Here is a 57671-nt window from a genome sequence, read left to right on the forward strand (position 1 = left end):
ACCAAGGGCGTGCTGAGCGTCCCGTCGGTCAAGGTCGAAGGTCGCGACGCCAAGTCGCCCACCGGCGGCATGACCACGGTCCAGGCCGACGATCTCGCCATCTCGGTCGATCTGCGCCAGGGCAACTTCGGCATGCAGACCGGCAACTCCGAGATCAAGATCAAGAACATCGCGGTGGACAGCGAAGAGGTCAAGTTCACGGTGACCAACACGTCGTACGGCGCCGAGACCACCGAAGACGAGAAGTTCGTCAAGGGCTCGATCTGGTACCGCACGGAAGCGCTGAAGGCCAACGGCAAGGACATGGGCAGCCAGGATCTGACCATCAAGGTCGACCGCGTCGACGGCAAGGTCCTCGCCAACGTCACCAAGCTCTACAACGAGATCGTGGCCCAGCAGATGCGCGACGGCGTCCCGCCGGAGGAACTCTCGCAGGCCCAGATTCAGCAGATCGCCGAAGTCGCGCTGCCGATGCTCGACGCCAACCCCAGCATCGCGATCGAGCCGTTGAAGCTCAAGAACGACAAGGGTGAATCCAGCCTGAGCGCCAAGCTCACGCTGGCCCGTCCGGCCGGCACCCAGGTCCCGCCGCTGATGCTGGCTCAACAAGCGATCAAGTCGCTCGACGCCAGCCTGTCGCTGAACCGCCCGATGGCGATCCAGCTGGGCACGCAAGTGATGGAACTGCAAGGCATGAGCCCGGAAATGGCTGCCGCGCAAGCCAAGCAACAGATCGAGCAGATGTTCGGCATGGCCGTGATGATGAACGCCGGCAAGGTCGAGGGCGAAACCCTCACCAGCACGTTCGCGTACGGCGACGGCAAGGTCAACCTGAACGGTCGTGAAATGCCCGCCAGCTCGCTGCTGGGTGGCCTCATGGCTCAGTAAGCACCGGCCTGCTTCGCAAGCCTGAAGCGCCTCGCCTCGTGCGAGGCGCTTTTTTTTATGCGGAATCGGTGATCGTCGGACACACGGAACGGCCTGCGTGGATGCATTTTGCAATCTACCGTAACGATGTGGCGGAACGGGGGACAGCCTGCTGGCTATACTCGCCGCGGGCATGAGCCCCGGGCCGGGGCCCGGCGCGGCAAGACGCCAGGCAGGCGCGGCGCGCATTCACGAAAGAGGCTGCACAGAATGAAGAAGAGTGTCGCGATCACGTCCGGCGTGGTCATCGTGCTGGCAGGCGCCTGGCTGGGCGCCACTTGGTACACCGGCAAGAAGATCGAGTCGCGCATGCAGGAAGATCTGTTGCGGGCCAACGAAGAACTTAAGGTGCTCGCGCCGCCGCTGGGTCTGCGCATCGAGCAGATCAAGTACGAGCGTGGCTTCTTCTCGGCCGATGCCGAGTATGCCCTGCGCTCCGACCTGCCCAAATCGGTGGGCGAAGGCCCCAGCAATCAAGAGCTGCGGTTCAAGACGCACATTCAACACGGCCCCTTCCCTGCCGGCGCGATCTCGCGTGGCAAGCTGATGCCGCAGCTCGCGTTCGTGCACGCCGAGCTGGCGCAGACCGACCTGCTCAAGCCCGTGTTCGAACTCACGAAGGGCGCGACGCCCCTGTGGGCCGACACGCTCGTGTCGTACCAGGGCAAGGCCCGCACCGAGGGTGCCATCGCCGCGATCCAGTACAGCGACGACAAGGGCATGATCGACTTCAGCGGCGCGCAGTTCTCGGGCGACTTCGATCGCAAGACGCGCACCGGCGCCGTGCATCTGCAGAGCCAGCAAGTGCTGCTCAACATCAAGGAAGGCGGCAGCCCGGTCAACATCAAGCTGGCCGAGCTGTCGGTCGACGCCGAAAGCCGTCAGGGCAAGTTCGGCATCTCGATCGGCAAGAGCGGCATGAAAATCAAGCGTATCGAAGCCGACGACGTCAACTCGGAAACCAAGTTCGCCGTCACCGACTTCGCCTATGACGTGGATATCGGTGAAACCGACACCCATGTGCAGGGTTTGGGCGCCTATCGCGTCGGCAATGTGAACGTGCGCAATCTCGACTTCGGCGGCGGCGAACTCGCCGTCAAGCTCGAGAATCTGGACGGCAAGGCAGTGCAGAACCTGAACGACGTCTACACCAAGATGCTGCGCGGCGTGATGTCGGGCACCAGCACCGAAGGCGGCCTCGATGGCTACACCGGCGACATGGCCATGGTCATGGGCGCCGGCACGACGCTGCTGGCGGGCAATCCCACGATCAAGGTCGAACCGCTCTCGTGGAAGACCGACAAGGGCGAGTCCCGCTTCACGCTGGCCGTCACGCTGGCCAAGCCCACGAGCATCGATCTGCCGCGCAATGAACTGGCGCGCCAGCTGATCAAGAGCGTCGATGCGCGCCTGACGCTGAACAAGCCGATGGTCAACGACATCGCCACGAAGGTGCTGCAGACGCAGGGCGTCGAGCCTGCCGCGGCCAAGCGCGAAGCCGACGAGCAGATCGACACCCTCGCCGGCATGGCCGAGATGATGAATTTCGGCAAGAACGACGGCGACAACATCGTCAGCACGTTCACCTACGCCGACGGCAAGGGCATGCTCAACGGTCAGGAGGTCCCGGTCGACGATCTGTTCGACGAAATGCTCGGCGGCCTGAACCCCGACGACATGGACGGCCACGACGGCATGGACAATGATTTCGACACGCCGCTCTCCGACAGCGACACCATCAACGAATTCACCCCCGAGTTCGTCGGTAGCGTGATCGATCAGGCCGGCTATGCCTACACCGAAGACCTGGGCGAGCAAGGCCCGGTGTTCAAGGTGCAGGGCGACCTGTCCGCCACCGAAGTGCGCATCGACCTGAACTGCGAGTTCGAGGAAGGCTGCCTCGAGATGGCCTGGGTCGCGACCTTCGAGCGCAAGCAATCGCCCTCGCTCAAGGCCATCAACGCCTGGAACCGCGACCACCGCTGGAACCGCGCCTATCTCGACGACGACGGCCGTGCCGTGCTGCAGATGGACCTGGTCGCCGAAGGCGGCATCGGCAAGACCAACACGCGCTATCAGTTCGACGCGTTCCTGGACCTGATCGAAGCCTTCTCCGATACGGTGTACGGCGCGCCCGCGCGCTGATCCGCAACGCAACGCAGGCTGAAATAAAGAGGCCCGCCTTCAATCGAAGGCGGGCCTCTCTCTTTGCGCGATCGCTCGACGCGCGGGGGAAGAAGCGCCATCACGAGGATGGCGCCCTACCTCACGCGTAGGCTTCGGTCGGCAGGCACGCGCAGACCAGATTGCGGTCGCCGTAGGCGTTGTCGACACGCGCGACGGGCGGCCAATACTTGTTCTCGCGCACGGCGGGCAGCGGATAGGCGGCCTGCTGACGCGGATAGTCGTGGTGCCACTCTTCGGCCAGAAGCATCTGCGCCGTGTGCGGCGCGTTCTTCAGGACGTTGTCTTCGCGATCCCGTTCGCCGTTCTCGACTTGGGCGATCTCCGCGCGAATGGCGATCATCGCGTCGATGAAGCGATCGAGCTCGGCCAGGCCTTCGGACTCGGTGGGCTCGACCATCAGCGTGCCGGGCACCGGGAAGCTCATGGTGGGAGCATGGAAGCCGTAATCCATCAGGCGCTTGGCGATGTCTTCGGCGCTGATGCCGCTGGTTTCTTTGAGCGGACGCGTGTCGAGAATGCACTCGTGCGCGACGCGGCCATTGCGGCCCGCGTACAGCACGGGATAGTGCTCGCGCAGGCGTGCGGCGACGTAGTTCGCGTTGAGGATGGCCACTTCGGTGGCCTGACGCAGACCCTCGGCGCCCATCAGCGCGATGTACACGAACGGAATCGGCAGGATGCCGGCCGAACCGAACGGCGCGGCCGACACCGGACCGACCGGCGTCTCGGCGCTCAGACGGCCCTGCTCGTTGACGACGCCGGGCAGATAGGGCGCGAGATGCGCGCGCACCGCCACCGGACCCACGCCCGGACCGCCGCCGCCGTGGGGGATGCAGAAGGTCTTGTGCAGGTTGAGGTGGGATACGTCCGAGCCGAACTTGCCCGGCTTGGCCACGCCCACCATGGCGTTCATGTTGGCGCCGTCGAGGTAGACCTGACCGCCCGCCGCGTGCACGCGCTCGCAGATCTCGGTGACGGTTTCTTCGAACACGCCGTGCGTGGACGGGTAGGTGATCATCAGCGCGGCGAGCTTGTCGCCCACCTGCTCGATCTTGGCACGCAGATCGGCGAGGTCGACGTTGCCGTTGCTGTCGGAGGCCACCACGACCACGTCCATGCCCACCAGCTGCGCGGAGGCGGGGTTGGTGCCGTGCGCGGACGACGGAATCAGGCAGACATTGCGCTGATGCTCGCCGCGAGCGCGGTGATAACCGCGAATGGCGAGCAGGCCCGCGTATTCGCCCTGCGCGCCCGAATTGGGCTGCAGGCTGATGTTGTCGTAGCCGGTGATCTCGCACAGCGCGGCGGACAGGCGCTCGATCATCTCGCGATAACCGGCGGTCTGCGACTGCGGCGCGAACGGGTGGATCAGCGCGAACTCGGGCCAGGTGATCGGGATCATCTCGACCGTGGCGTTGAGCTTCATCGTGCACGAGCCCAGCGGGATCATCGTGCGATCGAGTGCGAGGTCCTTGTCGGCCAGCTTGCGCAGATAACGCAGCATGTCGGTCTCGGACTGCACGCTCGAAAACACCGGGTGCGACAGGATGGCCGACTGGCGGCGCACCGCGGCCGGAATGCCTTCGGGGGTGGCGAGCGTGTCGGCGTCGAGTTCGACGTCATCGCGCTCGAGGCCGGCGGCGAACAGATTCACCACGGTTTGCAGGTCGGCCAGCGTGACGGTTTCGTCGAGCGAGACGGCCACATGCGCGCCATCGACGCGACGCACGTTGACGTGCGCGCATTCGAACGCGGTCAGGATGGCCGGCGTCGCGGCGCCCGTCTCGACATGCAGCGTGTCGAACCAGGTGTCGTTGACGGTCTTGAGGCCGAGCTTGCCGAGCTGGTCGCGCAGCGCGCCGGTGTAGGCATTGACGCGTTCGGCGATGCGGCGGATGCCGGCCGGGCCGTGCCACACGGCGTAGAGACCGGCCATCACGGCCAGCAGCACTTGCGCCGTGCAGATGTTGGAGGTGGCCTTCTCGCGGCGGATATGCTGTTCGCGCGTCTGCAGGGCGAGGCGCAGCGCCGCGTTGCCCTGGGCGTCTTTCGAGACGCCGACCAGACGGCCGGGCATGTTGCGCTTGAATGCGTCGCGGCAGGCCATGAAGCCGGCGTGCGGGCCGCCGAAGCCGAACGGCACGCCGAAGCGCTGGGCCGAACCCACGGCGATGTCGGCGCCCCATTCGCCCGGCGGCGTCAGCAGCGCCAGGGCCAGCAGGTCGGTGGCGCAGGCCACCACGGCGCCCTGCGCATGCGCGGCCTCCGCCACGGCGCGGTAGTCGCCCACCGAACCCAGGCTGGCCGGGTATTGCAGCAGCACGCCGAAGCACTCAGGCAGGCCGGCGAACTCGTCGCCCACCACGATGTCGATGCCCAGGCCTTCGGCGCGGGTACGCACCACTTCGAGGGTCTGCGGATGGCAGCCGGCCGACACGAAGAACACATTGCTGCGCGACTTCGCGCCGCGGCGCGCGAGCGTCATGGCTTCGGCGGCGGCCGTGCCCTCATCGAGCAGCGAGGCGTTCGAGATGTCCAGACCGGTCAGGTCGGCGACCATGGTCTGGTAGTTGAGCAGCGCCTCGAGGCGGCCCTGGGAAATCTCGGGTTGGTACGGCGTGTAGGCCGTGTACCAGGCGGGGTTCTCGAGCACGTTGCGCAACACCACATTGGGCGTGAGCGTGCCGTAATAACCCTGGCCGATGTAGTTGCGGAACACCTTGTTGCGCGACGCGACCTGCTTGAGCTCGGCCAGCACGTCGGTCTCGCTGCGCGAGGCCGGCAGGGCCAGCGGGGCCTGGTTGAGGATGCGGGCGGGAACCACTTCTTCGATCAGCGCATCGAGGCTGGCCGCGCCGATGGCGGCAAGCATCTTCTGCTGGTCGGCCTCGGAAGGCCCGATGTGGCGGGGAATGAATTCGGAATGAGTGTCTAGGGCGCGCGACATGGTGTTCTCGGAGTGACGGCAAGGCGGGCCGCTCGCGCGGCCCGCGCGGCGGATATCAGCCGTTGGCGACGGCTTCGTAACCGGCGGCGTCGAGCAGCTTGTCGGCGTCGGCGGCGTTGGCCGGCTTGATCTTGAAGATCCAGGCCGTGTAGGCCGAATCGTTGATTAGGTTGGGCGTGTTCTCGAGCTCTTCGTTGAAGGCGACGATCTCGCCATCGACGGGTGCGTAGATGTCGGAGGCGGCCTTGACCGACTCGACCACGCCGGCGGTTTCGCCCGCCTTGAGCTGGGCGCCGACATTCACGTCGCCCACGAAAACCAGATCACCCAGCTGGTCCTGGGCGTTGTCGGTAATGCCGACGACGAAAAGGTCGCCTTCGGCTTTGACCCATTCGTGCGAGGCGGTGTACTTGCGATCGGTAGGCAGGCTCATGAGAGATCCTTTAGGAAATACGGGAAGAAAAGTTCTGCGCGCCTGCGCGCGGGCCCTTCCGACGGGGCCGGCGCGCAAGCTTCGAGTTTACGAGTGTTCGACGGCTTTGCCGTTACGCACGAAAGGCAGTTTCACGACCTGGGCGGGCACCCACTTGCCACGGATATCCACCTCGACGGTGTCGCCGGGTTTGGCACCGGCCGGCAGACGCGCGAACGCGATCGACACGCCCAGCGTGGGCGACATGGTGCCGCTGGTGATCTCGCCTTCGCCCTGGGCGCCGCGCACGGTCATGTGCGCGCGCATCACGCCGCGCTCGTTGAGCTTCAGGCCCAGGAAGGCGGCCGGCGTGGCGAATTGTTCGATGGCATCCCGGCCGATGAAGCGGCGCTCGGCGTCCTTGCTCCAGACGGTCCAGGTGAGGCCGGCCTGATTGGGGTGGATGAGCTCGTCCATATCCTGGCCGTAGAGGTTCATGCCGGCTTCGAGGCGCAGCGTGTCGCGCGCGCCCAGGCCCGCGGGACGCACGCCCTGCGCGGTGAGGTCTTGCCACAGCGCGACCACGTCGGCCGCGGGCAGGACGATCTCGAAGCCGTCTTCACCGGTGTAGCCGGTGCGCGCCACGAGCGTGTCGTCGCCGACGAAGGCGCCGTTGAACGGGGCCAGGCCCTCGGTGGCGGCCTGCCAGTCGGGGCGTGCGGCCCAGACCTTGGCGCGGGCGTTGGGGCCCTGCACGGCGATCATGGCGAGGTCGCGGCGCGGCGCGATCTGCACGTCGAAACCTTCGGCGCGCGCCACGCGCTGCATCCAGGCGATGTCTTTGTCGGCGGTGCCGGCATTGACGACCACGCGGAAGCGATCGGCCGCGAAGAAATAGATGATCAGATCATCGATGATGCCGCCCTGCGGGTTCAGCATGCAGCTGTAGAGGGCGCGGCCGGGCGTGGTGAGCCGGGCGACGTCGTTGGCCACCAGGCGGCGCAGGAAATCGGTGGCGCCGGCGCCGGTGACGTCGACATTGAGCATGTGGGACACGTCGAACATGCCGGCATCCTGGCGCACGGCGTGGTGCTCTTCGAGCTGCGAGCCGTAGGCGAGCGGCATGTCCCAGCCACCGAAGTCGACCATGCGGGCGCCAGCGGCGACGTGGGTGTCGGCCAGGGGGGTACGTTTGAGCGTTGCGGACATGCGAGGAGCTCCGGCGGTGTCAGAAGACGGACGTAGCCGGACCCGATAGCGGAAATCGCCCGGACGACCGGCTGGATTTTCCGCCCCTCTGTCCTTTTGCCTGAGAGTTGCCCCGGCGGCGCTCGAACGAGGCCTTGCACGGGTTTGCACCTTCGGCGCCTGGTCGTACCGCCCCCGCGTGTATGGGGTGGGCGATGCCAGGTCTCTCCAGAGTGCCGTTACGACCGTACGCCAGGGGCGCCTCTCGGTCGTTGCAGTCGCGGTATGGGTTACCTGAGCGATTCCGGGCGAATTGCGCCTTCGGCGGCGAGGATCAACCTCGCTCTCTCCCGCGACATGCGTGACAGCGACGCGAAGCATACCGCGAAAGCGGGTCCGGGCGAAACTCGGACAGACCCGGTGCGGCCGCGGCGCGGGCGGCTCCGGGGCCCTTCCAAACGGGGCCCGAGCCAGGGCGGGTCGAAAAGAAAGGGGACGGCAGTACCGTCCCCGTATCCCTCGCCACGACGCCGTGGCGTCAGCCCAGCGCGGTATCGAGCAGCATCATAAGGACGAAGCCGAGCATCAGCCCCGTGGTGGCGTGGACCTCGTGTCCCTTGCGATGCGATTCGGGGATGATCTCGTGGCTGATGACGAACAGCATGGCGCCGCCCGCGAAGCCCAGGCCCCACGGCAGCAGCGCCGTCGACCAACCCACGACCACCGCCCCGAGCACGGCGCCCAGCGGCTCGACGAGGCCCGACAACATGCCGAGCGCCACCGAGAAACTGCGCGAGTAGCCCGCGGCCAGCAAGGCCAGCGCCACGACCATGCCTTCGGGCACGTCCTGGATCGCGATGCCGGTGGCGAGCGCACTGCCCTGCACCACGTCGCCACCCACATAGCCGACGCCGATGGCCAGGCCTTCGGGCAGGTTGTGCAGGGCGATCGCGAAGACGAACAACCAGGTGCGGCGCAGCTTGGCCGCCTCCTTGCCTTCACGCCCCTTGATGAAATGCTCGTGGGGCAGGACGCGGTCGAGGAACAGCAACGCGGCCGCCCCCAGCAGGATGGCGCCGCCCACGACCAGTCCGGCGCCCCACTTGCCATGGCCCAGCTCGCCCGCCGCATTCAGGCCCGGCAACACCAGCGAAAACGCCACCGCGGCCAGCATGACCCCGGCACCGAAGCCGAACAGACAATCCTGCGTGCGCTCGGAAAGGCTGTGCGAGAACATCACCGGCACGGTGCCGAGCGCGGTCGCGCCTGCCGCGACCATGCCGCCCGCCAATGCATTCGCCACATGCGGCGCATGCACGTCCAGATACACCCAGAGCTGATACAGGGCGAGGCACGACGCCAGCACCAGGAAGGTCCAGATGCTGATGCTGGTGAGGGCCGGGCGGACGCGATGGCGGCTGAAGATATGCATGGCGGGCATGGCGGATCGACCTCAGGCCAGGGCGGCCTCGTAGCGACGCGACACTTCGTTCCAGTCGACGACGTTGTAGAAGGCCGCGATGTACTCGGGACGACGGTTCTGGTACTTGAGGTAGTAGGCGTGCTCCCACACGTCCAGGCCCAGCACCGGCGTGTTGCCGTGCATCAGCGGGCTGTCCTGGTTGGCGCTGCTCTCGACGATCAGCTTGCCCGCCGGCGTCACCGACAGCCAGGCCCAGCCGCTGCCGAAGCGCGACAGCGCCGCCTTGGTGAAGGCTTCCTTGAAAGCCTCGAAACCGCCCAGGTCGCTGTCGATCGCCTGCGCCACGCGGCCGCTGGGCGCGCCGCCGCCCTTGGGCGACATCACGGTCCAGAACAGCGAGTGGTTGGCATGGCCACCCCCGTTGTTGCGCACCGCACCGTGGATGGACTCGGGCAGCGCGTCCATGCGGCCGATGAGCTGCTCGACCGGCGTGTCGGTGGGCAGGCCGGCGCCTTCGAGCGCGGCGTTCAGATTGTTGATGTAGGTCTGGTGATGCTTGGTGTAGTGGATTTCCATGGTCTGCGCGTCGATGTTCGGTTCGAGAGCATCGTAGGCATAGGCCAGAGGGGGCAGGGTGTAAGGCATGGTGTCTCCGGAGAAAGTTGCGCGAACAACGAAAGGCAACCGCTCAATGCGGCTGCGCGGGAACGGCCAGGGGCGACCAGGCGGCACTGCGCGTGGCGCGCGGATGGCCGGGGTGACGCTGCAGGAAGCGCTGCAACTGTTCCAGGGCGATGCGGGCATGACGCCATGCCGCATCGCGCCAGGCCTGCGATAGCGCCTCATCCTCGATGGCGTGGACGAGGGCCTCGTAGGCCAGACAGAGATGCGCTGCCGCGGAATCGGGGGTACCGTCGGCCTCGAACAGATCGGCCAGGTTGTGATGCGAGATGACCAGCGCGGCCAGGGCCTGATCGGGATCGGCGCTGCCCAGACCGTAAAGACCATCGGCGAGGCTCAGGGCGGCACGGTAATGCGACAGCGCGCCCGCGCGGTCGCTGCGCTCGTAGGCACGATTGCCTCGCAATGTGACGCGCTGCCAGCGTTCGATGGCACGCGCCATCAAGGCGCCCTCGCCCGCCGCGGCGGGGTGGAACTGCGATGCGGTCTCGATCATGTCGCCTCCGGTCATCGACGGCCGCTCGACACGAGCGGCACTAATACGAATGATAGTAATTACTATTCATTCGTACAGCAAGCCGGCGGGTCGGTAGGCTGTTACGCGCACCCGACCGCATGCCGCGGCCGCCTGCCAGCCATCAGCAAGCGCCGCGCCAGGGTCGCCGGCGGCGATCGAGAAAGAAAGAGGGAGGCGGAGCGGCATCACACCGCTCCCGGGGGTCAGAGCGCGCGGCCGCAGGCCACGCCGCTGGCCCATGCCCACTGGAAGTTGTAGCCGCCGAGCCAGCCGGTGACGTCGACGGTCTCGCCGATGAAGTACAGCCCCGCCACCTCGCGGGCCTGCATGGACTTCTGGTCCAGGCCGCGGGTGTCGACGCCGCCGCGCATGACTTCGGCTTTTTTGTAGCCGACCGTGCCGGTCGGGACGAGGCGCCAGCGGTGGATCCGCTCGGACAGCGCGCGCAGGGTGCGATCGGGCACGTCGGCCAGACGCGCCTGGGCCAGCTCGCCCTGCTCCTGCGCCAGCCAAGTGTCGGCCAGCCGTTTCGGCCAGAGGCTGGCGAGCACGGTGTGCATCTGCTGCCGCGCGCCCGACTTGGCGCCGATCAGCGCGTCGGCCAGATCCTGCCCCGGCGCGAGGTCGATCTCGATCGGCTCGCCGGGCTGCCAATAGCTGGAGATCTGCAGGATGCCGGGGCCGGACAGGCCGCGGTGCGTGAACAGCAGGTCTTCGAGAAACTCGCCGCGCGCCTTGCCGGCGCCGGTGGCGAGCCGGACCTCGAGCGCCACGCCGGCCAGATCGGCGAACGGGCGCCAGGCCTGCGGCTCGAACGTGAGCGGCACCAGCGCGGGACGTGGTTCGACCACCTTGAGGCCGAACTGGCGCGCGAGCTTGAGCCCGAAGTCGGTCGCGCCGAGCTGCGGGATCGCCATGCCGCCGGTCGCCACGACGACCTTGCGCGCGCGAATCGTGCCGGTGCTGGTCGAGAGCGTATAGCCCGCCTCGTCGCGCGCCACCGATTCGATGGCGCACGGCATGCGCCAGTTGACGCGGCCGCGCTCGCATTCGGCACGCAGCATATCGATGATGGACTCGCTGGAGTCGTCGCAGAACAGCTGCCCGCGGTGCTTCTCGTGCCAGCTCACCCGGTGTTCGCGCAACAGGCCCAGGAAGTCCTGCGGCGTGTAGCCCGCCAGCGCCGAGCGGCAGAAGTGCGGGTTTGCCGACAGAAAATTGGCGGGCGTGGTGCCAGTATTGGTGAAGTTGCAGCGGCCGCCGCCCGAAATCCGGATCTTCTCGGCCAGGCGCGTGGCGTGATCGAGCAGCACGACCGACAGGCCACGCTGACCTGCCACGGCCGCGCACATCATGCCTGCGGCACCCGCGCCTATCACGGCGACATCGAACATCGAGCGGTATTCCAAAAAGCGGATGGGCCTTGCGGCCCATCCTGGTCATCACAGTGGTGCTGGCGCGCTTACGCGTCGGATTCTTTCAGGCAATCGACGTAGTAGCGCTTGGCGCCGTCCGGACCGGTTTCATCGGCCAGGCCGTGAATATAGGTCTCGAAACCGGGGAAGCGCTCGTTGAACTCGCGCGCGAACTGCAGGTACTGGACGATGGTGCGGTTGAAGCGCTCGCCCGGAATCAAGAGCGGGATGCCCGGGGGATACGGCGTCAGCAGCACACCCGTCACGCGGCCTTCGAGTTCGTCGATCGACACGCGCTCGACCTCGCGGTGCGCCATGCGCGCGAAGGCGTCGGACGGCTTGAGCGCCGGCACCATGTCGCTCAGGTACATCTCGGTGGTCAGGCGGGCCACGTCGCGGGCGCGGTAGGCTTCGTGGATCTCCTGGCAGAGATCGCGCAGGCCCATGCGCTCGTAACGGCGATGACCGCGGCAGAAGTCCGGCAGGATGCGCCACAGCGGCTGGTTGCGGTCGTAGTCGTCCTTGAATTGCTGCAAGGCGGTCAGCAGCGTGTTCCAGCGGCCCTTGGTGATGCCGATGGTGAACAGGATGAAGAACGAATACAGGCCGGTCTTTTCGACCACCACGCCGTGCTCGGTCAGGTACTTGGACACCAGCGCGGCCGGAATGCCGGTCTCGCCGAAGCTGCCCGACATGTCCAGGCCCGGAGTGATGATGGTGGCCTTGATCGGGTCGAGCATGTTGAATTCCGGCGCGAGATCGCCGAAACCGTGCCAGTGGTCGTTGGACTCCAGCACCCACTCGTCGCGGTTGCCGATGCCCTCGGGCACCAGGCGGTTCGGGCCCCAGACCTTGAACCACCAGTCGTTCTTGCCGTACTCGGATTCCACCTTGCGCATGGCACGGCGGAAATCGAGCGCCTCGCGGATGCTTTCTTCGACCAGCGCGGTGCCGCCCGGAGGCTCCATCATGGCCGCGGCGACGTCGCACGACGCGATGATCGCGTATTGCGGCGAGGTCGACGTGTGCATCAGATAGGCTTCGTTGAACACGTTGCGGTCGAGCTTGCGGTCCTCCGACTCCTGCACGATGATCTGCGACGCCTGCGAGATGCCGGCCAGCAGCTTGTGCGTGGAGTGGGTCGCGAACACCATCGCGTCCTTGCTGCGCGGACGGTTGGGGCCGATCGCGTGCATGTCCTGGTAGTACTCGTGGAACGCGGCGTGCGGCAGCCACGCTTCGTCGAAGTGCAGCGTGTCGATGTAGCTGCCCAGGCGCTCCTTGATCATTTCGACGTTGTAGATCACGCCGTCGTAGGTGCTTTGGGTCAGCGTCAGGATGCGGGGCGTCTTGTTGGCGGCTTCGCGCGCGAACGGATTGGCCTCGATCTTCTTGCGGATGTTCTCGGGATCGAACTCTTCGAGCGGAATCGGACCGATGATGCCGAGGTGATTGCGCGTGGGGCGCAGGAACACCGGGATCGCGCCGGTCATGGTGATCGCGTGCAGGATCGACTTGTGGCAATTGCGGTCGACCACCACCACATCGCCCGCGGCGACGTTGGCATGCCATACGACCTTGTTCGAGGTCGAGGTGCCGTTGGTGACGAAGTAGCAATGGTCGGCGTGAAAGATGCGCGCGGCGTTCAGTTCCGACTCGGCCACCGGGCCGGTGTGGTCCAGCAGCTGACCCAGCTCGTCCACGGCGTTGCAGACGTCGGCGCGCAGCATGTTTTCACCGAAGAACTGGTGGAACATCTGGCCCACGGGGCTCTTCAGGAAGGCCACGCCGCCCGAGTGTCCGGGACAGTGCCACGAATACGAACCATCCTGGGCGTACTTGACCAGCTCGCGGAAGAACGGCGGCGGCAGGCTGTCGACGTAGCTGCGCGCTTCGCGGATGATGTGACGCGCCACGAACTCGGGCGTGTCTTCGAACATATGAATGAAGCCGTGCAGCTCGCGCAGGATGTCGTTCGGAATGTGCTCCGACGTGCGCGTCTCGCCATACAGATAGATCGGAATATCGGCGTTGCGGAAACGCAGCTCGCCGATGAACGACCGCAGGTTCTTGATGGCCAGGGCCACGTCTTCGGGCGAATCGACGTCGAACTCTTCGTCGTCGATCGACAGAATGAATGCGCTCGCCCGGCTCTGCTGCTGCGCGAACGAACTGAGGTCGCCATAGCTGGTCACGCCGATCACCTCGACGCCCTCGGACTCAATGGCTTGGGCCAACGCACGAATCCCCAGACCCGAGGCATTCTCGGAGCGGTAGTCTTCGTCGATGATGAAAATGGGGAAGCGGAATTTCATGCGGGCGCTCCTGGGGGGCAAGGCAAAACGGACGCGAGTGTACAGCGAGTCGCGGGCGGTCTGGTGACACTGTGGCCCGCGTGACGGACCGCGACTGGCGCAGGGATTGTAGGACGGATTGGCGCACCGCCGCATGACAGGCGCGGCGGTGGCGACATGGGGAAGCGCCGGGGCGCTCGCGAGGGGGCTGAGGGTGGGCCGCGACCGGTCAACGGATCGTCTCGGCCCGACCGGCGGCGAGCGCGGCCTCGAAGCGGCCAAATGCGGCGCCCACGGGCTCGGCCGCCTTGCCGCCCAGATACTGATCGACCCGCGAGATCGCGCACAGACAGACCTCGGCCTCGCCTTCGCCTGCCACCAGCACCACGGGGTCGTCGTTGTCGCAGACCTCGTACAGGCCGCCGTGGGCGCGCCTCAGGGTCTCGTACAGATAGGCCGCGGCGCCCACGCGCTGCATGGGACTGAGCTCGATCTCGCCGGCGCGCACGCGGGCCAGGATCTGATCCAGGACGGCCACGCTGGCGGGCGAGAAATCGAGACTGCCAGGGGTCGGGGCGGCGCCACGGAAGTCTTCGGCGGCGGCCGTCACGCGCTCGACGAACTCGTCTTGCACTTCCTGGTCCACCTGCGGGGTCGAGGTCTTCTTGAAAAAACCGAACATCGCTGGCTCCTGCGCTGGCATCCGCGCGTCACGACAAATTCATTATATTGGGGCCGGGGGACCACGCGAACCCGCCCTCACCCATGGGAGCCCGAGTGAATCCAACGAGCGTACGCCAATTGTCCGGCGCAGATGCTGCAGAATATGCCGAGTTGCGCCTGCAGGCGCTGCGGGACTCGCCGACCGCGTTCGCGTCCAGTTACGAAGAGGAGCGGCTCGTCACGCCGGCCGGATGGCGCGAAAGGCTGATCGGCACGGCGGATAAAGCCAGCTATGGCGCGTACATAGGTCCCCAATTGGCAGGCATCGCCACGCTGGTACGCGAACAGAAACTGAAACAACGCCACAAGGCCAATATTTACGCCGTTTACGTTGCGCCCGAGCAACGGGGCCAGGGCCTGGCGCGGGCGCTGATGGAAGCGGTCGTCGCGCACGCGCGCACGATGGACGGCGTGCGTCAGTTGCTGCTCACCGTCACCGACGGCAACGCGCAGGCCCAGCAGCTGTATGCCAGCCTCGGCTTCATGACCTACGGCCGCGAACCCGACGCCCTGATGATCGACGGCAGGCGCTACGCCGAAGTCCTGATGTGCAAGCCGCTGGCACCCTATTAGGAGTGCACGAATGCAGATACTGCTGAACATCGACGTGCCGGTGCTGGAGCCGGCGATCCGGTTCTATACCGAGGGGCTGGGCCTCACGCTCACGCGCACGCTGGGCGGCCGCGTGGCCGAACTCGCCGGCGCGGGCGCGCCGATCTATCTGCTCGAAAAACCCGACGGGTCGCGGCCGGCGCCGGGCGCCGAGGCGCGCCATTACGGCCGTCACTGGACGCCGGTACACGCCGATTTCGTGGTGCCCGATGTCGATGCCGCCGTGGCCCGCACGGTGGCGGCGGGCGCCGTCCTCGAACACGGGCCCGAGACGCAGGTGTGGGGCCGTATCGCCCATCTGGCGGATCCGTTCGGCAACGGGCTGTGCCTGCTGCGCTTCAGCGCGGCGGGTTATGCGGCGGTGGCCGACCCGGTCGCCGCCGCCGGGTAACGGGGCGCCGCCCACGAACGCCGACGGCGCCGCGCCAACGGCGCCGCCCCATAAATGCCACCGGCGCCGCCCACGAACGCCAACGGCCCGCCTCTCGCGAGACGGGCCGTTGTGCCGTGCGGCCCGTGATGACGGGCCGGCGGGGGACTCAGGTGCGCGGCAGCGTGACGCCGCGCTGGCCCTGATACTTGCCGCCGCGGTCGCGGTACGAGGTTTCGCAGACCTCGTCGCTCTCGAGGAACAGGAACTGCGCGCAGCCTTCGCCCGCGTAGATCTTGGCCGGCAGCGGCGTGGTGTTGGAAAACTCCAGCGTCACGTGGCCTTCCCATTCGGGCTCGAGCGGGGTCACGTTGACGATGATGCCGCAGCGCGCGTAGGTGCTCTTGCCCAGGCAGATGGTGAGGACGCTGCGCGGAATGCGGAAGTACTCGACCGTGCGCGCCAGGGCGAACGAATTGGGCGGAATGATGCAGACATCGCCCTTGAAATCGACGAACGACTTTTCGTCGAAATTCTTGGGGTCGACGATGGTCGAGTTGATGTTCGTGAAAATCTTGAATTCGTCGGCACAGCGCACGTCGTAACCGTAGCTGCTGGTGCCATAGCTCACGATGCGCTCGCCATTGACGGAACGAACCTGGCCGGCTTCGTAGGGTTCGATCATGCCGGTTTCGGCGGCGCGGCGGATCCAGCGGTCGCTTTTGATACTCATGGGGGTGCCTTTAGAACAATGCCGCGTATTTTATCGCGAGCCGGGCCGGACGGCGCCCGGGGCCGGATTTGCCCCGGGTTGCCTCAGTCTTCGATCAGCCAGCGATACACCAGGGCAATCCCGTTGACCGAACCGCCCTTCACGTCGAGCGACAGCCCGCGCGCCAGCCGGTAGCTGGCCCGGCCCACGGTTTCGCTGCCGGCCAGGGCCTGCTCGATGCTCAGCGTGATGCCGTTCGAGAGGTTCTTGCTGGCCACCAGGAATTGCGTCGCCAGCTCGCTATCGGAATCGCGGTTGACCTGGCTCGCCACGGTGCGATCGGGCAGGATGCTGCCCGAACTGCCGATGGCGCCGGTCCGGATGCTGACGTCGTCGAGGCCGAACTGTTTGTACAAGGGCTCGCCGCCGCCCAGCAGTGCCGTGCCGATGGAGAGCAGCAGCGCCGTATCGCCGCCGCCCGCGTCGGGGCCGCGGCCCAGCACCAGCCACGACAGCTTCTCGACGTCGCTCACGTCCGGATAGGACACGAGATCGATGCGCGGGCGCTGCGCCGTGCCCGAGACACGCACGCCGGCCTCGACCTGTTCGCCGGTACGCAAGGCTTCGATATCGAGCAGCGGGTTGTCGATGCGCCCCTGGAAGGTCAGGGTGCCGCGGCGCAGTCGCAGCTTCTGGCCATAGGCCTCGATGCCGCCGCCCCGCGTGCGCAGCGCGCCCATGCCGGTGAGTCGCCCGTCCTGCAGTTGAATCTGGATGCTGCCGAGCAGGCCCGCGTCCAGACCCATGCCGGTGATGTAGAAGCGCGGACCCATGTCGAACTTCAGATTCATGCCCATCTGGATCGGGGTGCCACCGGCCGCTTTCTTGTCGCCCGCGCGCACCACGCGCACGTCGTCGTCCAGCGAGGGCACGCCCTGCAGAATCTCGAGGCTGACCCAGCCCGCGTCGGCGGTGAGGTCGCCCGTGATGTCGATGCGGGGCAGGGCCGCGTTGATGTCGATGTTGCCGGACACCATGGCGTAGCGATCCGAACGCTGCAGCGCGGGGAAGCGATGCAGTTGCACGCGCACATTCCCGCGCGCGGCGCTGAGCTCCCATTGGCCGCGCGCTTCGACGAAGCCACCCTTCGCATCCTTGTTCGTGCTGACCCATTCCTTGGTGCGCCATTCGGCCGGCATGACGCGCAGCACCGCGGGAAAGCGCAGCGAATCGAGGATCACGCGGTCGTCCTGCAGGCGGGCACGCAGCGTGCCGTCGAGCAGACGCACCCCGTCGTCGATCCGCACCACGCGCAGCTTGTCGCCCTGAATGGTGCCTGTGGCGCTCCATTTACCGTCGAGCGTTCCCTGCGCCTGCACATTGGCCTTGAGCGTGCCCCCGAGCTCGAGCGCGTCGCCCACGAACAGACCCAGCCACGCCAGGTCCGCGATGTCGGCGTCGATATTGGCCCGGATGGGCTGGCGCGGGTCGAGCGCCAGGCCGCGCAGGCTGGCGTTGGCCGTTGCCGTGAGACCGCCCATTTTTTCGGTCTGGAGGTTGACGTTGGCCACCAGCCGGCTCAACCCGCCCGCGCCCGGCGTGGCGGTGGCTTCGAGCACCAGCGCGCGCAGGCCCAACGGAATGGGCGGATCGCCCGGCACCATCAGATCCCCGTCGCGGCGCGCGAGCCGCACCTTGCCGCCCAGGCTGCCCGCGTACTTCAGGTCCCACGCGGCATCGATGGCGATGCGGCGCTGATTCGCCGGGACCGTGGGATTCACGCGGCCGGCGTCGCGCTCGGCACGCGCGACCGCCTCGGGGTCGAGCGCCATGAGGACCTGCCGCAGCATGCTCGGGCGCAGCACGAGATTGTCGGCGCCGCCCGCGGTCTGCCACTGCCCGGGCCCGCCCTGCGACGCGCCATGTCGAATCGCGATCGATTGGCCGTCGGGAAAGCGCACACCGAGCGTCGCCGCACCCACCCGCCATTGCGGCGCCGGAGCCACCGCGCCCGGCACGTAAGCCAGCGCGACCGGGCCCGCGATCTCGGCGCTAAACCCGGCGCTCGCCGCCTGGATGCGCGCCAGCGTGCCGCGCCAGCCCGCCGTGCCTGGTTTGCCGTTTTCTTCGCCCCATCCGCCCTGGAACTGCAGGCGGGCGTCGGCGGGCGCGCTGCCGAGCACCTTGGCGCGCGTATTGGGCGGCGTGTATTTGGCGTCGAGCGTGCCCTTGTGGGAAGCCATCGTGCCGTCGATGGCGAAGCGGGCTTCGGCGCCGCCCGGGAGATCGGGCCAGAAGGCGTCGAGCCGCGGTGCCAGCACGTCGAGCTTGAGGCGGCCGGCCGCGTCCGTCAGCGCACCATCGCCACGCACGCGGTTGGGGCCGAGGCGCAGATCCACTTCGAACTTGGGGATGCTCGCGCCCGCCGGCAGGCCGGGCATGGCGGCGGATGCGGCAGCGGCGGATGCGGCGGGTGAGGCGGCGCCGGCGGCTGGCGTTCCGGCGGCCGCCGGAACGCCGGACGCCTCGCCTTCCGCGCGCGTCGTCGTGACCCATTCGGCCGATACCCGGCCGGACAGCGGTTGACGGTTCCAGCGGCTTTCCTCGGCGATATTCAGCGCCACCGTCGCCTGACGCAGCACCCGCAGGTCCTGGATTTCGGCCTGCACGGTGGCGTCGGCGCTCAGCAGCGCGGGCGGAATCAGATCGCCGAGCAGGCTGCCGAGATCGAGCTTGTGCGCCCGCAGGGTCGCCTGCAGCTGATCGCGTCCGGGCGTCTGCGCCACGGGCGTGAGGCCGAGTTGCGCGGACAGGCTGCTGCCGTCCTCGCGTTTGATGTTCAGGTCGGCGGTTCGCACCGGAAAAGCGGCCAGCGGCAGCAGCGCCGCCTTGGCATCGAGCGAGAGCCCGCTGCCCGCGCCATCGAGCGTGACGTCGAGCGCATCGAGCGAACCGCGCGCCGCGACGTTCAGCGTCAGCGGGCAGAGACCGGCGGCCACGCCAGCGCCGAGCCGGTCCAGCGACTGGGCCAGCAGCGCCGCATCGCCCTGCAACGGCGCGAGCGCGGCGCGCTGCACGTCGGCGCCCCCCGCCATCAGTGCGGCCTGTGCGCCGGCGATCCGGCCAGCCTCGGTGCGCGCGGCGCGCGAGGACGCCGCGCCAGGGAGCTTGGTACCCAAGCATACGGGCGACTCGCGGTCCAGGGCCGAGCCCTTGAGGGCGAGTCGCGCCACCATGGGCCACGGCGCCGCGAGCTTGCCGACATTCGCCTCGCCCTGCAGATGCAGCTGGGTGTCGCCCTGCGTGGCGCGCAGCCCGTCGATGCGCAGACGCGCGCCCGGCACCTCGGTCGTTCCGGCCTGCAGCGCCGCGGCGAAATCACCGAGGGCCAGCGGCAACAGCGCGGTCTCGCCGTCGGGGCCGCGCCGCACCAGCTCGAACTGGCCCAGCGCCACGCGATCGAGCACGAGCGCCACCGGCAGATCGAGCTGCGTGAAAGGCTCGCCGTCGTCGGCCTGCGGCTCGGGCTCGGTCGTGTCGGCGGGCAGCCCGACCTTCAGACGGTCGGCCGACAACTCGCGCACATGCAGGCGGCGGCGAGACAGATCGCTCCAGTCCACATCGAGCCACAGGTTGTCTGCCTCGATGGCGGTGCCCGCCACCTCGACGTCGACCCGGCCCAGGCGCAGCCCGAGCAGCACGCTGCCTTCGATGCGCTCGACCTGACCGCCGAGTTGTTGAATGGCCGAGCCCACGAGCAGCCGGCTGCCGGTCTGCGAACCGAGCAGCCAGAAGGCGAAGACGGCCACCAGCACGGCGAGCATGGCGATACCGGGCAGCCACCACACCAGAATTTGCCGGAAGAGTGCGCGCAAAAACCTCAAAACGCGATCCCCAGCGAGAAGTGCAGGCGCAGATCGCGCTCGCGCTGACCGTAGGCCACGTCCAGGAACAACGGACCGGCCGGCGTGCGCACCCGCGCGCCCACGCCATAGCCGAGGGCGATGTCCATGTCGCCGAACGAGTTGGCGGCGTCGCCCGCGTCGACGAACACGCCCATGCCCCAGCGCTCGTTGAAATAATGGTCGTATTCGATGCTGGCGACGGCGAGCGTGGGTGCGCCGACGATCGCGTCGTTGCGCTCCACGCCGATGCTCTGGAACTTGTAGCCGCGGATGGAGCGTGCCCCACCGGTACGGAAGCCGAAGTCGTCGGGCACGCGGGTGCGGCTGTCGGACCAGACCCGGCCCACTTCACCGCGCACCGTCAGCACGTCGCGCTCGCCCACGGGCCACCACTTCTGGCCGCGCAGACGCAGGCGGGTATAGGGCTCGCCGCTATCGAGGACGACGCCGACACCACCGCCCACGGCGATCAGGTTGCCTTCGCGCGGATCGTATTTGTTGTCCACATCGCGTCGCAGCCATTCGGCCGTGACCGTGGCGGTCGGCAGATCGTAGGTATCTCCGCCGTCGATCTTGATATGGTCGTGCGCCAGCAGCAGACCCCAGCGCGTTTCGTATTCGACGCGGCTGTCGCCCGCGCCCTTGCGCTCCTGGCTGCGCGTGAGACCGAGCGCGTAACGCCGCACGTCCAGCCCCTGGATATCGGAGTGGTCGTAGAGCAGACCGATCGAGTCGCGGCGTCCGCGCGCATCGGGCGGCAGGGTGAAGTCGACATAGGCGCGCTGACGCAGGCGATCGACACCCAGGCCGGTCTCCATCGAGAGCGGCTGGCCGAACACCACGTTCTGGCGGTAGATGGTCTCGAGGCGCACACCCGCCTCGTCGTCGACGCCCAGCGACACCGACGCGCGCTTGGGCGGCGCCTCGACCACCCGCACGTCGACCGGCAGCGTGACCTCGCCATCCGGGTCGTACACCGGCGCACGGCGCGTGGCCGGTCCGCCGGACACCTTGGGATCCCCGGCGGGTTGCGCCGCGGCCAGGCCGCTCGAGCCCGGCGCGCGCGCCTCGCGATCCGGTGCGTCCGCGCGCGCCGGTGCCTCGGCGCGTTCGCCGTCCGGCTGGCGCAGCGTCACGAACGCGCCGCGGAAGAAGGCCGTCGATTGCAGCTCCTGCTGCCACTGATCGAGCTGGTCCTGGTTGTAGGTAGCGCCTTCCGAGTACCGCACATAACGGCGGATCAGCGACTCGGGCACACGGTTCAGACCGCCGGTCTCGAGGGTTCCGAGACGCACCCGCGGGCCGCTGTCGATGGTGACGTTGAGCGTGACCTGACCGCTCTCGGCATCGACCTCCGCGCCCGACGAGGTCATGCGGGCGAGCAGGAATTCGCGCGCCGAGACGTTGTCGAGCAGCGCGGACTTGGCGCGATTCCAGTCGGCATTGATGAAGGGCTGCCCCTTCTTGAGCGACCACTCTTTGCGCAGCTGCTGAATGCGCGCCGCGTATTCGGGCCGGGCGATGCGCCCGGTGAAGACGAGGTCGATATCGCCGACGCGCGCCTGCGGACCCGCCTTGATGACGATGTCCCAGGTTTCGCCGGCCACATCGGTGCCGGGCGTGAGCGTGACCTCGGGCGTGAAGTATCCCTGCGTGGCGAGCGCGGCCAGCGTGGCATCGCGCGCGCGCCGGCGCAGCCGGTTGATTTCGCCGCCATCCTGGTCTTCGGCCAGACGCGCGATCGCGCCGACGGCCTGCGTGATGGCCTGCAGCGCGGCGGGCGGCACGCCCCCCGGATCGATCACGATCTCCGGCAATTTGGCGTAGGCCGTTTCAACCACCAACACGCTTGCGAGCAGGACCCCGCCGATCAGTCTCCGCATGCCTCAACCGGGCCGCTGCTGAACCACGACGGAAGGCATGCGCCCCGCCATGTCGCGCGGCAGCGCAGCCACGCCCGCGGCCAGTTTGATGGCGATCTCGCGGTAGCGCCGCGCGGCTTCGCCATCCGGCTCGGACACGACGGTCGGCACGCCGGCGTCGGCGCTCGCGCGGATGGATGTCTGCAGCGGCAGGCTGCCCAGCAGGGGCACCTCGTATTGGTCGGCCATCCGATGGCCACCACCCTCGCCGAAGATGTGGTCGGCGTGACCGCACTGCGAGCACACGTGCATCGCCATGTTTTCGATGATGCCGAGCACGGGCACCTCGACCTTCTGGAACATGCGCAGGCCCTTGCGCGCATCGAGCAGCGCGAGCTCCTGCGGGGTGGAGACGATCACCGCGCCGACCACCGGCACCTTCTGGGCCAGGGTGAGCGCCACGTCGCCCGTGCCGGGGGGCATGTCGACGATCAGATAGTCGAGGTCGCGCCAGTTGGTCTGGCGCAGCAGCTGTTCGAGCGCCTGCGTGACCATCGGCCCGCGCCAGATTGCAGGCGAATCCGCGTCGATCAGAAAACCGATGGAGTTGGCCTGCAGGCCGTGCGCCTCGAGGGGCTCCATGGTTTTGTTGTCGTGACTCTCGGGGCGGCCATGCAGGCCGAGCAGCGTCGGCACGCTGGGGCCGTAAATATCGGCATCGAGCAGACCGACCTGCGCGCCCTCGGCGGCCAGCGCCAGCGCGAGATTCACGGCGGTCGTGCTCTTGCCCACACCGCCCTTGCCCGAGGCGACGGTAATGATGTTGCGTACATTCGGCAGCGGCTTGAGCCCGCGTTGCACGGCATGCACCGCGGCGCGGCCATCGACGCTGACCTCGGCGCGCACACCGGCGGCCGCCAGGGCGGCCTGCGCACGGGCGGCCAGGTCGGCCGCGGCGGCGCGCGAGGGATAGCCCAGCGGCAGACGCACGCGCGCAACCTCACCCTGCAGTTGAATGTCACGATCTTTTACATTTGCACCGATATCCACGCCGCTCGCGACATCGGTCAGCCCGCGCAGCGCGGCGCGGATTTGCTCTATCGTTATACTCATGACACTATGATTCCATAGGCAGCACAGGCATGCCCTTAAGTCTGTTACCGCAAGGATAGCGGATCGGCGGGAACCTTTAGCCGTGATTTACATCCTATATACATGATCGACGCTCTCATCCGTTTCCTCCGCGCCATCCCCGTCATCCTGCTGGGTATCGTAGGCATGCTGATGGCACTGGTCTTCATGGCATCGACCGCGGTCGCGCTGGGCATCCTGTACGTGGTGGCCAAAGTGCGCGGCAAGCCATTCGGCGTGCGTGCCTATTGGAGCCAACGCCAGGCTGGCCGTACCGGTCCGGCCGCAGGCCCCAACCCGTTCACGGGCGGCGCCCCGTTTCGCAATCAGCCCGACGTGATCGACGTCGAGGCGCGCGAAATCCGCTGATTTCTTCGGGCGGTCCGCAAAACCGCCCCACTCCAGATTGCCGCCTCGCGCGGCGCCCCGTGCGCCCCGCGGCCTTTCGTTTCCCGGCCGGGGACAAGCGCGACTCGCGCCTGTCCCCGGCTGTGTCTTTGGGCCAGCCGCGCACGACCGGCACCCCCTCGCGCACCGCGCTGAACGCGCCGGCGCGCGCCGCCCCGGGCCACGGCCCGCGCCCTCGGGCCGAAAGGCCCTAAAATACCCGACTCATCCCGCCCTTCAACCGTCCCATACGTCATGTCACGAACGCTATTCGTCACCACTGCACTGCCCTACGCCAACGGTTCTTTCCACATCGGCCACATCATGGAGTACATCCAGGCCGACATCTGGGTCCGTTCGATGCGAATGGCGGGGCACACGGTGCACTTCGTGGGCGCGGACGACGCGCATGGCGCGCCCATCATGTTGAAGGCCGAGAAAGAGGGCATCACGCCCAAGGAGCTCGTCGCCCGCTACGCCAGCGAGCGCCCGCGCTACCTCGACGGCTTCCATATCCGCTTCGATCATTGGCACAGCACCGACTCGGCCGAGAACGTCGCGCTCTCGCACGAGATCTACGGCGCGCTCAAGGCCCAGGGCCTGATCGAAACGCGCTCGATCGAGCAGTTCTATGATCCGGTCAAGGGCATGTTCCTGGCCGATCGCTACATCAAGGGCGAGTGCCCGCGTTGCCACGCCAAGGATCAGTACGGCGATTCGTGCGAGGTGTGCGGCGCGGTCTACGCCCCCACCGAGCTGATCAACCCGTACTCGGCGCTCACCGGCGCCACGCCGGTGCTCAAGAGCTCCGACCACTTTTTCTTCAAGCTCTCGGACCCGCGCTGCGTCGAGTTCCTGCAGCAATGGACCACCGGCTCCAACCGCCACGGCGTGCGTCACCTGCAGAGCGAAGTGCAGGCCAAGACGCGCGAGTGGCTCGGCACCGACGACGGCGAAGCCAAGCTGGGCGACTGGGACATTTCCCGCGACGCGCCCTACTTCGGTATCGAGATCCCCGACGCGCCGGGCAAGTACTTCTATGTCTGGCTCGACGCGCCGGTGGGCTACCTGGCCTCGCTGAAGTCGTATTGCGCGGTCAAGGGCCTCGACTTCGACGCCCTGCTCGACCCCGCCGGCAGCACCGAACAGGTGCACTTCATCGGCAAGGACATCATCTACTTCCACGCGCTCTTCTGGCCCGCAATGCTGAAGTTCGCCGGCCGCAAGACACCCGACGCACTGAACGTGCACGGCTTCATCACCGTGAGCGGCGAGAAGATGTCCAAGAGCCGCGGCACCGGCATCTCGCCGCTGCGCTATCTGGAAGTGGGCATGGACGCCGAGTGGCTGCGTTATTACATCGCCGCCAAGCTGAACGCCCGGGTCGAAGACATGGACTTCAACCCCGAAGACTTCATCGCCCGCGTCAACAGCGACCTGGTCGGCAAATACGTCAACATCGCCAGCCGCGCCGCCAATTTCATCACCCGCCATTTCGACGGCAAGCTGGGCTACCTGGGCGACACCGCCGCCCTGTCGGCCGAGTACGCGCGTGCGGCCGAAGACATCCGTGCTGCCCTCGAGGCACGCGAATACAACCGCGCCATCCGCGAAATCATGGCCCACGCCGACCGCATCAACCAGGCCTTCGACGCGGCCCAGCCGTGGGTGCTCGCCAAGGGCCTGGCCGACGCGCCGCAAGAACAACGTGACCAGCTGCAGGACATCTGCTCGCGCGCACTGGCCGGGTTCAAGGCGCTGTCGGTCATGCTGGCGCCGGTGCTGCCGGCCCTGTCGAACCGCGTCGCCCGCGAGCTGTTCGGCGCCACGCGCGACTTCGCCTGGACCGACGCCGCCGAGCTGCCGTCCCAGGTCGCGCCGTTCAAGCATCTGATGCAGCGCGTCGAGCCCAAGATGCTCGACGACCTGTTCGAGCCGCCGGCCGCGCCGGTCGAGGCCGCGGCAGCGGCCGTTGCCGCGCCGCTGCCGGGTGGCGAAGCCCTGGCCGACACGATCACGATCGATGATTTCGCCAAGGTCGATCTCCGTATCGCGAAGATCGTCAATTGCGAGCACGTCGAAGGCTCGACCAAGCTGCTGCGGCTCACCCTGGATGTCGGCGAAGGCCGCCATCGCAACGTGTTCTCGGGCATCAAGTCCGCCTACGAGCCCGAACAGCTGATCGGCAAGCTCACGGTGATGGTCGCCAACCTTGCCCCGCGCAAGATGAAGTTCGGCATCTCCGAAGGCATGGTGCTGGCCGCCAGCCACGCCGACGAGAAGACCGATGCCGGCATCTACGTGCTCGAGCCCTTCCCTGGCGCTCAGCCCGGCATGCGGGTGCGCTGAGCGCGTCGCGCGCAGCAAAAAGCCGTCCGGCATTCAAACCGGACGGCTTTTTTGTTTGGGCGCTCGGCGTGACTCAGGCCTTGGCCGCCTGCTCCGGCGCCAGCGCGGGGTCGAGCGACACGCGCTCGTCGAACACGAAGCAGTTGCCCTCGAAGCCTGGCCCGCCGGTCTCTTCGAAGTACTTGAGGATGCCGCCCTCGAGCTGATAGACGTGCTCGATGCCGAGCTCGTTCATGTAGATCGCCGCTTTCTCGCAGCGGATGCCGCCGGTGCAAAAGCTCACGATGGTCTTGCCTTCGAGCTCGGCGCGGTGGGCCTGCACGGCCGCCGGAAACTGCGTGAACCGGTCGATGCGCCAGTCGATCGCGTTCGCGAAGGTGCCCACATCGACCTCGAACGCATTGCGCGTGTCCAGCATCACCACCGGACGCCCCTCATCGTCGGTGCCGCGCTCGAGCCAGCGCGCCAGCGTGTGCGCTTCGACGGCCGGCGCGCGGCCGGCTTCGGGGCGGATCGCGGGATGGTTCATGCGGATGATCTCGCGCTTGACCTTCACCAGCATCTTGCCGAACGGCACCGACTCCGATTCGCTGAACTTGACTTCGAGATCGGCGAACCGCGCATCGCGCCGCAGGCTTTCGAGAAACGCCTCGATATCGGACGCGGCTCCCGCCAGAAACAGATTGATCCCTTCCTGCGCGAGCAGGATCGTACCCTTGAGCGACAGGGCCGCGGTCAGTTCACGCAACGACGCGCGCAGCGCCTCGGGATCGTCGATGGTGACGAACTTATAAGCGGCAATATTGAGGACGGACATTGGATTCGGAGCGCCCGCGCACGGCGGGCAAAAGAGAAAAGGCTAGCGGGTGATCACGCGCTGCTCGACCACCAGGTCGAGCACCCAACGCAGCGCGGACGCGTCGGCGGGGGGATTGGGGTCGCGCACTTCGACGACGCGCAGACGGTATTCGACCCCGGGCTGAAAATCGAAGCCGACGATCTCGCCATACCAGAGCTGCCAAGGCTGGGACGGATTATCGCGCACCTGGTAGCACATGGCCCGCCCCGCCCCCGCGCTGCACGGCACGCGCTGCGAGGCCACGTAGACGAGCTTGGTCGGTCCCGGCTGGCCGCCGGCAAGCGGATCGGCTTTACGCGCGAAATCGAGCACATCGCCCGACGCCAGCATCAAGGTAAGACGCGCGGGGCGCGTGTCGTCGTTGAGCTTGCTGGCGGTGATGCGGGTCAGGCCGGCGAGAAAGTCCTGCTCCAGGCGGGCCGTGTCGGCGGACGTGCAGGCCATCCGGGTCGACACCGGCGGATGCGGAATGATCAGGGCCCCGTTGGCCACTACGTATTCCCCGGAGTAGCGATTGCAGCCGGCGAAGCCCGACAGGACCGGACGCCCTTGCTGATGCGTGAACTCCAGGGTCAGCGGACGGGCGCCATCATGGCCATGCGGCACCGGCCGCAACGCGCCGCCTGGCCGCGTCCAGCGGGCCAGCTCCCAGCTGGTCTGGGCCAATATGTCGGAAGACCGGGTGGGATCGAACGCGGCACCGCCGCGCGGTGCACTGGCGCAGGCGCTCAGACTCAGCAGCAGGGCCAACAGGCCGAAGCGACGCAGGAAGAAAAAGGCAGGCACGGGGCGCTCCGTCTGGAAAATAAAAGCCCGCGGCGTGCGCCGCGCGGCAGTGACTGGTGGGCGCGGCCATGCCGCGCTCCGGCGCCCATTTTAAATAAACCGCGCGCGGCTTATCAGGGGGTCGGCGGATCCTGACGGCGTTCGAAATCCAGCACGGCACCGGAGGCGAGCGTAAATGTCAGATGGCGCGGTGCACCGCCGGCGTCCAGCGAGAATGAACGGATATTGGTCAGCGCTTTCAGATAATCGGTTTCGAGCGCGGCGCGGCTCGGATCTGCGCACGCCATGCGCGTGGCCGCCGGCGCGGTGATGGTGAGGCGGCCCGACTCGAGCTTGTAGCTGCCCATATAACGGTTGCAGCCCGAGAAGCCCTCGACCCGATAATTCTTGCCCTGAGCCAGGAAGGTGAGTTTGATGGGCTCGCCATTATCCCCATGCGGGATGTCGCGCAGGCTGCGATCGGGCTGGGTCCAGCGCGTCAGTTCCCAGGATGTCTGTGCAAACGAATCCGCGCTGGTGGTGGCGTTGACCGCGGCAGCCCCCTCGGGACGCGCCTGTCCGGTCTGCTGCGACGCGCATCCTGCAAGCGCCGCGATAAGCAGCGTTGCCGTGCAGAGATTTACCAACGAGGAACGGGAACGGGACATGACCAGCCTCCAGAAATGAAACGGCTCTACTGTAACCGGAGCATTTGCCGTGCCGCGACCCCCGCGATCAGCGCACTCGTGCACTAATGTAAGCAGCCAGCACCCGTTCGAGCTGGCGTTTCTCGTGGATGCTCAGTGCGTCGTATGCCGCATAAGGCACGGAGACGAACGGCCAATCCCCGCGCGGCGCGCACGCTGCGCGCCCGTGGCCGGGCGCCGCGTGGCCCAGCATCGACGCCACGGTGTCGGGATCGAAGGCCAGCATGGGCCCCTCTCCCGCGGCCAGCCACAGCGGAGCGACCCGCAGGGCGCGCGTGAGTTTGATCAGGGCCTCGCCGGTGGGACGCAACCTCAGGCCGCTTTCGTAGTTGCCGATCGCGCTCTGCGAGAGTTTGCTGGCCGTGGCGAGATCCTTTTGTGTCCACCCCTGAAGCATGCGCGCACTCCGCAGACGATGGCCGAAAGTATCCACTCGATAGACCCGAATCTGATTTCCAATTTGTGGAACGGATTAAAGCATCGGTGCCGCCGGGCCAAATACGGGGATTAAGGTGGATTTCCAAGCTAAATCCACATTTTTTGTTACACGGACCCGGCTTTCCGTACTCCGCTGAAGACTCGAGCATTTTCATTCAACTGCCCCGGATTGAACCGCTATCGTGATGACAAGCGCGCCGCAAGGCTGGGATACGACAGCGCTACCATCATGTAAGCAAATCGCGCAAAGCCGGCGCTGTAATCGGGCGAATATTGAAAATACTGTATCGGAAAGACCATCGTATTTACTCAAGTACCGGCCCATTTCCGCCCGGTGTAAAACAACATAGGGCGGCCGGTCAAAAGTAACAGTTCAGTTAAACAAGAAACGTATATTCACAAAGAATCACAAGCGTGTTTAAATGAAACACGACCGTGACTTTTGCAGAATTTGAGCAACGCACCGAGCATTCGTGTGCGGCCTTTTCTGCAAAAAGCGCCCCCCGCGCGGACCTTGTCCGCCCGGTCCGGCGCCAGTCCGACGTCGATCTGGACAGCCAAAGGGGAAACACGCGCCTGACCGAAGAGTGGCCGGCGCGGGCGCGAGGCATGGCCAGCCGCCATGGCCGATATCACGCCGCCGGGCAGGCTCGGCAACGTGCGGCGCGCAGCCAGGCAGCGGGACGCCCAAGATGCGTCCGCCATGGCGCCCCCGCAGGCATGACCGGCCTCGGCGCGTGGCTGCCCTGACGAGTCGCGACCCTAAGCAGATTCGGACGAATTAATGAACAGTACGCTGGATGTCATCTTTCTCGTCAAAGACGATGCCACGCATAAGCAGCAGCTCGATAACCTCTCGCATCTCGGCTTCAAGGTGCTCGCCTGCACCGAGCTCGTCGAGCTGTACGATCACTTTGCCAGGCAACCCTGTCCCCTCGTGATCCTGAGCGCGCCGCTCGCCGACATTCACATCGCGGCGGTGCGCCTGCGTGCCATGGACCGCACGGTGGGCATCATCGCGCTGGCGCCGTTTGCCGACAGCGAGAGCCGTGTGCGCACACTGCTGTGTGGGGCGGACGCCTGCCTCAACGAGGACGTGAGCGGGCTCGAGCTCGCGGCGGTGCTGCAGTCGCTGCTGCGCCGCATCACCAGCACTGCAGGCGGCCAATGGGCGGCGGAGGGGCTCGATCAACGCGGCACGGAGTTCGACGCCGCGCCGCAGCCCGAGCGCGATGAGTTCATGACGGAAGGCCCGCTCGGTTCGAGCAAGTGGCGGCTCGCCAATCAGGGCTGGACGCTCGTGAGCCCGACCGGCCGGTCCCTGGGGCTGACGACGGGCGAGCGTGAATTCCTGTCGCGCCTGATGGCGGCGCCGGAACGCAAGATCAGCCGCGATGCCCTGCTGACCGACGATCTGTCCAACACCGGAGACGGCGGCGCGCAGCGCAGCCGGTTTGTCGACGTGATGATCAGCCGGCTGCGGCGCAAGGCCGCTCATAACCAGATGGCGCTGCCGATCCGGGCCGTGCACGGCTGGGGATATATGTTTGCTGCCGACGTCGCCGACGACTTTCAGGGCTGGGACGACCGCTAGACGCGGTCGTTCCGCGACAGCGGTGCCTCGCCGAGGCACCGCGCGCCCCGCACACGGGCGGCGTCAGCCGCGTGGCCGGATCAGCGTGGACTTGCCGAACAGGCTCTCGACCAGATCGACCGCGATGGTCGCGGTCTTGTTGCGCACGTCGAGCGCCGGATTGAGCTCCACGATATCGAGCGAGGCCATCAGGCCCGTGTCGGCGATCATCTCCATGCAGAGTTGCGCCTCGCGGTAGGTGGGACCGCCAGGCACGGTGGTGCCGACGCCGGGTGCCACGTCGGGATCCAGGAAATCCACGTCGAAGCTGACATGCAGGTGCGTGTCGGGCGAGAGACCGTACAGCGCCTGCTCCATCGTGGCCCGCATGCCGGCCTCGTCGATGTGACGCATATCGAAGACTTCGAGCCCGGCCTCGTGGATCAGATGGCGCTCGCCTTCGTCGACGCTGCGGATGCCGATCTGGCGCACCCAGGACGGCTCGATCGCCGGCGTGTGCCCGCTCATGCGCGTGAGCGGCGCGGGCCCGCGCCCGCACAGGCAGGCGACGGGCATGCCATGCACGTTGCCCGAAGGGGTGAGCGTGTTGGTATTGAAATCGGCATGCGCGTCGAGCCACAGCACGCGCAGCGGGCGGCCGGCCTCGCGGCAATGACGCGCCACGGCGCTGACCGACCCGATCACCAGGGAGTGATCGCCGCCGAGCAGGATGGGCAGGCGACCGGCGCGCAACTGGGCGTGCACCGCATCATGCACGGCCTGATTCCAGGCGGTGACTTCGTCGAGATGGCGATAGCCATCGGCCGGACGCTGCCACGGGTTGGCCGGGCCGGACAGATTGCCGCAATCGTGCACGGTCAGGCCGCGGCCGGCCAGCAGGTCGGCCAGCCGTGCCACGCGCAAGGCCTCCGGCCCCATGGACGCGCCGCGCGCACCCGCGCCGATGTCGGTGGGTGCGCCGATCAGGCTCACTTCGTTGGGGGGAAGACTCATGGGCGGGATACCTCCTTAACAAGAACCTCAGTGCGCATCGAGCACGGCTTGCAGTTGGTCGCAAGCCCAGTCTATCTGCTCACGCGTGACAATCAAGGGTGGCGACAGGCGCAGCGTCTGGCCGTGCGTGTCCTTGACCAGCATGCCGCGTGCCGCCAGACGCTCGCAATAATGGCGCGCGCTCGGCGCATCCGGCTCGAGCTCGAGCGCGAGCATGAGGCCCCGACCGCGGGCCCGCCGCACGGGTCCGCGCAGCGCCGCCAGGCGTTCCAGGAAATACGCGCCCTGCGTGCGCGCGTTGGCGATCATGCCCTCGTCGTGCAGCACGGCGAGCGCCGCCCGCGCCACGGCGCAGGCCAGCGGATTGCCGCCAAAGGTGCTGCCGTGCTGGCCGGGCTGGAACACGCCCAGCACGCTTTCGTTCGACAGCACCGCCGACACGGGATAGAAGCCGCCGGAGAGCGCCTTGCCGATCAAGGTCACGTCGGCCTCGATGCCTTCGTGTTCTTCGGCGAGCATGGCGCCCGTGCGGCCCAGGCCGGTCTGGATCTCGTCGAGAATCAGGACCACGTCGTGCGCCGAGCATAGCTCGCGCACGCGCTGGAAATAGCCGGACGGCGGAATGATCACGCCCGCCTCGCCCTGGATCGGCTCGACCAGAAACGCCACCGTGTCGGGCGTGATGGCCGCGGCCAGCGCATCGGCGTCGCCGAAGGGCACCACGCGAAACCCCGGCGCGAACGGCGCATAGCCGCCGCGCGCATCGGGGTCGGTGGAGAAGCTCACGATGCCGAGCGTGCGGCCATGAAAATTGTCGGCGCACACGATGATCTCGGCCTGCCCCGCGGGCACGCCCTTGACCTCGTAGCCCCATTTGCGCACGGCCTTCAGTGCCGTCTCGACCGCTTCGGCGCCGCTGTTCATGGGCAGCACTTTGTGCGCACCGGTCAGGCGCGCCAGGTCTTCGTAGAGCGGGGCCAACTGATCGTGGCGAAACGCGCGCGAGGTCAGCGTGAGCCGTTGGGCCTGTTGCGTCAAGGCGGCCAGGATGCGCGGATGGCAATGCCCCTGGTTGACGGCCGAATAGGCGGACAGGCAGTCGAGATAGCGCCGGCCTTCGGTGTCGTAGAGCCACACGCCTTCACCGCGCGCCAGCACCACATCCAGCGGGTGATAGTTGTGCGCGCCCAGCGTCGCCTCGATGTGATCGCGGTGCACCGCGGCACGGTCGGCACCGGGGTCTGCGCCCGGGCTGTCGTCCGTCTGCGCTCGGATTTGCGTGTCCATCATTGTCTCCGGAAGGTTTGGGGATCGCGCGGGGGCTGCGCGGTGCCCGGCAGCCCTGCAGCTCGGGTAGTCGGCGCCCGGCGCAGCGGCGCCCGACGCAGCGGCGCCCGACGCCGCGCCATGCAGCCATGGTAGGCAAAGGCGGCGCTAGCGGATAGACAGTAAGCTGGCAATAATGCGTAGCTGATTGATCATTTTGCATGGCCACTTTGAGCAATATGTCAGATTTTCTCGATTCCCTCGATCGCCGGCTGCTCGCGCTGCTGCGCAGCGACGCCCGCCTGCCCACCGCCGCGCTCGCGCAGCGCCTGCATGTGTCGCGCGGCACCGTGCAGAACCGCATGAACCGGCTGGAGCGCAGCGGCGTGATCTCCGGCTACACCGTAAGGCTGCGCAATGACGGCGAGGATGATGGCGTGCATGCCGTCACGCTGATCGAGGTGCATGGCGGCGCCACCGACGGCGTGATCGCGGGCCTGCGGCGCATTCCCGAATCCGTGCACGTGCATTCCACCAACGGCCGCTGGGATCTCGTCGTGCAGTTCCACGCCGCCGATCTGGTGGCGTTCGATCGCGTCTTGCGCGAAGTGCGTGCGATCGAGGGCGTGACGAATTCGGAGAGCCACCTGCTGCTCGCCGCGTACAAGTAGCGCGGCGCGTGCTCCCGCTACAATGAGACTCGTTTTCACATCAAGGCGGGCCCGCGCGGTCCGCGTCGTTTCATGGCAGATCCTGCCCGCCGCCCGCCGGCGCCCACTCCCCGCGAACAGGCCGCACGCTGGCTCGTGATGCTGCAAAGCGGACCGCTCACCGATGCCGAGCGCGACGCTTTTCGGCGCTGGCTGGGCGCGGATCGCGCGCATCGGCAGGCATGGCGCGAGGCCGAACAGCTCGGCGTGGCGACCGGGCTGATCGCGCCGGGCGCGGCGCAACGCCTCACCCGGGCGCGCGCCATGCCCACACGCAGGCAGATGCTGCAGGGCCTGGGCGCGCTGCTCGTGGGCACGCCGCTGCTGGCGGCCACCTGGCATGCCGAACCCTGGGAATCCTGGACGGCGGATGCGCTCACCGACGTGGGCCAACGCCGCAGCGTGGCCCTGCCCGACGGCGGCAGCGTGCTGCTCAACACCGATACCGCCATCGATATCGAATACGGCGCGCATCGGCGCGAAATCTACCTGCTGTCCGGAGAAGTGCTGGTGCGGGCCGGCACGGCCACGCGCGATGCGCGCCCTTTCATGGTGATCACGGACCACGGCACCGTGCAGGGTTCGCATTTCATGGTGCGGCAGCACGATGAGCAGAGCGACGTGACCGCCCTGAGCGCGGACCTGATCGTCACGCCGGTGCGCAACGCCACCGTGGCGCGCGGGCTGGCCACCGGCATGCACACGCGCTTTACGGCGACCACGGTGGCCGCGCCGGCGCCCGCCGATCCGGCCGCGAGCGCATGGCGCGACGGCCGCCTGAAAGCGCGGGGCGCACGCCTGGCCGACTTCCTGAGCGATCTCGATCGCCATCGGCCGGGCGTCGTGCAATGCGCCGCCGACGCCGCCGAGCTGCGCATCGCCGGCGATTTCGATCTGGCCGATACCGACGCGATCCTGCGCGCCCTGCCCGGCCTGCTTCCGGTGGAAGTGCGCTATCGCACGCCGTATTGGGTCAGCGTGCGCGCGGCCTGACGCGACTCAGAATGCCGCGACCGCGCCATCGGAGCGCGGGTCGAAGCCGCCTTCCATGGCGCCACCCGCCGCGCGGAACAGGCAGCCCGCATGGCCGAAGGTTTCGTCGAAATCGCCGTACACCTCGACGTCGTGTCCACGGTCGCGCAGCGCCTGCACGGTGGCCGGCGGAAAGCGGCCTTCGAGCTTGAGGGTATCGGAGGTCTGCCCCCACGTGCGGCCCAGCAGCCAGCGCGGCGCTTCGACCGCGGCCTGAGGATCCATGCCATAAACCACACTGCGCGTGAAAATGGCGGACTGGCTTTGCGGTTGGCCGTCGCCGCCCATATTGCCGTAGACCATGGTGCGGCCGTCGTGCAGCAGCGCCAGGCCAGGATTGAGCGTGTGGAACGGCTTCTTGCCCGGTGCCAGCGCATTGATGTGCGTCGGGTCGAGCGAGAACGATGCGCCGCGGTTCTGCCACGCGATGCCGCTGGACGGCAGCACGACTCCCGAGCCGAACTCGTGATAGATGCTCTGGATGAGCGAGACCGCGCGCCCCTGGCCATCGATGACACCGAGCCAGACCGTATCGGCCGGCCCCTTGCCCGCGCCCCACGGGGCGGCGCGCGACATCGAAATGCGCGCGGCCATGGCGTCGAGCGCGACCGGTTCGAGGAAGGATTCGGCCTGCACCCGCATATGGGCCGGATCGGTAATGTGACGGTCGCGCACCGTGAACGCCTGCTTCACGGATTCGGCGGCGGCGTGCACATAATCGGCCGACAGGGGGTCGTGGCGATCGATGTCGAGCCGGTCCAGCAGGCCCAGGATGATCAGCGAGACCAGGCCCTGCGTCGGCGGCGGCATGTTGTATACGCGCCCATGACGATGCTGCAGCATCAACGGATCGCGGCGCAGCGCGCGATGGGCCTGCAGGTCGGCGCGCACCAGCGGCGAGCCGCTCGCCGCGAGCTCCTCGGCCATGCGCTGGCCCAGATCGCCGCGATAGAAATCATCGAGGCCGGCGCGGGCCAGATGATCGAGCGTATCGGCCATGCGCGGCTGGAAAAACAGGCTGCCGGGCGCGGGCGCCGCGCCGCGCGGTAGAAACACCGACGCAAAGCCGGGCAAGGCTTCGAGCTCGGCGCGCTTGGTTTCGGTGTTGCGCGCCTGACTGCGCGTGACCGGCACGCCATGACGGGCGTAGTCGATCGCGTCCGCGAGCAATCGCGACAGCGGCAACCGACCACCCAGTCGTTCGCGGCTCACGGCGAGCGCTTCGTTCCAACCCGACACCGCGCCGGCGACCGTGAGCGCGGCACTGCCGCCACGAAACGGAATCGCGTTGCCGGCATAGGATTCGCGGCGCACGCCGGCGGCCGCGGCGCCACAGGCGTCGATGCCAATGACCTCCTGCGCGCCGCCCGGCTCATGGATGAGCCAGAAGTTGTCGCCGCCCAGGCCATTCATGTGGGGATAGACGACGGCGATGGTGGCGGCGGCCGCCACCATCGCTTCGACGGCGTTGCCGCCTTCGCGCAGCACGGCCAGGGCGGATTGGGAGGCGAGCGCATGGGGCGCGACGGCGATGCCGCGGCGGCCGCGTACAGGTTGAGTCATAGGTGGGCTACAGGCTGATGGAGGCGGGATGCAAAGCGTGCGCCCCCGCCGTGACGCGGCCATGACCCAGGGGCGGGCCGGCCCGGCGGAAGCTCGGAATCCCGAGCATAGTCAGCGGCGTTCGCCCGGACAAGCCCGGGAGAGCCCTCGAATCAAAGCTCCAGCACGAGCCGGCCCTGCTTCGCCCGTGAGCAGCAGGTCATCATCTTGCCGCCCGCCGCCCGCTCGGCCGGGGTGAGCACCACGTCACGATGATCCACCTCGCCCGCGATCACCCGCACCTCGCAGGAGCCGCACAGGCCTTCTTCGCAGTCGCTCTGCACGTCGATGTTGGCGCCGCGCAGCGCAGCCAGCAGTGTCTGGTCGGCCGGCACGGTCAGCGTGAGACCCGAGTCCTTGAGCTCGACCTCGAAGGCGTGTTCGCGCGCCGGGTCGAGCACGCCCAGGGTGGACTGGAAATGCTCCACGCTCAGCGTGCCCTCGGGCCAGTGCGCGGTGGCCTGTGCCAGGCCGTCGAGCATGCGTTGCGGGCCGCAGGCGTAGATGCGCACGCCCGGTCGCGGCCGGGCATGACGCGCGGCGAAGTCCTGGCGCGCGCCTTCGTCTCGCGCATACACATGCAGACGATCGCCATGCAGCGCCTGCAGCGTGTCGAGCAGGGCCATGCGGGCACGGCTCGATCCGCTGTAGTGCAGCTCGTACGACATGCCCAACTCGCGGGCGCGGCGTGCCATGGCCGCGATCGGCGTGATGCCGATCCCGCCCGCCACGAGCACCACGTGCTCGGCGTCTTCGTCGAAGCGGAAATGATTGCGAGGCCCACGCACCCGCAGCCGCGCGCCGACCCCGGCATGCGCGTGCATCCAGTGCGAACCGCCCCGGCTCTCGGGATCGCGCAATACCGCGATCTCGTAGATATCGCGTTCGGCCGGATCGCCACACAACGAATACTGGCGCGACAGCCCCGTGTCGCCGCACGCGACGTCCAGATGCGCGCCCGGCGTCCACCGCGGCAGCGGCGCGCCATCGGGCGCGGCGAGACGCAGATGGAGTATGTCGTCGCTCACGCGGCGCGCCGCCTGCACGATCAGGGTGCGGCTGATGTGCCGCGTGGACGGCTCGCCGATGCGCACCGGCACCTGGGTGTCGAGTAACGCGGGCGCGCTGCGTTCCGGGTTTTGCGCGGGGTCCCACTCGACCCACAGATGCTCGGGTCCGCGGAACGAGGTGTTGGCCACATAGGTGAAATCCTGCTGCGCCAGCGTCATGTGCGGCAGCCGCCGCGTCAGCTCCTCGAGAAAGATCTGCATCTCCATGCGCGCGAGGTTCTTGCCCATGCACTGATGCGATCCGTAGCCGAAGGTGAGTTGATCGCTCGCGTTCTCGCGCCGGATGTCGAAAAGATCGGCATCGGCGAAATGGCGCTCGTCGTGGTTGGCCGACGAGGTCACGATCAGCAGCTTGGCGCCTTCGGGAATCGGCACGCCCCCCACCGCCGTGTCGCGCGTGGCGACGCGGCGCCAGGCGGCCACCGATCCGTTGTGGCGCAGACATTCCTCGACGGCGTTGGGGATGAGGCTGGGGTCGTCGCAGATCTCGCGCCAGGCTTGCGGATGCTGCAACAACAGTTTGATGGCGTTGGCGCTGGCATTGGCCGTGGTCTCGTGCGCGGCCACGATGCCGGCCATCATCATCGAGTGCAGATAAGAGTCGGTGACCACATCGGGCAGCTCGCGCTGCTTGCGGATGCCGTACTGCATCCAACCGGGCTGGTCGGGGTTGGCGCGCATCTTGTCGAGGATGCGGCCGGCCAGCTGCCAGAAGTTGCCCACGGCATGCGCCACTTCGACCTGCTCTTCGGGCTTGGGCCGGCCCCAGGTGTTCACCGTATGCGCGATCGAGTACTTGCGCAGCAGGTCCATGTCTTCTTCAGGCACCCCCAGAAAATGCAGCGCCACCGTGAGCGGCACTTCCCAGAGCATCTGATCGACCAGATCGGCGCGGCCATCGTCGATGAAGCGATCGACGTACTCGCGCGTGAGCTTGCGCACCATGGGCTCGTGATGCTTGAGCTCCTCGGGCGTGAAGGGCGCCATCAGTGCGCGCCGGCGCGGCATATGGGCCGGCTCGTCTTCGTTGACGAGCGTGCGGTTCATCGCATAGCCGTACGAGGCGAGCACGGCATTGGCCTCGGGGCCCGTGGGCGTGATCTTCTCGAGCGCGATGGCGGGGCTGAACGTGAGGTTGTCGCGGAAGATCGCCTTGATGTCGTCGTAACGCGTCACCACCCAATAACCGAGCCGCGGACTGAAGAACACCGGTTCTTCCTCGCGCGACCAGCGCACGTAATCGGGCGGATCCTGCTGGTAGCCGTCTTCGAAAGGATCGAAGGCGGCGGCGCGGGCGCTCACCGGACAGCCTGCCGCGGACAGGGCCCGGTGATCGACCGGACAGCCGGAGGCGGCGGGCGGGCGGACGGAATTCATGGCGGTCTCCTTTGCTGCGGGCGGACGGGCCGGGACAGCGCCACGTCCGCCTGATACGAGGGCGTTGCTGACGCGATCAGTCGAGCTTGATGCCGAGATCCGCGATCAGCTTGTTCCAGCGCGTGCGCTCGGCGGTGAGCAGAGCGGCGTATTCCTGCGGCGAATTGGCGACCGGCTCGATGCCGAAGTCGACCAGCTTGCCGCGGATGGCGGGATCGTTGAGGGTGGCAACCAGTTGCTGATTGAGCTTGGCGATCACGGCCGGCGGCGTGGCGCCCGGCACCGACACGCCGACCAAGGCGGCGGCCTGGACCTTGGGCAGTCCCGCTTCGCCGAAGGTCGGCACGTCGGGCAACTGCGGCAGACGCTGGCCGTGCGCGACGGCGAGCGCGCGCACCTTGCCCGCCTTGATGAAGCCGGCACCCGCGGCCAGGTCGACCATCATGGCCGGGATCTGTCCGCCGGCCACGTCGGCCAGGGCAGGCGCCGCGCCGCGATAGGGCACGTGCACGAGGTTCAGCCCCGTCTCGGTCTTGAAGAGCTCCATCGCGAGGTGATGGGGGCTGCCGGCGCCGGCCGAGCCGTAGTCCAGACCCGACGGGCGCGCCTTCGCCATCGCGACGAACTCGGCCACGGTCTTGGCCTCGACGGTCGGCCCGACCACCAGAATCATCGGGAAGCGGCCCATCAGCGTGACCGGCGCGAGATCCTTGACCGGGTCGTACGACAGCGTCTTGTACAGCGCGGGGTTGAAGACCAGCGTGCCGTTATCGGCGGACACCATGGTGTAGCCGTCGGGCTGCGAGCGCGCCGTCTCGGAGGCGCCGATGGCGGTGTTGCCGCCCGGCTTGTTGTCGACCACCACGGTCTGGCCGATGCGGGCGGACAGGCCCTGGCCCACGGTGCGGGCGAGGAAATCCGAACCGCCGCCCGCCGCGTACGGCACGACCCAGCGGATCGGCTTGTTGGGATACGGGGCGCTGGCGTCGGCCGCGCGCGCGGCGCCGCCCACACAGAACGAGGCCAGGACGGCGCTGGCCAGAAGGCCGGCAAAGCGAGGGAACTGCGAACGATAGGAACGCACGGTTTGTCTCCGGTGACGTGGCGAAAAGCACGACTTTTTGATTTTGCGTAAAGTATATACGCATTGCGTAATCGCACAATACCGGCGGATCGGCCCCGGTCCACCACGTAGAATCCCCGCCATGACGCAGACCGCCGCCCCCTCCGATTCCGCCGCGCGCCCGCGCGAACGCCGCCAACGTGTGCAGGCCGCCGAAACCGGCATGGCCGTGCTCAAGGCGCTCGCCCGGCTGGGCGGCCGGGCGAGCCTCACGGCGCTGGCGACCGAAGTGGACGAACAGCCTTCCAAGGTCCATCGCTATCTGGTCAGCATGATCGAAGCGGGCATCGTGGTGCAGGACAGCGGCTCCGGGCATTACGGCCTCGGCCTCGAAGCGCTCTACATCGGCCTGGCGGCGATGCGGCAGGCCGATCCGATCCGCGTGGCCGAGCCCGCGCTGGTCCGCCTGCGCGAGCAGCTGGGCGTCACGTGCTTCATCGCGGTCATGGGCAACAAGGGCCCGACGATCGTGCGCTTCGAAGAACCCGGGCTGCCGGTGACGGTGAACGTGCGCGTCGGCTCGGTCATGTCCCTGCTGTGGTCGGCCACCGGCCGGGTGTTCCTGGGTCTGCAGGACGACGCGCAGGTGCGCCGCCTGGCCCTGGAAGAGCTCGACGGCGCCGACGCGGCGTCGCGGGCCGCGCTCGATGCCCACGACCCGCTCGGCGCCTTGCAGCGCGAGGTGCGCGCCGCCGGCTGCTCCATCGTGATCGACACCAACCTGAAGGGCATCAGTGCGATCAGCGCACCGATCTTCAATCATGCAGGCCAGGTCTGCGGCGCGCTGACGGCACTGGGCACGACGGGCGGTTTCGACGCGGCCGCGCAAGGCCCGATCGCCATCGCCCTGCTCGCCGAGGCGCGCGCCGCGAGCCGCGAACTCGGCTACCAGCCCGCCCGCGCCGCCTGAGCGCGTTGCGTTCCGGTTTGGCACACGCATAGCGCTCGCCTACAATCCGGCCTCATGACTTCGACGCGCCCGCACCGGTCTGCCCGCTACGTCGCCACGCTGTGGCTGGCGTTGGTGCTGTTCGCGCTCAAGGCCCTGGTGCCGCCCGGCTACATGCCCGGCACGCATGTGGGCGCCAACCTGATCGAGCTGTGCTCGGCCACCGGCCGCATCTTCGTGCAGGCGCCCGAGTCCACGCATCAGCAGGCCGACGAACGGCACGCCGCGCAGGCCGCGGCCTGCCCGGTCGGCGCCGCGGTCGCCGCCGTGCCGATGCCTCCCTCGCTGCCGGCACTCACACCGGTCAGCAGCGCCCACAGTTTCCCGTTCAGCGCGCGCGCTCCGCCGGCGCGCACGCACTACACCTTCACCGGCGCCCCGCTCGGGGCCCGCGCCCCGCCCTCCTCTCTCGTCTAGTCCGACTTGGCCCGCCCTCGCGGCGGCACCGCCTTTTCCAGACCGAGAGATCCTCATGACTTTCTTGCACGCCAGGACGCCCGTCCTGCCGCGGCGCATGCGCGCATGGCACGCCTGCCTGCCGCCCACGCTCGTTACCCTCGCGCTGACGCCCACGGCCGGCTTCGCCCAATCCACTGAACCCTCCGTCGCCACCCTGCCCGGCATCACCGTGGCCGCTGACGCGGATCGCCCCTCCCTGCTCGACACGACCGCGACCGGCTCGCTGCTCGAACTCACGCCGTTCGAAACGCCGGCCAGCGTGGACATCATCACGTCCCGGCAATTGCGCGAACGCGCGCCGCGCACCATCGGCGACGCCATCAGCCAAGCGCCCGGCCTGAGCACGATGCGCCACCCCGGCAACGGCGGCGCCGCGCTGTCGTCGCGCGGTTTCAGCGACACCAACTCCGTGGCGCAGCTCTACGACGGACTGCGCCAATACGGCGGCGTGGGCCAGACGCTGGTCGCCTCGCCCTGGGCGGTGGAACGGATCGAGGTGCTGCGCGGCCCGGCGTCGGTGATTTACGGCGAAGGCGCGATCGGCGGCGTGGTGAACGTGGTGCCCAAGAAACCCACCCGCGGCCCGATCGAAAACGAAGTCGAGACGACCTTCGGCACGCACGACACGCAGCGTGTGGGCATCGGCTCGGGGGGCGCGCTGGACGACCGCTGGTCGTATCGCATCGATGCGAGCGCCGAACACACGCATGCCGACATGAGCCTGGGCGGCGCGCGCAATGCCGCGCTGTCGGCCGCGCTGCGCCTGGATGTGAATCCGGATCTGAACGTCACGTTCACGCAGGTGCTGGGCTGGCAGGAGCCGACACGTTACTTCGGCACGCCGCTCGTCGACGGCACGATGGACTATGGTCTGCGGCACCAGAACTACAACGTGGCGGACGCCACGATCATCTACCGCGACAACCGCAGCGAGCTGCGCACGGAATGGACGCCCAACGACAGCGTGCTGGTGCGCAACCGCGTCTACTACCAGGGCAGCCGGCGCGACTGGCGCAACGCCGAGGAATACGCCTGGCAGCCGGCCACGGGCCTGATCGAGCGCAGCGGCTACTCGAACATCCTGCATGACCAGGAGCAGGTCGGAACCGTGACCGACGCGGTCTTCAAGGGTTCGTTGCTCGGCCTGCGCAACCAGTTCGCGGTGGGGCTCGAACTCAATCGCGCCAGTCTCAAGCACACCAACAACTCGCCGTACGGCGGCACCTCGCTGGTCGATCCCTACGATGTGGACCACGGCCGGTTCGTGAATCTTGCGGGCACCACGCCGCGCTATCGCAACACGGCGCGGCAACTGGCCCTGTACGCCGAAGACCGGCTTGCGCTCACGCCCAACTGGTCGGTGCTGGGCGGCCTGCGCTACGACCATATCGAGCTGGAGCAGCGCAATCTCGTCGCGGGCAACACGGCCTACCGCACGCGCTTCGACAACGTGGGCTGGCGCGTCGGCACCGTCTATGACATCACGCCCACCACCGCGCTCTATGCGCAGTACGCCGAGGCCGCCGACCCGGTCGGCGCCCTGCTCCTGCTGTCGCCCGCGAACCAGGGCTTCGACCTCGCCACCGGGCGTCAGGTCGAGGTCGGCATCAAGCAGACGTTCTGGGACGCGCGCGGCGAATGGACGCTGGCGGCCTATCACATCCGCAAGAAGAACCTGCTCGCGCGCGATCCCGACAATCCCGCGTTGCGCATCCAGGTCGGCCAGCAGTCGAGCCGGGGCATCGAGGCATCGCTGGGCGTGGCGCTGACACCGACCCTGCGCCTGGATGCCAACGCCACGATTCTGCAGGCGCAGTACGACGAGTATTCGGAGTCGTCCGGCGGCCGCACGGTCTCGCGCGACGGCAATGTGCCGACCGACGTGCCGGAGCGGCTGGCCAACCTCTGGCTGAGCTGGAAGTTCGCCCCGCAATGGACCGCGAGCGCGGGCGTGCGCTACGTGGGCGCCCGCTACGCCAACGCGGCCAACACGCTCGAGATGGCGGGTTACACCACCACCAACCTGGCACTGCAGTGGGACGCGCGCCAGGATCTGACGCTGGCCGTGCGCGCCTACAACGTGTTCGACCGCCAGTATGCCGAAACGGCCTACTACAACCAGGATCAATGGTTGCTGGGCACGGGACGGCGCGTGGAGCTGAGCGCGCATTACCGCTTCTGAGCCGGCCCTTTTCCTGATCAGCGTCGCCGGCCCCGCCGGCGGCGCGCAACGAGGTATCGATATGACGACCGACAACGTCGCCCCCCAGGAGCGTGAACCCGTGCGGGCCTCGCAGGTCTACCGCGCCGTCTGGCGCTGGCACTTCTATGCCGGCATGCTGGTGGTGCCCTTTCTGCTCGTGCTTGCCGTGACCGGCGCGCTCTACCTGTTCCACAACGAAATAGAAGACTGGTGGTACCGCGATCTGCGCACCGTGGCCGTCCAGCAGGCGCCCACGCTCGCGCCCGAGGCCATCGTGGCCCGGGCCGAGAGCGCGCACCCCGGCCGCGTGCTGAAGTACCTGCCCCCGGCCGCGCCCGATCGCGCGGCCGTCGTGGTGCTGCGGCCGCAGGACAGCGCCAATCTCTCGGTGTTCGTCGACCCCTACGCGGGCAAGGTGCTGGGCGCGCAGGAGGAGCGCGGCACGCTGATGTGGACCGTGCGCCAACTGCACAGCCTGTCTTTCTTCGGCCCGATCGCCAATGGCGCGATCGAGATCGCGGCCGGCTGGACCATCCTGCTGGTGCTGACGGGCCTGTACCTGTGGTGGCCGCGCGGGCGCCGGCAGGGGGTCGTGACGGTGCGCGGCACGCCGGGGCAGCGCGTGTTCTGGCGCGACCTCCACGCGGTGGCGGGCGCCTTCGCGGCGTTCTTCATCCTGTTCCTGGCGCTCACGGGCATGCCCTGGTCCATCGTGTGGGGCGCCAAGGTCAATCAATGGGCCAACGGCAACAACTTCGGCTATCCCAGCGGCGTGCGCGTCAACGTGCCCATGTCGGATGCCCGTCTGGCCGACGCCGGCAAGACGACGTGGTCGCTGGAACAGGCGCGCCTGCCGATGTCGCAGGCCGGTGCCGGGCACGACCATGGCGCGGGCCACGCGCAAGGGCACGGCGACGACGCCGGGCACGACCATGGACAGGCTCGGGCGGACGCCGAGGTCGCGCACGATCACGGCCAGGCGCCGCCGCCCGAACAGGCGCGCCCCGCGGGCGCTCCGCCCCCCATCGGCCTGGACGCCGCGGTCGCCGCGTTCACCCGGCTCGGCCTGGCGCCGGGCTATGTGGTCAACCTGCCCACCAGCGCCACGGCGGTCTATACGGGTTCGGTCTATCCCAACGACCTGGCCCGCCAGCGCGTGGTGCACCTGGACCAGTACAGCGGCAAGCCGCTGCTGGACATGAGCTATGCCGATTACGGGCCGCTCGGTCGCGGCCTGGAATGGGGTATCAATGTGCACATGGGCCAGGAGTACGGCCGGATCAATCAGATCGTGCTCGCGCTCGCCTGCCTGGCGATGGTGCTGATGTGCGTGGGCGGCGTCGCCATGTGGTGGAAACGCCGGCCCGTCGGCGGCCTCGGCATCCCGCCCCTGCCCAAGCAGCGGGCCGCCCTGCGCGGGGTGATGGTGCTGATGATCATTGGTGGCTGTGTGTTTCCGCTGGTGGGCGCGTCGCTGGTCGTCATGCTGCTGATCGATGCCGCCGTACAACGCGCGGGCGCGCCCGCTGTCACACGTTTGCAATGAGGCCCGGATGGCAGTAACGTGAGACCAAATTTCACGAAAATTTCACATTTCAGTCAACGCGCGGGCAGCCATCGCCGCCCGCGCCGAGAACGCCATGCCCTCCTCCGCACCGCCGCTCGCGACGCCGATCGTCCAGAGCCCCCTCACACCGCCCCCTGCAGATCTGCTTGCGCAGGCGTTCGCCATCTCGACGGTGCCGAACGCGTTTGGCGTGCTCGACCTGAGCACGACGCCGCTCGTCGCCTCGGGCAGCGAACGGGATGTGTACGAGCACCCGCATGACCGGAACCTGCTGATCAAGATCGTGAATGGCTCGCGCGCCCGCGAGCCGGGCCGGCGCGTGCGCTGGCACAAGAAATTTCATCGCGAGCAGGCGCACCGCGTCTTTCTCACGGAACTGATCGAGTACGTGTCCACCACCGTGCAGCACGGCGGGCTGGAGGGCAACGTCTTGCTGGCCCGGATCGCGGGCCTAGTCAACACCACGCACGGACTCGGGCTCGCGGTCGAAAAGATCGTGGACGATCAGGGCGCGATGGCCCCGACCCTGCATCAGGTCGTCAAGGATCAGGGCTTCGCGCCGGCGCTGCGCGCCGAGGTGCGGGCATTCTTCGAGGCGCTGATCGACGCGCACGTCGTTTTCAACGATGTCGGGGCGCGCAACATCGTGGTCGGCCGCAATGCCGAAGGCAAGTCGGGGCTGTATCTCGTGGACGGCTACGGGCCGAAGCAGGCGCTGCCGCTCTACGCGTGGAGCAAGTCGATGAACCGACGCCGCATCATGCGCAAGTATCTCGAGCTCGAGGCCAAGCTCGAGCGCCTGGGCGAGCAGGCACTCGGCCTGAACGGCGCACCGGGCATGCTCGCGCCGCACTGAGTCGTCCGTGCCGACGCGCGGGCGCCTCAGCCGTGATCGGCACCCGGGCCGTGCTTCAGGGCCTCGGCCATGCGCACCAGATCCGCGAGCGAATCCGCTTCCATCTTGCGCATCACGTGGCCACGGCGCACCTTGACCGTCACCTCGCTCAGCCCGAGGCGATCGGCCGCCTGTTTGTTGAGCAGGCCTTCCACGACGAGCGCCATCACCTCGCGCTCGCCCTCCGACAAGGACGACCAGCGTGCTCGCAGGGTGTCGTGCGCATGCTGCCGGACGCGACGCTGCCGGTCACGCTGCACCGCCTGATGGATCGCATCGAGCAGGTCCTGCTCGCGAAACGGTTTGGTCAGGAAGTCGACCGCGCCGCGCTTCATCGCGCCGACCGACATGGCCACATCGCCGTGGCCGGTGACGAACACGACGGGCAGTGCGATGCCCAAGGCATCCATCTCGCGATGAAAATCCAGACCGCTCTGGCCGGGCATGCGCACGTCCAGCACCAGACATCCCGGGCGGTCGGGCCGCGGCGCCGCTAAAAACGCCTGTACCGACGCATGCGTCTCGGCCTGCATGCCCACCGAACTGAACAGGTCTTCGAGGGCCGCGCGCACGCTGGCGTCGTCGTCGATGACGTGCACGAGCGGGGTATCGGCATCGGGGCCGGTGCCGGAGAGGGAGAGGCTCATGACGATGCTCCTGGGTTGCCTGGCAACGATACGCGAAACGAGGCGCCGGCGCCCTCCGGAGACGCCACCTCGATCGTGCCGCCCTGCGCCTCGACGATCGCGCGACACAGTGTCAGACCCAGGCCGGTACCGCCTTCCTTGGTGGTCCAGAACGCGTCGAACAGATGCGCCCGCACCTCCGGCCCCAGGCCCGGCCCGCTGTCGGTCACGGCAAACGCAACGCCGCCTGGCGCGTGCTGCGAGCGGATGGCCAGATGCCGCCGCGGCGCCCCGTCCATCGCCTCGATCGCGTTCAGAATGAGATTACCCAACACCTGCTGCAGTTGCACGGGATCGGCCAGCACCGGCGGCAGGCCCTCCTCAAGGTCGACCGAGAGCGCGATGTCGTGCCGGTCGATCTCGCCGCGTGCCAACGACACTGACTCGAGCAGGATCGCGTTGATGTCCAGCGTCTGTCGTTGCGGGGCTTCGTTGCGCGAGAGCCGGCGCACGCGCGTGATGACCTCGCTGGCGCGCTCGGCATCCAGCACGATGCGCTCGGCCGTGCGCTCGGCGCGCTCCAGATTGGGCGGCTCCATGCGCAGCCAGCGCAGCGCGGCGTTGGCACTGGCCGAGATCGCGGCCAGCGGCTGATTGACCTCGTGGGCGATCGACGTGGTGAGCTCGCCCAGGCTGCGGATGCGTGCCACGCGCAGCAGCTGGGCGCGGGCCTCGTGCGCCGCCGCCTGTGCGGCAACCAGCTTCAACGCGAGCAAGGTGGTGATGCCGATCGCGGCGATGCTGATCGCCCCGTTGATGAACCCCGATTCATGCATGCGCTCGCCCCACGCGGTGATCGCCATGCTGAGCAGCGTCAGCACGATGCTGGTCGCCGCGCTCAGTACCACGCCGCGCCGGGGCAACAGCCATACGGCGAGCAGGATCACCAGCACGTAAAACACCGCGACCGCGATCTCGAGGCGCGTGACCGTGTCGGCGATGAACACGGCGGCCATCAGGCCGCCGATCAGCGCGACCCGGGGCAGCAGGCGGGGCCGGCGCGTGCCATCGATCATCCGAGGGGTGTTCATATCAATCGCTCACGAAGCCCGGTCGTCGCACGGACGGAATGAGGCAGAGTGTAGCGGCGCGGCGCTCAGGCGGGGTTGTCGAGCGTGAAGCGGCCGGTTTCGTCTTCGTAGGCATAGAGTTCGGCGTAGCGGCCCCATTGAATCGCCGCCTGCAGCGTCCGCTCGGCGCAGTCTTCGGTCATGTGGTCTTCCAGCTCATCGCGGAAACGGCTGGCCGGCGCTTCGTGCGTGGCGCGGTCATCGAGCACGCGCCGGATGTGCGCCACGATGGGCACATATCCCAGCAGATGTTGCGCGAACAACTGCTTGCGCGCGTCGGTGTCGGCGCGCACATAACGCTGCGCCGCATCCAGCAGGCGCAGGTCGCCCTGGTCCAGCCGCGCGAAGCGCAACTGCTGCATGGCTTCCGCGATCGGAAACAAGGTGTCGGCATCGTAGCGCAGGGCCGCTGCGAGCTGTGGCAGATCGGTCTTGCCGCGATAGGGCGGCGCGGCCAGCGCCTCCATCAGACCGGCCAGCGCGTTGGTCGATACCGGCTTGAGCGGCGTGACGAGCCCGCCCGCGGCGCCGGCCGGCGCCTGCGGCGGTGCATCGTCGGGCGCCGTCATGCGCACGTAGATGTCCTCGACCAGCGCACGAAACGCGGGTGATTGACGATCGCGCGGACGCGGCAGATCGATGCGCAGCTCGGCGGCGACGCGCCCCGGATTGGACGAGAACAGCAGCACGCGATCGCACATCAACACGGCCTCTTCGATGTTGTGCGTCACCATCAGCATGGCGCGGATCGCCATCTCGCCGCGCTGCCACAGGGCGAGCAGGTCGGTGCGCAGCGTTTCGGCGGTCAGCACGTCCAGCGCCGAGAACGGCTCGTCGAGCAGCAGGATCCCCGGGTCGACCACCAGCGCACGCGCCAGGCCGACGCGTTGCCGCATGCCGCCCGACAGTTCCTTGGGATAGGCATTCTCGAAGCCGTCCAGGCCAATCAGGTCGATGGCTTGCAGCGCGCGCTGCCGGCGGGCGGGCGCCGGGATATGGCGTGCCTGCAGCCCCGTCTCGACGTTCTCCAGCACCGTCAGCCACGGAAAGAGCGCGAAGCTCTGAAACACCATGGCCAGGCGCAGATCGTCGGCGTGCGAAATCAGGCCCCTGGCCGGCGAGATCAGGCCGGCGATGGCGCGCAACAACGTGGACTTGCCCGAACCCGAGCGTCCGAGCAACCCGACGATCTCGCCGTCGGCCACGTCCATGTCCACACCATCGAGCACCACGCGTTGCGGGCCGTCGTCGCGGCCATAGGCGTGGCGCAGGCCGCGCACCGCCAGCAGTACATCGCGATCGTTCCTCATGTCGGTCTCCTTCATCCATCGAGACGGCAGCGGCGCTCCGCCAGCCGGTAGAGAGGACGCCACAGCAAGTGCGTGAACGCGAGCACGTACACGCTCATCACGATGACGCCCAATGCGACGGCGGCGGGCTCGCCCGCTTCGGTCGCGTGTGCGATCCAGGCGCCCAGCCCGGTCGCCGTCAGGTGGCGCTCGCCCCATTGAATCGATTCGGCCACGATGCTGGCATTCCAGCATCCGCCGGCGGCCGTGAGCGCGCCGGTCACGTAGAACGGCAGGATGGCGGGCAGCAGCAGGCGCCGCCACCGCTGCCAGCCGCGCAATCCGAGCATGCGCGCGGCATCCTTCAGATCCGCCGGGATGGCGCTGGCGCCCGCGATCACGTTGAACAGGATGTACCACTGCGTGCCGAGAATCATGAGCGGCGAGAGCCAGATCTCGGGATCGAGCCCGCCGCCGACGATGGCCATCACGGCGAACGGAAACAGCACATTGGCCGGAAACGCGGCCAGGAATTGCGCGAGGGGCTGCACGCGGCCCGCCCACGCCGGCCGCAGGCCGATCCACACACCGATGGGCACCCAGATCACGCTGGCCAGCACCAGCAGCACCGTGACGCGCAACAGCGTGAGCGCGCCCAGCCCGAGCACGTGCCCGACCTGCGCCACATCGAGCGGCGTGCGCCACAGCAGATACAGCGTGACGAGCGCGGCGGCAGCGGCCATCGCAACCCCACCCCGCGTACCGCGCGCCGCGGACGCGCCGCGCGCCGGGGCGGGCGACGAGGCCCGAACCGCGGCCACACGCATCAGGGTGCGCCAGGGCTCGACCGGCGCGCGCCGCGATCCCCGCACCGGCACCGGCCAGCGGAGCGGCGTTTCCGCGAGCCAGCACGCCGCCCGGGCCAGCATGGCGAACGGCAACCGCAGCCAGCGCGTGCGCTGGATCAGGGTGTACATCCACGAGCGCGGACGCGCCGATGATGCGGTGAGCTCCACGCGAAACTTGTCCGCCCAGACGACGACGGGCCGGAACACCAGCTGGTCGTACAACAGGATCACCACCGCCATGGCGCCGACCGCCTGCGCCACGGCCAGCATGTTCTCGTGCGCGATGGCCTGGGCGAGCCACGAGCCCAGCCCCGGCAGCGCGACGGTGGTGTCGCCCACGGTGATGGCCTCCGAGGCGACGACGAAGAACCAGCCGCCCGACATGGACATCATCGTGTTCCAGACCAGGCCGGGCACGGCGAACGGCAACTCCAGGCGCAGGAAGCGCTGCCGGCGCGAAAAGCCGAACTGCGTCGCGACGGCCGCGAGATCCGCGGGCACGGTGCGCAGGGACTGATAGAAGCCGAAGGTCATGTTCCAGGCCTGGCTCGTGAAGATGGCGAACACGGCCGCGCAATCCACGCCCAGTTGGTTGCCGGGAAACCAGCCCATGAAGAACGTGACCGTGAACGACAGGAAACCGAGCACCGGCACCGACTGCAGCACGTCGAGCGCCGGGACGATCACCCTCGCCGCGCGCCGGCTGTGGGCCGCCAGCGTGCCGACCGCGAAGGTGAACAGCAGGGAGACCGCCAGCGCCGCGAACATCCGCAGCGTCGTGAGCAGTGCATAGAACGGCAGGCGGGCGGGATCGAGCACCACGGGCTCGGCCTGCAACGCGGCGAGCGGCATCCGCATGTGCGCCAGGCCATAGCCGGCCAGCGCCATCAGCGCGGCCAACAGCAGGAAGGCCAGCGCGTCGGCCCAGGAGGGTGAGAGGCGCGCGCGCGGCAGCGCCGCGGCACGGGCGTTGTACGCAACGCGAGCAAGATCGACCATGACGCACCCTCCGCGATCCGGGTTGAAGGCCCGCGCGAAGGTGGCGAAGAGAGCGCTGCCGCAACGCGAGGGGACGCGGCGAACAGTACACCCGGCCCCGGTGCGAGGCCACGGCGCGTTGGGATCGTCGGAATGTGCGAAAAGCCGGTGAACCGATACTTTGGTATCGCCTCACCGGCTCAGCGGACGGCCAGCGCCTCCGGCAGGAGACTCAGGGCAGTCCTGTCGACCCTCGGGGATCAGCCCTTGGTCCAATCGCCGCGCGTCCACAGCGCGGGATCCAGGTTGGCGGGTGCGCTGGGCACCTCGGACGCATCGGCGAAGCGTGCCTCGGCCTTCTTGTCCTCGGTGAAGCGCAGCAGCAGCATGGCGGGATCGTCGGGGCGCTTCGCGACCAGCGTGGTCTGGCGCCACTTGCCTTCCGCGCCCTGCGCGTCGGCAACGCGCCACTCGAGCGCCACCGGGTCATTCCCCTTGCGCGCCGCGTAGCTGCATTGCCCCGTATCGCGCGCGGTGGACGTGGTGCCCGGCTCGGCACGCAGCGGTTGCGCCTCGCCGAAACGGAACTCCACGGGCTGGCCCGATTGATTGGCGACCGCGCAGGGAATCGCAGCGGGCGCCGTGTCACCCTTCATCCGGTTATAGGCGAGATCCGACATCGCCACGCCCACCCCGATCACGATCAGGGCGCCGAACATCCAGCGTTTTCCGATCTTGCGCTTCTCTCGCTTCTCCATCGTATCGACTCCTGTGCCTAGACGGTCGGAGTCTGTACAGCATGTGCCGTGCCTGGCGGCACGGCACCCCGCGCGCGGATCAGGGCGCCGCCTTGAGATTGCCGGCGCGCACGATCTCGGCCCACCGCTTCTCTTCGGCCTCCACATAGGCGCCCAGCTGGGCCGCATCGCCCACCTCCGGGACCAGACCTTCGAGTTCGAGCGCACCGCGGAAATCGGGCTTGGCCGCCGCCGCGCGTATGCCCTGGTTCAGGCGCTCAACGATGGCGGCGGGGGTGCCGGCCGGCGCGAACACGCCATACCAGCTGTCGACGTAGTAATCCGGCAGGCCCGCCTCGGCAACCGTGGGCACGTCGGGATACAGGGGCGATCGATCCCGCGTCGTCACGGCAAGCGCGCGCAACTGGCCATTCTTGATCTGCCCGCTCACGCTGGCCGAGGTGGAGAAGATCATGTCGATCTGGCCGCCGATCAGATCGTTGATGGCGGGGCCCGCGCCCTTGTACGGCACATGCAGGATGTCGAGCTTGCCCTGCCGCTTGAACAGCTCTCCCGCCAGATGCGCAGACGTGCCGTTGCCATACGAACCGAACGTCAGCTTGCCCGGATTGGCCCGCGCGTCCGCCAGCAGATCCGCCACGCTGCGATAGCGCGACTTGGCCGCCACCACCAGGATGTTCGGCGACTTTCCGATCAACGCCACCGGCGCGAAGGCGCGATCGGTGTCGTACGGCAGCTTGTCCTGGATCGCCGGGTTCACGGCATGGGCGAAGGTCGCCATCAGCAGCGTATAGCCGTCCGGCGCGCTCTTGGCCACATTGTCGGTACCGATGATCGTGCTGCCGCCGGGCCGGTTTTCCACCACCACGGTCTGGCCCAGGTCCGTGCCGAGCTCCTTCGCGAGCTGTCTGGCCACGATGTCGGTCCCGCCGCCCGGTGTGAACGGCACCACGATGCGCAGGGGCCGCTCGGGATACTGAGCCTGCGCGGTGGCGCCGCCCAGGAGCGGCGCGGCGCACAGGGCCGCCACCGTGAGGGCGCGGCGCAGGAAAAGAGATTGCTTCATGGTTTGTCTCCGGTTGAGCCGTGCCGTTCTGAGCGGTCACTGGCCGGTATCGATGTCGTTGTTGCGGATCAGGATGCGATGTCGGAATCGGCGAGCACGGCCACGCCATCGGCGGCCAGTACGCCCTGCCCGCGCGCCCTGACGAACAGGGGATTGATTTCGGCCTCGACCAGGCGCGGACCCAGCGCCTGCGCCATCTCGGCAAATGCCAGCACCGCCTCGACCAGCGCATCCACGTCGGCCGGCGGGCGGCCGCGGTAGCCGTCCAGCAACGGCCAGGTTTTCAGGCCGTGCAGCGCCTCTCGCACCTGCTCGGCACGCAAAGCCGCGCCCGCTTCGGGCAACAGCAACAGCGCCGTGTCGCGAACCAGTTCGGCCACGACGCCGCCCATGCCGATCAGGAGCGCGGTGCCGAGCGCATCCCTGCGTACGCCGAGAATGAGTTCGGCCACCCCGCTCGCCATTTCCTGCACGAGAAAGGCGTCGGGCTCGAAGCCGGCTTGCGAGCGCACCGCCTGGCGCATCTCGTCCAGGCTCGCGCCCACGCTGTCCACGGTTTCGCCCAGCCGCACGCCGCCCATCTCGGTCTTGTGCGTGATCCGCGCCGACAGCAGCTTGAGCGCGACCCTGGGTCCGAGCTCGGCGGCGGCCGCGCGCGCCTGGCCGGCATCGTGCACGATGCGCTCGCGCACACCCGGCACCCCGTAATGCGCGAACAGCGCTTTGGACCGCGCCTCATCGAGCGTGCCCGAGGGCAGGTCCGCGGGCAGCGCGCGCGGCGGCCTGCCAGGAGCCTCGTCGCGCGCCCGCGCGGCCATCTCGTGCGCGTGGCGCAGCGCGGCCATCGCCGCGCCCAGACTCTCGGGCGCGTGAAACGCGGCGATACCGAAGCGGCCCAGCACCTCGGCAGCGGCCGGGGCATGCGGACTGACGTAGGCGAGCACCGGCTTGCCGCCCTCGCCGATCGAATCGCGCAGCGCCTCGGCCATGAGCTCCGGACGTGCCACGCCGGACGATCCCACGATCACAACCAACGCGTCGTAGTCGGGGCTATCGAGCAGCACGCGCAGCACGCGACGCAGCAGATCGGGCTGCAGGCCGGCGAGCGTCACGTCGATCGGATTGCGGTCCAGCACGGCGTGATCGCCGTCCTGCAGCGCCCGCAACGCGGCCGCCGTGTCGGTCGTCGGCGCGGGCAGCTCGAAACCCGCCAGGCCCAGGCTGTCGGCCAGCAGGGTGCCGGCGCCGCCGGTGGAGGTCAGTACCGCCACGCGCGAGCCCGTCAGCGGACGCCCCGTCGCCAATGCCGCGGGCATGTCGAGCAGGTCGGAGAAGGTCTGTGCACGCAGAATGCCGGCCTGCGCGAACAGGGCGTCGTAGACCCGGTCGGCCCCCGCGAGCGCGCCGGTATGCGAGGCCGCCGCGCGCGCTCCCGATTCGGAACGGCCGATCTTGAACGCCACCACGGGCTTGCCCGCCCGCGCCGCCTTCTGCGCGGCGCGCCGGAACGCGGCCGGATCGCGGATGCTCTCCACGTAAAGCGCGATCACGCGCGTGGCCGGGTCATCGGCCAGCATGTCGACGAAGTCGGCTAGGTCCAGATCCACTTCATTGCTGGTCGAAATCAGGCGTGAAAAGCCGATCCCGCGCGCCGTGGCACGCGATAGCAGGGCACCCAGGATGCCGCCGCTCTGCGACACCAGCCCGATGCTGCCGGCGAGCAGTTCGCCCGCGTCGAGCGCGCCACTGGCCGACAGCGTGATGCGGTCGGTCAGGTTGACCAGCCCGATCGTGTTGGGCCCGAGGATGCGCATGGCGCCCGCCGCCTCGCGCAATTCGCGCTGACGCCGCTCGCCCTGCTTGCCCGCTTCGGCATAGCCGCTGGCAAGCACGATGGCGGCGCCGGTGCCGCGCGCCGCCAGTTCGCGCACGGCCTGCTGCGTGCGCTCCGCGCCCAGCAGCACCAGCGCCACGTCGGGTGCCTCCGGCAAAGCGGCGATATCGGGATAGCAGCGCAAGCCCTCGATCTCGGCCACGCGCGGATTGACCGGATAGATGCGGCCGCCGTAGCCGTGCTTCAGCAGATACCGCACGGGCCGCCCGGACGTCTTGGCCGGGTCCGCCGAGGCGCCGATCACCGCCACGCTGCGCGGTGTCATGAGTCGTTGCCAGAGGCTCATTGCCGTGCCTCCCGCGCCTGCGCCATGCGCGCGAGAAACGCCGTCACCGACTCGCGGTGCTCGCTGCTGGTGTAGCAGATGCCCTGGGCCTGGCTGCCCATGGCAAAGACCTGTTCGGCGGATAGCTCGAAGCTCTGATTCAGGATGGACTTGCCCAGCGCCAGCGCGGTGGCCGAGCCCTGCGACAGCGATGCCGCCCACGCCTGGGCCTCCGCCAGCAAGGTGGCGGGCGGCGCGAGCCGGTCGGCCACCCCGAGGGCCAGCGCCTCGCCGGCGTCGACCTTGCGACCGCTGTAGATCAGCTCCTTCGCGCGCGACAGGCCCACGCGGCGCGGCAGGAAGTACATGCCGCCGCCATCGGGAATCAGGCCGCGTGCGATGTAGCTCCACGCGAACGAGGCCTCCTCGGACGCCAGCACGAAATCGCACGCGAGCGCGGTGTCGGCGCCCAATCCCGCCGCCGCGCCATTCACGGCGGCGATGGTGGGCTTGGGCATGTGAAACAGCAGGCTCACCGCCTGGTGCACGGTCTGTTGGCGCGACCAGCCATTGAAGGCCACTTCGCCCGCGGGGGCCTCCATGCGCTGCTGCATGCCGGCGACGTCGCCACCCGCGCAGAATCCCTTGCCCGCGCCCGTCAGCACGAGCGCGCGCACGGCGCGTTCACCGGCTACCCATTGCAGGGCGGCGACGAATTCGGCGCGCATCGCGTCCGTGAAGGCATTGCGCTTGTCGGGACGGTTGAGCGTGAGGGTGGCGACCCCGTCCTGCGTGCGCAGGTCGATGAAGTCGAAGGTGGGCATGATGGTCTCCGTGGTGAGGCGCGTGCCGGTCATCGCCGGCCGCGCTGGCATGCCGACCACAGTACGCGCTAAAGTCGGAGCGCACACCCCGCTATTTCCACAGAATGGAATTGCAATGAGCACCCTCCCCGCGCGCGCAGCGCGCTTCGACGGACCCGGACAGAACCGCTCGCTGGAACGCGGCATCGAGATCCTGCGCGCCTTCCGGCCCGGCACCGATCTGCTCGGCAACAGCGAGCTCGCCGAACGCACCGGCCTGTCTCCGGCCACCATCAGCCGGCTGACGCAGACCCTCGTGACGGGCGGATTCCTGGAGCACGACCGGTCGGCGCGCGCCTATCGTCTGGCCGCGCCCGTGCTGAGCCTGGGCCACGCCATGCGGGCCGCATCACCGGTGCTGCATACGGCCATGCCGCTCATGCACGAAGCCTCGGCCAGGCTGAAGGTAAACGTCGGGCTCGCGAGCCCCGATCGTCTGGACATGATCTATCTCGATTCGATCCGCTATCACCGCAAGGCGTCGTTGCGCACGGTGGTGGCGGGCCAGCGTGTGCCCATCGAACTCACATCGCTGGGACACGCGTACCTGGCCGCGCTGCCGCCCGCGGCGCGCCAGGCGCTGCTGGGGGCCTTGCGCGCCGCGCATCGGCCCGCCGCGTGGCGCGACATCGCGCGCGACATCCGCCAGGCCACTGTCGAGGTGGCGCAAGCGGATTACTGCGCGGCGTCCTGGCAGCCCAACGTGGTGGCGCTCGCCACGCCGCTCGCGACCGACGGCGGCCCGCTGGCATTGAACTTCAGCTTGCCGGTCGACGACGCGGCGGCGCAACGCACACGCATCGCGGCCGGCCTGGCGCCGGCGCTGCTGCGATTGAAGGAAGAGATCCTGTGCGCCCTGGCGGGCCGCGCGGAAAGCCGCTGAGCGGCCGCGCTCAGGCGTCGATGCCGCGCGGACGATTGGCGCGGGCGCGCACCGCCGGATCGTTGGCCAGCGCGTCGTCGGTGGTGCTGCGCAACGCCAGCACGGGCGTGACGGGCGCCACCACGGCCGGCGCCATGCCGGCGGCAGCGGCCAACTGGGCCGGATTGAGCGGCGGGTTGGCCATCGCCACGCGATACTGCTGCAGCTCCATCAGGCTGTCGATGTCGCTGAGGTTGTTGGCGTTGTCCGCGCGGGCCTGCAGCTGGGCCTGCTCGTCGCGATAGGCTTGCACGGCGCGATGCAGCGTTTCATCGGCATGCGTGTCGCGCAGGAGATCCACGGACACCGACGGAACGTCGGGCGCGGGGATCGTCACGGGCTTGGGCTGCACGGTGTCGACGCGGGCATCGAAACGCCCGGTGGCTTCGGCGCGCGCGAGGCGCGCCGCTTCGCGGCTGCGATACAGCGGGTCGGTGCGCAGATCGTCGATGCGATACGGCGTGGACCCGATACGGTCGATCGGACTCAAGCTCATAAACACCTCCTCGGGCCGCCAGGCGGCACGCTGATGGGTTCAGCATAGCCAAGTGTCGCGCTCAGGGCAAACGGCCGCCCGCGCTGCGGACGGCCGTGTTCCGGTCGGCGCGCGCAGCGCGCCATCACGACGGACGGGCCGGCGCCTCGATCGTCCCGCTATCCGCCGCGGCGGATTCGCCGTCGGCAGCGTTCCAGCCGCCGCCCAGCGCGCGGAACAGCGTGGACAACGCGATCTGCCGCTGCGTGCTGGTCTCGATGAACGCGCTTTCGTTGGTGTAGGCGCTGCGCTGCGCGTCGAGATAGCGCAGATAGTCGTCGACGCCGGCCTTGTAGCGCGCCTCGGACAGGCGCAGGGCCTCGCGGCTGCTGCGCACCAGCGCCTCGCGCGCCGCCTCCTCGCGGCGCAGGGTATCGGTGGCGGCCAGGGCATCGGCCACTTCGCGGAAGGCCGTCTGAATGGTCTGCTCGTACGCGGCCACCGCGATATCCTTGCGCACGCTCGCCAGATCGAGATTGGCCACGTTGCGGCCGCCGCTGAAGATCGGCAGCGACAACTGCGGCGCGAAGCTCCATGCGCGCTGTCCGGCGTCGAACAGGTTGCCGATGTCGGCGCTCGAACTGCCCAGGAACCCCGTGATCGAGATGCGCGGGAAGAACGCGGCACGCGCGGCGCCGATGTCCGCGTTGCGTGCCCGCAGTCGCGCTTCGGCCGCGTGGATGTCGGGACGGTGCACCAGCAGGGCCGACGGCGTGCCGGGGGCCAGGTCCTGCACCAGCAGTGGGCCCGTGGCCGGCTGCAGGGGCAGGAAGGGGCCGAGATCCGCCGCGCCGACCAGCAGCACCAGCGCATTGCTCGCCTGGCGGAATTCGCGGTCCGTGCGCT

Annotated in this window: 47 protein-coding genes and 2 riboswitches (2 of these 49 cut by a window edge); of the genes, 15 read left to right on the forward strand and 32 right to left on the reverse strand. The window is 68.3% G+C overall.

Annotation, left to right across the window (positions count from 1 at the left end; genetic code table 11):
• Positions 1-888, forward strand: the 3' portion of a protein-coding gene (locus tag CEK29_RS20100; protein ID WP_094804103.1) for a YdgA family protein. 570 nt of this gene lie to the left of the window's left edge; only the last 888 of its 1458 coding nucleotides appear in the window; the start codon falls outside the window, past its left edge; it ends in the stop codon at positions 886-888.
• A 249-nt stretch (positions 889-1137) separates the two neighbouring features.
• Positions 1138-3072, forward strand: a complete 1935-nt coding sequence (locus CEK29_RS20105) for a DUF945 family protein (RefSeq protein WP_176456943.1) — start codon at positions 1138-1140, stop codon at positions 3070-3072.
• A gap of 121 nt (positions 3073-3193) precedes the next feature.
• Here the strand turns inward: CEK29_RS20105 and gcvP are convergent, their stop codons facing one another.
• The 9 genes from gcvP to CEK29_RS20150 all read right to left on the reverse strand — a co-directional run bounded on the left by gcvP (position 3194) and on the right by CEK29_RS20150 (position 14673).
• Positions 3194-6061, reverse strand: a complete 2868-nt coding sequence (gene gcvP, locus CEK29_RS20110) for an aminomethyl-transferring glycine dehydrogenase (protein WP_094859135.1) — start codon at positions 6059-6061, stop codon at positions 3194-3196.
• A gap of 55 nt (positions 6062-6116) precedes the next feature.
• Positions 6117-6494: a glycine cleavage system protein GcvH gene (gcvH, locus tag CEK29_RS20115; RefSeq protein ID WP_094804109.1), complete on the reverse strand. Its 378-nt coding sequence runs from the start codon at positions 6492-6494 to the stop codon at positions 6117-6119.
• Positions 6495-6581: 87 nt separating this feature from the next.
• Positions 6582-7682: a glycine cleavage system aminomethyltransferase GcvT gene (gcvT, locus tag CEK29_RS20120; RefSeq protein ID WP_094859136.1), complete on the reverse strand. Its 1101-nt coding sequence runs from the start codon at positions 7680-7682 to the stop codon at positions 6582-6584.
• 78 nt (positions 7683-7760) lie between these two features.
• A riboswitch (glycine riboswitch) is annotated at positions 7761-7903 on the reverse strand.
• Between the two features lie 29 nt (positions 7904-7932).
• Positions 7933-8024, reverse strand: a riboswitch (glycine riboswitch).
• A 175-nt stretch (positions 8025-8199) separates the two neighbouring features.
• A complete protein-coding gene (locus CEK29_RS20125) occupies positions 8200-9093 on the reverse strand; it encodes a ZIP family metal transporter (RefSeq protein ID WP_094804285.1) in 894 nt (297 codons plus the stop codon).
• A 21-nt stretch (positions 9094-9114) separates the two neighbouring features.
• A complete protein-coding gene (locus tag CEK29_RS20130; RefSeq protein ID WP_094804113.1) occupies positions 9115-9729 on the reverse strand; it encodes a superoxide dismutase in 615 nt (204 codons plus the stop codon).
• Between the two features lie 43 nt (positions 9730-9772).
• Positions 9773-10261, reverse strand: coding sequence for a DUF2753 family protein (locus tag CEK29_RS20135; protein WP_170948578.1), 489 nt, complete (start codon positions 10259-10261; stop codon positions 9773-9775).
• Between the two features lie 224 nt (positions 10262-10485).
• Positions 10486-11676 carry an NAD(P)/FAD-dependent oxidoreductase gene (locus tag CEK29_RS20140; RefSeq protein ID WP_094804117.1) on the reverse strand — a complete coding sequence of 397 codons (1191 nt, stop codon included), beginning with the start codon at positions 11674-11676 and terminating at the stop codon, positions 10486-10488.
• A 68-nt stretch (positions 11677-11744) separates the two neighbouring features.
• On the reverse strand, positions 11745-14012 hold the full coding sequence (locus tag CEK29_RS20145) for an arginine/lysine/ornithine decarboxylase (RefSeq protein WP_094804119.1): 2268 nt from the start codon (positions 14010-14012) through the stop codon (positions 11745-11747).
• 208 nt (positions 14013-14220) lie between these two features.
• The gene (locus tag CEK29_RS20150) at positions 14221-14673 is read right to left on the reverse strand and encodes a hypothetical protein (RefSeq protein WP_094804121.1); all 453 of its coding nucleotides are present in this window, start codon (positions 14671-14673) and stop codon (positions 14221-14223) included.
• 95 nt (positions 14674-14768) lie between these two features.
• Here CEK29_RS20150 and CEK29_RS20155 point away from each other — a divergent pair, with 95 nt between their 5' ends.
• Positions 14769-15287, forward strand: coding sequence for a GNAT family N-acetyltransferase (locus CEK29_RS20155; RefSeq protein WP_094859137.1), 519 nt, complete (start codon positions 14769-14771; stop codon positions 15285-15287).
• Positions 15288-15297: 10 nt separating this feature from the next.
• Entirely contained in the window at positions 15298-15717 is a 420-nt protein-coding gene (locus CEK29_RS20160; protein ID WP_094859138.1) for a VOC family protein, read from the forward strand.
• Between the two features lie 148 nt (positions 15718-15865).
• On the opposite strand, the gene dcd is transcribed toward CEK29_RS20160, so the two are convergent.
• The 4 genes from dcd to apbC form a co-directional block, all read right to left on the reverse strand.
• Entirely contained in the window at positions 15866-16429 is a 564-nt protein-coding gene (gene dcd, locus CEK29_RS20165; RefSeq protein WP_094804127.1) for a dCTP deaminase, read from the reverse strand.
• A gap of 83 nt (positions 16430-16512) precedes the next feature.
• Positions 16513-20232, reverse strand: a complete 3720-nt coding sequence (locus CEK29_RS20170) for a translocation/assembly module TamB domain-containing protein (RefSeq protein WP_094859195.1) — start codon at positions 20230-20232, stop codon at positions 16513-16515.
• Between the two features lie 56 nt (positions 20233-20288).
• The gene (locus tag CEK29_RS20175; protein ID WP_094859139.1) at positions 20289-22196 is read right to left on the reverse strand and encodes an autotransporter assembly complex protein TamA; all 1908 of its coding nucleotides are present in this window, start codon (positions 22194-22196) and stop codon (positions 20289-20291) included.
• Between the two features lie 3 nt (positions 22197-22199).
• On the reverse strand, positions 22200-23288 hold the full coding sequence (gene apbC / locus CEK29_RS20180; protein ID WP_094804131.1) for an iron-sulfur cluster carrier protein ApbC: 1089 nt from the start codon (positions 23286-23288) through the stop codon (positions 22200-22202).
• A 102-nt stretch (positions 23289-23390) separates the two neighbouring features.
• Between apbC and CEK29_RS20185 the strand changes: the two genes are divergently transcribed.
• Both CEK29_RS20185 and metG read left to right on the forward strand, forming a co-directional pair.
• A complete protein-coding gene (locus CEK29_RS20185; protein WP_094804132.1) occupies positions 23391-23675 on the forward strand; it encodes a hypothetical protein in 285 nt (94 codons plus the stop codon).
• A 273-nt stretch (positions 23676-23948) separates the two neighbouring features.
• Positions 23949-26042, forward strand: a complete 2094-nt coding sequence (gene metG / locus CEK29_RS20190) for a methionine--tRNA ligase (protein ID WP_094859140.1) — start codon at positions 23949-23951, stop codon at positions 26040-26042.
• A 73-nt stretch (positions 26043-26115) separates the two neighbouring features.
• On the opposite strand, the gene CEK29_RS20195 is transcribed toward metG, so the two are convergent.
• The 4 genes from CEK29_RS20195 to CEK29_RS20210 all read right to left on the reverse strand — a co-directional run bounded on the left by CEK29_RS20195 (position 26116) and on the right by CEK29_RS20210 (position 28770).
• Positions 26116-26859 (reverse strand): sulfurtransferase, encoded by a 744-nt coding sequence (locus CEK29_RS20195; protein WP_094804136.1) that lies wholly within the window; start codon positions 26857-26859, stop codon positions 26116-26118.
• A gap of 42 nt (positions 26860-26901) precedes the next feature.
• The gene (locus tag CEK29_RS20200; RefSeq protein WP_094804138.1) at positions 26902-27687 is read right to left on the reverse strand and encodes an META and DUF4377 domain-containing protein; all 786 of its coding nucleotides are present in this window, start codon (positions 27685-27687) and stop codon (positions 26902-26904) included.
• A gap of 113 nt (positions 27688-27800) precedes the next feature.
• Positions 27801-28334: an META domain-containing protein gene (locus CEK29_RS20205; protein WP_094804140.1), complete on the reverse strand. Its 534-nt coding sequence runs from the start codon at positions 28332-28334 to the stop codon at positions 27801-27803.
• A gap of 67 nt (positions 28335-28401) precedes the next feature.
• Positions 28402-28770 (reverse strand): transcriptional regulator, encoded by a 369-nt coding sequence (locus CEK29_RS20210; RefSeq protein WP_094804142.1) that lies wholly within the window; start codon positions 28768-28770, stop codon positions 28402-28404.
• A gap of 825 nt (positions 28771-29595) precedes the next feature.
• Here CEK29_RS20210 and CEK29_RS20215 point away from each other — a divergent pair.
• Positions 29596-30405, forward strand: a complete 810-nt coding sequence (locus tag CEK29_RS20215; protein ID WP_094804144.1) for a response regulator transcription factor — start codon at positions 29596-29598, stop codon at positions 30403-30405.
• Between the two features lie 63 nt (positions 30406-30468).
• Here the strand turns inward: CEK29_RS20215 and rocF are convergent, their stop codons facing one another.
• Complete coding sequence (gene rocF, locus CEK29_RS20220; protein ID WP_094804145.1) at positions 30469-31398, reverse strand: arginase; 930 nt, start codon at positions 31396-31398, stop codon at positions 30469-30471.
• Positions 31399-31425: 27 nt separating this feature from the next.
• A complete protein-coding gene (gene rocD, locus CEK29_RS20225) occupies positions 31426-32685 on the reverse strand; it encodes an ornithine--oxo-acid transaminase (RefSeq protein WP_094859141.1) in 1260 nt (419 codons plus the stop codon).
• A gap of 218 nt (positions 32686-32903) precedes the next feature.
• Here rocD and CEK29_RS20230 point away from each other — a divergent pair, with 218 nt between their 5' ends.
• Both CEK29_RS20230 and CEK29_RS20235 read left to right on the forward strand, forming a co-directional pair.
• Positions 32904-33335 (forward strand): Lrp/AsnC family transcriptional regulator, encoded by a 432-nt coding sequence (locus tag CEK29_RS20230; RefSeq protein ID WP_094859142.1) that lies wholly within the window; start codon positions 32904-32906, stop codon positions 33333-33335.
• A 72-nt stretch (positions 33336-33407) separates the two neighbouring features.
• On the forward strand, positions 33408-34367 hold the full coding sequence (locus tag CEK29_RS20235) for a DUF4880 domain-containing protein (protein WP_094859143.1): 960 nt from the start codon (positions 33408-33410) through the stop codon (positions 34365-34367).
• A 6-nt stretch (positions 34368-34373) separates the two neighbouring features.
• Here the strand turns inward: CEK29_RS20235 and CEK29_RS20240 are convergent, their stop codons facing one another.
• The 3 genes from CEK29_RS20240 to CEK29_RS20250 all read right to left on the reverse strand — a co-directional run bounded on the left by CEK29_RS20240 (position 34374) and on the right by CEK29_RS20250 (position 39539).
• Positions 34374-35969, reverse strand: a complete 1596-nt coding sequence (locus CEK29_RS20240; RefSeq protein WP_094859144.1) for a gamma-glutamyltransferase family protein — start codon at positions 35967-35969, stop codon at positions 34374-34376.
• 152 nt (positions 35970-36121) lie between these two features.
• Complete coding sequence (locus CEK29_RS20245) at positions 36122-38455, reverse strand: cytochrome P450/oxidoreductase (protein WP_094804153.1); 2334 nt, start codon at positions 38453-38455, stop codon at positions 36122-36124.
• Positions 38456-38531: 76 nt separating this feature from the next.
• Positions 38532-39539: a Bug family tripartite tricarboxylate transporter substrate binding protein gene (locus CEK29_RS20250; RefSeq protein WP_432759265.1), complete on the reverse strand. Its 1008-nt coding sequence runs from the start codon at positions 39537-39539 to the stop codon at positions 38532-38534.
• Between the two features lie 121 nt (positions 39540-39660).
• On the opposite strand from CEK29_RS20250, the gene CEK29_RS20255 reads away from it, so the two are divergent.
• The 5 genes from CEK29_RS20255 (at position 39661) to CEK29_RS20275 (ending at position 45612) form a co-directional block, all read left to right on the forward strand.
• Positions 39661-40488, forward strand: coding sequence for an IclR family transcriptional regulator (locus CEK29_RS20255; RefSeq protein ID WP_255176221.1), 828 nt, complete (start codon positions 39661-39663; stop codon positions 40486-40488).
• A 54-nt stretch (positions 40489-40542) separates the two neighbouring features.
• The gene (locus CEK29_RS20260) at positions 40543-40944 is read left to right on the forward strand and encodes a DUF2946 family protein (RefSeq protein WP_094804157.1); all 402 of its coding nucleotides are present in this window, start codon (positions 40543-40545) and stop codon (positions 40942-40944) included.
• A gap of 55 nt (positions 40945-40999) precedes the next feature.
• Complete coding sequence (locus tag CEK29_RS20265) at positions 41000-43168, forward strand: TonB-dependent receptor (protein WP_094859145.1); 2169 nt, start codon at positions 41000-41002, stop codon at positions 43166-43168.
• Between the two features lie 61 nt (positions 43169-43229).
• Positions 43230-44735: a PepSY-associated TM helix domain-containing protein gene (locus tag CEK29_RS20270; RefSeq protein WP_094859146.1), complete on the forward strand. Its 1506-nt coding sequence runs from the start codon at positions 43230-43232 to the stop codon at positions 44733-44735.
• 94 nt (positions 44736-44829) lie between these two features.
• Positions 44830-45612, forward strand: coding sequence for a YrbL family protein (locus tag CEK29_RS20275; RefSeq protein ID WP_094804163.1), 783 nt, complete (start codon positions 44830-44832; stop codon positions 45610-45612).
• Positions 45613-45638: 26 nt separating this feature from the next.
• Here CEK29_RS20275 and CEK29_RS20280 read toward each other — a convergent pair whose 3' ends face one another.
• The 8 genes from CEK29_RS20280 to CEK29_RS20315 all read right to left on the reverse strand — a co-directional run bounded on the left by CEK29_RS20280 (position 45639) and on the right by CEK29_RS20315 (position 55329).
• Entirely contained in the window at positions 45639-46298 is a 660-nt protein-coding gene (locus CEK29_RS20280; protein ID WP_094859147.1) for a response regulator transcription factor, read from the reverse strand.
• The gene (locus CEK29_RS20285; protein WP_255176222.1) at positions 46295-47368 is read right to left on the reverse strand and encodes a sensor histidine kinase; all 1074 of its coding nucleotides are present in this window, start codon (positions 47366-47368) and stop codon (positions 46295-46297) included. Before CEK29_RS20285 ends, CEK29_RS20280 begins: the two co-directional genes overlap by 4 nt.
• Positions 47369-47433: 65 nt before the next feature.
• Positions 47434-48717 carry an ABC transporter ATP-binding protein gene (locus tag CEK29_RS20290; RefSeq protein WP_255176223.1) on the reverse strand — a complete coding sequence of 428 codons (1284 nt, stop codon included), beginning with the start codon at positions 48715-48717 and terminating at the stop codon, positions 47434-47436.
• A gap of 11 nt (positions 48718-48728) precedes the next feature.
• Positions 48729-50543: an ABC transporter permease gene (locus CEK29_RS20295; RefSeq protein WP_094859150.1), complete on the reverse strand. Its 1815-nt coding sequence runs from the start codon at positions 50541-50543 to the stop codon at positions 48729-48731.
• A 239-nt stretch (positions 50544-50782) separates the two neighbouring features.
• The gene (locus tag CEK29_RS20300) at positions 50783-51280 is read right to left on the reverse strand and encodes a hypothetical protein (RefSeq protein WP_094859151.1); all 498 of its coding nucleotides are present in this window, start codon (positions 51278-51280) and stop codon (positions 50783-50785) included.
• A gap of 79 nt (positions 51281-51359) precedes the next feature.
• A complete protein-coding gene (locus CEK29_RS20305; protein WP_094804175.1) occupies positions 51360-52346 on the reverse strand; it encodes a tripartite tricarboxylate transporter substrate binding protein in 987 nt (328 codons plus the stop codon).
• Between the two features lie 68 nt (positions 52347-52414).
• A complete protein-coding gene (locus CEK29_RS20310) occupies positions 52415-54526 on the reverse strand; it encodes an acetate--CoA ligase family protein (RefSeq protein WP_094859152.1) in 2112 nt (703 codons plus the stop codon).
• Positions 54523-55329 carry an enoyl-CoA hydratase/isomerase family protein gene (locus tag CEK29_RS20315; protein WP_094859197.1) on the reverse strand — a complete coding sequence of 269 codons (807 nt, stop codon included), beginning with the start codon at positions 55327-55329 and terminating at the stop codon, positions 54523-54525. Before CEK29_RS20315 ends, CEK29_RS20310 begins: the two co-directional genes overlap by 4 nt.
• Positions 55330-55444: 115 nt before the next feature.
• Here CEK29_RS20315 and CEK29_RS20320 point away from each other — a divergent pair, with 115 nt between their 5' ends.
• Positions 55445-56251: an IclR family transcriptional regulator gene (locus tag CEK29_RS20320; RefSeq protein ID WP_094859153.1), complete on the forward strand. Its 807-nt coding sequence runs from the start codon at positions 55445-55447 to the stop codon at positions 56249-56251.
• 10 nt (positions 56252-56261) lie between these two features.
• Here CEK29_RS20320 and CEK29_RS20325 read toward each other — a convergent pair whose 3' ends face one another.
• Together CEK29_RS20325 and CEK29_RS20330 are read right to left on the reverse strand one after the other, a co-directional pair.
• Entirely contained in the window at positions 56262-56786 is a 525-nt protein-coding gene (locus CEK29_RS20325) for a hypothetical protein (protein ID WP_094859154.1), read from the reverse strand.
• A gap of 124 nt (positions 56787-56910) precedes the next feature.
• Positions 56911-57671, reverse strand: the 3' portion of a protein-coding gene (locus CEK29_RS20330; RefSeq protein WP_217903893.1) for an efflux transporter outer membrane subunit. 715 nt of this gene lie beyond the right edge of the window; only the last 761 of its 1476 coding nucleotides appear in the window; the start codon falls outside the window, past its right edge — the gene reads right to left on this strand; the stop codon is at positions 56911-56913.

It is taken from the genome of Bordetella genomosp. 5 (assembly GCF_002261475.1).
Taxonomy (GTDB): domain Bacteria; phylum Pseudomonadota; class Gammaproteobacteria; order Burkholderiales; family Burkholderiaceae_B; genus Bordetella.

Excerpts from the sequence above, each read along its gene's own strand:
- gcvH (WP_094804109.1), bottom strand. The coding sequence starts at position 6,494 with ATGAGCCTGCCTACCGATCGCAAGTACACCGCCTCGCACGAATGGGTC.
- gcvP (WP_094859135.1), bottom strand. The coding sequence starts at position 6,061 with ATGTCGCGCGCCCTAGACACTCATTCCGAATTCATTCCCCGCCACATC.
- CEK29_RS20195 (WP_094804136.1), bottom strand. The coding sequence starts at position 26,859 with ATGTCCGTCCTCAATATTGCCGCTTATAAGTTCGTCACCATCGACGAT.
- CEK29_RS20235 (WP_094859143.1), top strand. The coding sequence starts at position 33,408 with ATGGCAGATCCTGCCCGCCGCCCGCCGGCGCCCACTCCCCGCGAACAG.
- CEK29_RS20255 (WP_255176221.1), top strand. The coding sequence starts at position 39,661 with ATGACGCAGACCGCCGCCCCCTCCGATTCCGCCGCGCGCCCGCGCGAA.
- CEK29_RS20260 (WP_094804157.1), top strand. The coding sequence starts at position 40,543 with ATGACTTCGACGCGCCCGCACCGGTCTGCCCGCTACGTCGCCACGCTG.
- CEK29_RS20265 (WP_094859145.1), top strand. The coding sequence starts at position 41,000 with ATGACTTTCTTGCACGCCAGGACGCCCGTCCTGCCGCGGCGCATGCGC.
- CEK29_RS20295 (WP_094859150.1), bottom strand. The coding sequence starts at position 50,543 with ATGGTCGATCTTGCTCGCGTTGCGTACAACGCCCGTGCCGCGGCGCTG.
- CEK29_RS20185 (WP_094804132.1), top strand. The coding sequence starts at position 23,391 with ATGATCGACGCTCTCATCCGTTTCCTCCGCGCCATCCCCGTCATCCTG.
- CEK29_RS20175 (WP_094859139.1), bottom strand. The coding sequence starts at position 22,196 with ATGCGGAGACTGATCGGCGGGGTCCTGCTCGCAAGCGTGTTGGTGGTT.
- CEK29_RS20270 (WP_094859146.1), top strand. The coding sequence starts at position 43,230 with ATGACGACCGACAACGTCGCCCCCCAGGAGCGTGAACCCGTGCGGGCC.
- CEK29_RS20105 (WP_176456943.1), top strand. The coding sequence starts at position 1,138 with ATGAAGAAGAGTGTCGCGATCACGTCCGGCGTGGTCATCGTGCTGGCA.
- CEK29_RS20125 (WP_094804285.1), bottom strand. The coding sequence starts at position 9,093 with ATGCATATCTTCAGCCGCCATCGCGTCCGCCCGGCCCTCACCAGCATC.
- CEK29_RS20280 (WP_094859147.1), bottom strand. The coding sequence starts at position 46,298 with ATGAGCCTCTCCCTCTCCGGCACCGGCCCCGATGCCGATACCCCGCTC.
- CEK29_RS20275 (WP_094804163.1), top strand. The coding sequence starts at position 44,830 with ATGCCCTCCTCCGCACCGCCGCTCGCGACGCCGATCGTCCAGAGCCCC.
- CEK29_RS20160 (WP_094859138.1), top strand. The coding sequence starts at position 15,298 with ATGCAGATACTGCTGAACATCGACGTGCCGGTGCTGGAGCCGGCGATC.
- CEK29_RS20320 (WP_094859153.1), top strand. The coding sequence starts at position 55,445 with ATGAGCACCCTCCCCGCGCGCGCAGCGCGCTTCGACGGACCCGGACAG.
- CEK29_RS20240 (WP_094859144.1), bottom strand. The coding sequence starts at position 35,969 with ATGACTCAACCTGTACGCGGCCGCCGCGGCATCGCCGTCGCGCCCCAT.
- CEK29_RS20310 (WP_094859152.1), bottom strand. The coding sequence starts at position 54,526 with ATGAGCCTCTGGCAACGACTCATGACACCGCGCAGCGTGGCGGTGATC.
- CEK29_RS20150 (WP_094804121.1), bottom strand. The coding sequence starts at position 14,673 with ATGTTCGGTTTTTTCAAGAAGACCTCGACCCCGCAGGTGGACCAGGAA.
- CEK29_RS20140 (WP_094804117.1), bottom strand. The coding sequence starts at position 11,676 with ATGTTCGATGTCGCCGTGATAGGCGCGGGTGCCGCAGGCATGATGTGC.
- rocF (WP_094804145.1), bottom strand. The coding sequence starts at position 31,398 with ATGAGTCTTCCCCCCAACGAAGTGAGCCTGATCGGCGCACCCACCGAC.
- apbC (WP_094804131.1), bottom strand. The coding sequence starts at position 23,288 with ATGAGTATAACGATAGAGCAAATCCGCGCCGCGCTGCGCGGGCTGACC.
- CEK29_RS20285 (WP_255176222.1), bottom strand. The coding sequence starts at position 47,368 with ATGAACACCCCTCGGATGATCGATGGCACGCGCCGGCCCCGCCTGCTG.
- CEK29_RS20300 (WP_094859151.1), bottom strand. The coding sequence starts at position 51,280 with ATGGAGAAGCGAGAGAAGCGCAAGATCGGAAAACGCTGGATGTTCGGC.
- dcd (WP_094804127.1), bottom strand. The coding sequence starts at position 16,429 with ATGAGTATCAAAAGCGACCGCTGGATCCGCCGCGCCGCCGAAACCGGC.
- CEK29_RS20210 (WP_094804142.1), bottom strand. The coding sequence starts at position 28,770 with ATGCTTCAGGGGTGGACACAAAAGGATCTCGCCACGGCCAGCAAACTC.
- CEK29_RS20170 (WP_094859195.1), bottom strand. The coding sequence starts at position 20,232 with ATGCTCGCCGTGCTGGTGGCCGTCTTCGCCTTCTGGCTGCTCGGTTCG.
- CEK29_RS20305 (WP_094804175.1), bottom strand. The coding sequence starts at position 52,346 with ATGAAGCAATCTCTTTTCCTGCGCCGCGCCCTCACGGTGGCGGCCCTG.
- CEK29_RS20215 (WP_094804144.1), top strand. The coding sequence starts at position 29,596 with ATGAACAGTACGCTGGATGTCATCTTTCTCGTCAAAGACGATGCCACG.
- CEK29_RS20315 (WP_094859197.1), bottom strand. The coding sequence starts at position 55,329 with ATGCCCACCTTCGACTTCATCGACCTGCGCACGCAGGACGGGGTCGCC.
- gcvT (WP_094859136.1), bottom strand. The coding sequence starts at position 7,682 with ATGTCCGCAACGCTCAAACGTACCCCCCTGGCCGACACCCACGTCGCC.
- CEK29_RS20145 (WP_094804119.1), bottom strand. The coding sequence starts at position 14,012 with ATGAAATTCCGCTTCCCCATTTTCATCATCGACGAAGACTACCGCTCC.
- CEK29_RS20205 (WP_094804140.1), bottom strand. The coding sequence starts at position 28,334 with ATGTCCCGTTCCCGTTCCTCGTTGGTAAATCTCTGCACGGCAACGCTG.
- CEK29_RS20290 (WP_255176223.1), bottom strand. The coding sequence starts at position 48,717 with ATGAGGAACGATCGCGATGTACTGCTGGCGGTGCGCGGCCTGCGCCAC.
- metG (WP_094859140.1), top strand. The coding sequence starts at position 23,949 with ATGTCACGAACGCTATTCGTCACCACTGCACTGCCCTACGCCAACGGT.
- CEK29_RS20245 (WP_094804153.1), bottom strand. The coding sequence starts at position 38,455 with ATGAATTCCGTCCGCCCGCCCGCCGCCTCCGGCTGTCCGGTCGATCAC.
- CEK29_RS20135 (WP_170948578.1), bottom strand. The coding sequence starts at position 10,261 with ATGATCGAGACCGCATCGCAGTTCCACCCCGCCGCGGCGGGCGAGGGC.
- rocD (WP_094859141.1), bottom strand. The coding sequence starts at position 32,685 with ATGGACACGCAAATCCGAGCGCAGACGGACGACAGCCCGGGCGCAGAC.
- CEK29_RS20325 (WP_094859154.1), bottom strand. The coding sequence starts at position 56,786 with ATGAGCTTGAGTCCGATCGACCGTATCGGGTCCACGCCGTATCGCATC.
- CEK29_RS20130 (WP_094804113.1), bottom strand. The coding sequence starts at position 9,729 with ATGCCTTACACCCTGCCCCCTCTGGCCTATGCCTACGATGCTCTCGAA.
- CEK29_RS20230 (WP_094859142.1), top strand. The coding sequence starts at position 32,904 with ATGTCAGATTTTCTCGATTCCCTCGATCGCCGGCTGCTCGCGCTGCTG.